The 56,475-nt window shown below is 68.1% G+C and carries 57 protein-coding genes and 1 pseudogene (1 of these 58 only partly in view); 24 read left to right on the top strand and 34 right to left on the bottom strand.

Annotated features, from left to right (window positions below):
• The 3 genes from A9310_RS26140 to A9310_RS13285 form a co-directional block, all read right to left on the bottom strand.
• On the bottom strand, positions 1-196 hold a 196-nt coding region (locus A9310_RS26140), incomplete at its 3' end, for a hypothetical protein (RefSeq protein ID WP_217492959.1).
• Between the two features lie 347 nt (positions 197-543).
• On the bottom strand, positions 544-1,839 hold the full coding sequence (locus A9310_RS13280) for a WS/DGAT domain-containing protein (RefSeq protein ID WP_065631036.1): 1,296 nt from the start codon (positions 1,837-1,839) through the stop codon (positions 544-546).
• 26 nt (positions 1,840-1,865) lie between these two features.
• Positions 1,866-3,107 (bottom strand): acyl-CoA dehydrogenase family protein, encoded by a 1,242-nt coding sequence (locus A9310_RS13285; protein ID WP_065631037.1) that lies wholly within the window; start codon positions 3,105-3,107, stop codon positions 1,866-1,868.
• A gap of 184 nt (positions 3,108-3,291) precedes the next feature.
• Between A9310_RS13285 and A9310_RS13290 the strand changes: the two genes are divergently transcribed.
• The 4 genes from A9310_RS13290 (at position 3,292) to A9310_RS13305 (ending at position 9,568) form a co-directional block, all read left to right on the top strand.
• Complete coding sequence (locus A9310_RS13290; RefSeq protein ID WP_065631038.1) at positions 3,292-5,688, top strand: acetyl-CoA acetyltransferase; 2,397 nt, start codon at positions 3,292-3,294, stop codon at positions 5,686-5,688.
• Positions 5,689-5,831: 143 nt separating this feature from the next.
• Complete coding sequence (locus A9310_RS13295) at positions 5,832-7,061, top strand: AI-2E family transporter (protein ID WP_065631039.1); 1,230 nt, start codon at positions 5,832-5,834, stop codon at positions 7,059-7,061.
• A 102-nt stretch (positions 7,062-7,163) separates the two neighbouring features.
• Complete coding sequence (locus A9310_RS13300) at positions 7,164-8,396, top strand: acyl-CoA dehydrogenase family protein (RefSeq protein WP_065631040.1); 1,233 nt, start codon at positions 7,164-7,166, stop codon at positions 8,394-8,396.
• 20 nt (positions 8,397-8,416) lie between these two features.
• Positions 8,417-9,568, top strand: a complete 1,152-nt coding sequence (locus tag A9310_RS13305) for an acyl-CoA dehydrogenase family protein (RefSeq protein ID WP_065631041.1) — start codon at positions 8,417-8,419, stop codon at positions 9,566-9,568.
• A gap of 61 nt (positions 9,569-9,629) precedes the next feature.
• Here the strand turns inward: A9310_RS13305 and A9310_RS13310 are convergent, their stop codons facing one another.
• Positions 9,630-10,418: an enoyl-CoA hydratase gene (locus A9310_RS13310; protein ID WP_065631042.1), complete on the bottom strand. Its 789-nt coding sequence runs from the start codon at positions 10,416-10,418 to the stop codon at positions 9,630-9,632.
• Positions 10,419-10,477: 59 nt separating this feature from the next.
• On the opposite strand from A9310_RS13310, the gene A9310_RS13315 reads away from it, so the two are divergent.
• The gene (locus A9310_RS13315) at positions 10,478-11,563 is read left to right on the top strand and encodes an NADH:flavin oxidoreductase/NADH oxidase (RefSeq protein ID WP_065631043.1); all 1,086 of its coding nucleotides are present in this window, start codon (positions 10,478-10,480) and stop codon (positions 11,561-11,563) included.
• Positions 11,564-11,624: 61 nt separating this feature from the next.
• On the opposite strand, the gene A9310_RS13320 is transcribed toward A9310_RS13315, so the two are convergent.
• The gene (locus tag A9310_RS13320; protein ID WP_065631083.1) at positions 11,625-12,164 is read right to left on the bottom strand and encodes a TetR/AcrR family transcriptional regulator; all 540 of its coding nucleotides are present in this window, start codon (positions 12,162-12,164) and stop codon (positions 11,625-11,627) included.
• Positions 12,165-12,385: 221 nt separating this feature from the next.
• Here A9310_RS13320 and A9310_RS13325 point away from each other — a divergent pair, with 221 nt between their 5' ends.
• Together A9310_RS13325 and A9310_RS13330 are read left to right on the top strand one after the other, a co-directional pair.
• On the top strand, positions 12,386-13,693 hold the full coding sequence (locus A9310_RS13325; protein ID WP_058252501.1) for a cytochrome P450: 1,308 nt from the start codon (positions 12,386-12,388) through the stop codon (positions 13,691-13,693).
• Between the two features lie 277 nt (positions 13,694-13,970).
• Positions 13,971-14,306, top strand: coding sequence for a transglycosylase family protein (locus tag A9310_RS13330; RefSeq protein ID WP_058252500.1), 336 nt, complete (start codon positions 13,971-13,973; stop codon positions 14,304-14,306).
• A gap of 105 nt (positions 14,307-14,411) precedes the next feature.
• Here A9310_RS13330 and A9310_RS13335 read toward each other — a convergent pair whose 3' ends face one another.
• Positions 14,412-14,831 carry a hypothetical protein gene (locus tag A9310_RS13335; RefSeq protein ID WP_058252499.1) on the bottom strand — a complete coding sequence of 140 codons (420 nt, stop codon included), beginning with the start codon at positions 14,829-14,831 and terminating at the stop codon, positions 14,412-14,414.
• Positions 14,832-14,949: 118 nt separating this feature from the next.
• Positions 14,950-15,129 carry a hypothetical protein gene (locus A9310_RS13340; protein ID WP_065631044.1) on the bottom strand — a complete coding sequence of 60 codons (180 nt, stop codon included), beginning with the start codon at positions 15,127-15,129 and terminating at the stop codon, positions 14,950-14,952.
• A gap of 58 nt (positions 15,130-15,187) precedes the next feature.
• Here A9310_RS13340 and A9310_RS13345 point away from each other — a divergent pair, with 58 nt between their 5' ends.
• Positions 15,188-15,928: a guanylate cyclase gene (locus A9310_RS13345; RefSeq protein ID WP_065631045.1), complete on the top strand. Its 741-nt coding sequence runs from the start codon at positions 15,188-15,190 to the stop codon at positions 15,926-15,928.
• 24 nt (positions 15,929-15,952) lie between these two features.
• On the opposite strand, the gene A9310_RS13350 is transcribed toward A9310_RS13345, so the two are convergent.
• Positions 15,953-16,555 (bottom strand): TetR/AcrR family transcriptional regulator, encoded by a 603-nt coding sequence (locus A9310_RS13350; RefSeq protein WP_065631046.1) that lies wholly within the window; start codon positions 16,553-16,555, stop codon positions 15,953-15,955.
• A 106-nt stretch (positions 16,556-16,661) separates the two neighbouring features.
• Here A9310_RS13350 and A9310_RS13355 point away from each other — a divergent pair, with 106 nt between their 5' ends.
• Positions 16,662-17,483, top strand: a complete 822-nt coding sequence (locus tag A9310_RS13355) for an SDR family NAD(P)-dependent oxidoreductase (protein WP_065631047.1) — start codon at positions 16,662-16,664, stop codon at positions 17,481-17,483.
• Positions 17,484-17,501: 18 nt separating this feature from the next.
• On the opposite strand, the gene urtE is transcribed toward A9310_RS13355, so the two are convergent.
• The 6 genes from urtE to A9310_RS13385 form a co-directional block, all read right to left on the bottom strand.
• Positions 17,502-18,194: an urea ABC transporter ATP-binding subunit UrtE gene (urtE, locus tag A9310_RS13360; protein ID WP_065631048.1), complete on the bottom strand. Its 693-nt coding sequence runs from the start codon at positions 18,192-18,194 to the stop codon at positions 17,502-17,504.
• A 3-nt stretch (positions 18,195-18,197) separates the two neighbouring features.
• Positions 18,198-19,094: an urea ABC transporter ATP-binding protein UrtD gene (gene urtD / locus A9310_RS13365; protein ID WP_065631049.1), complete on the bottom strand. Its 897-nt coding sequence runs from the start codon at positions 19,092-19,094 to the stop codon at positions 18,198-18,200.
• The gene (urtC, locus tag A9310_RS13370) at positions 19,091-20,203 is read right to left on the bottom strand and encodes an urea ABC transporter permease subunit UrtC (RefSeq protein WP_065631050.1); all 1,113 of its coding nucleotides are present in this window, start codon (positions 20,201-20,203) and stop codon (positions 19,091-19,093) included. The genes urtD and urtC overlap by 4 nt, the downstream gene beginning before the upstream one ends.
• Positions 20,200-21,087 (bottom strand): urea ABC transporter permease subunit UrtB, encoded by an 888-nt coding sequence (gene urtB, locus A9310_RS13375; protein WP_058252491.1) that lies wholly within the window; start codon positions 21,085-21,087, stop codon positions 20,200-20,202. The genes urtC and urtB overlap by 4 nt, the downstream gene beginning before the upstream one ends.
• 102 nt (positions 21,088-21,189) lie before the next feature.
• Positions 21,190-22,503: an urea ABC transporter substrate-binding protein gene (urtA, locus tag A9310_RS13380; RefSeq protein ID WP_091344393.1), complete on the bottom strand. Its 1,314-nt coding sequence runs from the start codon at positions 22,501-22,503 to the stop codon at positions 21,190-21,192.
• Between the two features lie 277 nt (positions 22,504-22,780).
• Entirely contained in the window at positions 22,781-23,827 is a 1,047-nt protein-coding gene (locus A9310_RS13385; RefSeq protein ID WP_065631051.1) for an oxygenase MpaB family protein, read from the bottom strand.
• Between the two features lie 116 nt (positions 23,828-23,943).
• On the opposite strand from A9310_RS13385, the gene A9310_RS13390 reads away from it, so the two are divergent.
• The gene (locus A9310_RS13390; protein ID WP_065631052.1) at positions 23,944-24,552 is read left to right on the top strand and encodes a TetR/AcrR family transcriptional regulator; all 609 of its coding nucleotides are present in this window, start codon (positions 23,944-23,946) and stop codon (positions 24,550-24,552) included.
• On the opposite strand, the gene A9310_RS13395 is transcribed toward A9310_RS13390, so the two are convergent.
• Together A9310_RS13395 and A9310_RS13400 are read right to left on the bottom strand one after the other, a co-directional pair.
• Positions 24,533-25,771, bottom strand: a complete 1,239-nt coding sequence (locus A9310_RS13395; RefSeq protein ID WP_065631084.1) for an MFS transporter — start codon at positions 25,769-25,771, stop codon at positions 24,533-24,535. The genes A9310_RS13390 and A9310_RS13395 overlap by 20 nt on opposite strands.
• A gap of 67 nt (positions 25,772-25,838) precedes the next feature.
• Positions 25,839-26,540, bottom strand: coding sequence for a TetR/AcrR family transcriptional regulator (locus A9310_RS13400; RefSeq protein ID WP_065631053.1), 702 nt, complete (start codon positions 26,538-26,540; stop codon positions 25,839-25,841).
• Positions 26,541-26,645: 105 nt separating this feature from the next.
• On the opposite strand from A9310_RS13400, the gene A9310_RS13405 reads away from it, so the two are divergent.
• On the top strand, positions 26,646-27,632 hold the full coding sequence (locus tag A9310_RS13405) for an ATP-binding cassette domain-containing protein (RefSeq protein WP_065631054.1): 987 nt from the start codon (positions 26,646-26,648) through the stop codon (positions 27,630-27,632).
• On the top strand, positions 27,629-28,453 hold the full coding sequence (locus tag A9310_RS13410) for an ABC transporter permease (protein WP_083207371.1): 825 nt from the start codon (positions 27,629-27,631) through the stop codon (positions 28,451-28,453). Before A9310_RS13405 ends, A9310_RS13410 begins: the two co-directional genes overlap by 4 nt.
• A 15-nt stretch (positions 28,454-28,468) precedes the next feature.
• Here the strand turns inward: A9310_RS13410 and A9310_RS13415 are convergent, their stop codons facing one another.
• Together A9310_RS13415 and A9310_RS13420 are read right to left on the bottom strand one after the other, a co-directional pair.
• Complete coding sequence (locus A9310_RS13415) at positions 28,469-28,978, bottom strand: carboxymuconolactone decarboxylase family protein (protein WP_065631055.1); 510 nt, start codon at positions 28,976-28,978, stop codon at positions 28,469-28,471.
• Between the two features lie 43 nt (positions 28,979-29,021).
• Positions 29,022-29,354, bottom strand: coding sequence for a hypothetical protein (locus A9310_RS13420; protein ID WP_064571124.1), 333 nt, complete (start codon positions 29,352-29,354; stop codon positions 29,022-29,024).
• A gap of 126 nt (positions 29,355-29,480) precedes the next feature.
• On the opposite strand from A9310_RS13420, the gene A9310_RS13425 reads away from it, so the two are divergent.
• Positions 29,481-31,523 (top strand): DUF2339 domain-containing protein, encoded by a 2,043-nt coding sequence (locus A9310_RS13425; protein WP_065631056.1) that lies wholly within the window; start codon positions 29,481-29,483, stop codon positions 31,521-31,523.
• A 66-nt stretch (positions 31,524-31,589) separates the two neighbouring features.
• On the opposite strand, the gene A9310_RS13430 is transcribed toward A9310_RS13425, so the two are convergent.
• Positions 31,590-32,459, bottom strand: coding sequence for a formate/nitrite transporter family protein (locus A9310_RS13430; RefSeq protein ID WP_065631086.1), 870 nt, complete (start codon positions 32,457-32,459; stop codon positions 31,590-31,592).
• Positions 32,460-32,712: 253 nt separating this feature from the next.
• Here A9310_RS13430 and cynS point away from each other — a divergent pair, with 253 nt between their 5' ends.
• Positions 32,713-33,165 (top strand): cyanase, encoded by a 453-nt coding sequence (gene cynS, locus A9310_RS13435; protein WP_058252560.1) that lies wholly within the window; start codon positions 32,713-32,715, stop codon positions 33,163-33,165.
• Here the strand turns inward: cynS and A9310_RS13440 are convergent.
• Positions 33,153-34,745, bottom strand: coding sequence for a PucR family transcriptional regulator (locus A9310_RS13440; RefSeq protein ID WP_065631057.1), 1,593 nt, complete (start codon positions 34,743-34,745; stop codon positions 33,153-33,155). The genes cynS and A9310_RS13440 overlap by 13 nt on opposite strands.
• A gap of 88 nt (positions 34,746-34,833) precedes the next feature.
• Here A9310_RS13440 and A9310_RS13445 point away from each other — a divergent pair, with 88 nt between their 5' ends.
• Positions 34,834-35,334 carry a nucleoside deaminase gene (locus tag A9310_RS13445; RefSeq protein ID WP_065631058.1) on the top strand — a complete coding sequence of 167 codons (501 nt, stop codon included), beginning with the start codon at positions 34,834-34,836 and terminating at the stop codon, positions 35,332-35,334.
• The gene (locus A9310_RS13450) at positions 35,331-36,302 is read left to right on the top strand and encodes an isopenicillin N synthase family oxygenase (RefSeq protein ID WP_065631059.1); all 972 of its coding nucleotides are present in this window, start codon (positions 35,331-35,333) and stop codon (positions 36,300-36,302) included. Before A9310_RS13445 ends, A9310_RS13450 begins: the two co-directional genes overlap by 4 nt.
• A gap of 204 nt (positions 36,303-36,506) precedes the next feature.
• Here the strand turns inward: A9310_RS13450 and A9310_RS13455 are convergent.
• The 3 genes and pseudogenes from A9310_RS13455 to A9310_RS13465 form a co-directional block, all read right to left on the bottom strand.
• Positions 36,507-37,451 (bottom strand): annotated as a pseudogene (locus A9310_RS13455) (arabinofuranosidase).
• Positions 37,452-37,865: 414 nt separating this feature from the next.
• Complete coding sequence (locus tag A9310_RS13460; protein WP_065631060.1) at positions 37,866-38,417, bottom strand: putative immunity protein; 552 nt, start codon at positions 38,415-38,417, stop codon at positions 37,866-37,868.
• Positions 38,418-38,440: 23 nt separating this feature from the next.
• Positions 38,441-39,082 carry a GNAT family N-acetyltransferase gene (locus tag A9310_RS13465; RefSeq protein ID WP_254661256.1) on the bottom strand — a complete coding sequence of 214 codons (642 nt, stop codon included), beginning with the start codon at positions 39,080-39,082 and terminating at the stop codon, positions 38,441-38,443.
• Positions 39,083-39,216: 134 nt separating this feature from the next.
• Between A9310_RS13465 and A9310_RS13470 the strand changes: the two genes are divergently transcribed.
• Positions 39,217-40,575, top strand: coding sequence for a S1C family serine protease (locus tag A9310_RS13470; protein WP_065631061.1), 1,359 nt, complete (start codon positions 39,217-39,219; stop codon positions 40,573-40,575).
• Between the two features lie 16 nt (positions 40,576-40,591).
• Here A9310_RS13470 and A9310_RS13475 read toward each other — a convergent pair whose 3' ends face one another.
• The 5 genes from A9310_RS13475 to A9310_RS13495 all read right to left on the bottom strand — a co-directional run bounded on the left by A9310_RS13475 (position 40,592) and on the right by A9310_RS13495 (position 44,527).
• Positions 40,592-41,029 carry a VOC family protein gene (locus tag A9310_RS13475; protein ID WP_065631062.1) on the bottom strand — a complete coding sequence of 146 codons (438 nt, stop codon included), beginning with the start codon at positions 41,027-41,029 and terminating at the stop codon, positions 40,592-40,594.
• A gap of 140 nt (positions 41,030-41,169) precedes the next feature.
• The gene (locus A9310_RS13480) at positions 41,170-41,661 is read right to left on the bottom strand and encodes a peptide-methionine (S)-S-oxide reductase (RefSeq protein ID WP_065631063.1); all 492 of its coding nucleotides are present in this window, start codon (positions 41,659-41,661) and stop codon (positions 41,170-41,172) included.
• Positions 41,662-41,668: 7 nt separating this feature from the next.
• Positions 41,669-42,748: a redox-regulated ATPase YchF gene (ychF, locus tag A9310_RS13485; RefSeq protein WP_065631064.1), complete on the bottom strand. Its 1,080-nt coding sequence runs from the start codon at positions 42,746-42,748 to the stop codon at positions 41,669-41,671.
• Positions 42,749-42,805: 57 nt separating this feature from the next.
• A complete protein-coding gene (locus tag A9310_RS13490) occupies positions 42,806-44,104 on the bottom strand; it encodes an AI-2E family transporter (RefSeq protein ID WP_065631088.1) in 1,299 nt (432 codons plus the stop codon).
• A gap of 84 nt (positions 44,105-44,188) precedes the next feature.
• Positions 44,189-44,527, bottom strand: a complete 339-nt coding sequence (locus A9310_RS13495; RefSeq protein ID WP_226513736.1) for a hypothetical protein — start codon at positions 44,525-44,527, stop codon at positions 44,189-44,191.
• Positions 44,528-44,645: 118 nt separating this feature from the next.
• On the opposite strand from A9310_RS13495, the gene A9310_RS13500 reads away from it, so the two are divergent.
• The 4 genes from A9310_RS13500 (at position 44,646) to A9310_RS13515 (ending at position 49,124) form a co-directional block, all read left to right on the top strand.
• The gene (locus tag A9310_RS13500; protein ID WP_065631065.1) at positions 44,646-46,199 is read left to right on the top strand and encodes a DNA-3-methyladenine glycosylase 2 family protein; all 1,554 of its coding nucleotides are present in this window, start codon (positions 44,646-44,648) and stop codon (positions 46,197-46,199) included.
• Positions 46,200-46,282: 83 nt separating this feature from the next.
• Positions 46,283-46,909 carry a methylated-DNA--[protein]-cysteine S-methyltransferase gene (locus A9310_RS13505; RefSeq protein ID WP_065631066.1) on the top strand — a complete coding sequence of 209 codons (627 nt, stop codon included), beginning with the start codon at positions 46,283-46,285 and terminating at the stop codon, positions 46,907-46,909.
• A gap of 57 nt (positions 46,910-46,966) precedes the next feature.
• Positions 46,967-48,220 (top strand): DNA recombination protein RmuC, encoded by a 1,254-nt coding sequence (locus tag A9310_RS13510; protein ID WP_065631090.1) that lies wholly within the window; start codon positions 46,967-46,969, stop codon positions 48,218-48,220.
• A gap of 4 nt (positions 48,221-48,224) precedes the next feature.
• Entirely contained in the window at positions 48,225-49,124 is a 900-nt protein-coding gene (locus A9310_RS13515) for a DUF6542 domain-containing protein (protein ID WP_065631067.1), read from the top strand.
• Between the two features lie 3 nt (positions 49,125-49,127).
• Here the strand turns inward: A9310_RS13515 and A9310_RS13520 are convergent, their stop codons facing one another.
• The 6 genes from A9310_RS13520 to A9310_RS13545 form a co-directional block, all read right to left on the bottom strand.
• Positions 49,128-49,712, bottom strand: coding sequence for a nucleosidase (locus A9310_RS13520; protein WP_065631068.1), 585 nt, complete (start codon positions 49,710-49,712; stop codon positions 49,128-49,130).
• Positions 49,713-49,732: 20 nt separating this feature from the next.
• Positions 49,733-50,530, bottom strand: coding sequence for a fructosamine kinase family protein (locus A9310_RS13525; RefSeq protein ID WP_065631069.1), 798 nt, complete (start codon positions 50,528-50,530; stop codon positions 49,733-49,735).
• The gene (locus tag A9310_RS13530; protein WP_065631070.1) at positions 50,527-51,450 is read right to left on the bottom strand and encodes an SDR family oxidoreductase; all 924 of its coding nucleotides are present in this window, start codon (positions 51,448-51,450) and stop codon (positions 50,527-50,529) included. Before A9310_RS13530 ends, A9310_RS13525 begins: the two co-directional genes overlap by 4 nt.
• An 83-nt stretch (positions 51,451-51,533) precedes the next feature.
• On the bottom strand, positions 51,534-52,556 hold the full coding sequence (locus tag A9310_RS13535; RefSeq protein ID WP_065631071.1) for an N-acetylmuramoyl-L-alanine amidase: 1,023 nt from the start codon (positions 52,554-52,556) through the stop codon (positions 51,534-51,536).
• 197 nt (positions 52,557-52,753) lie between these two features.
• Positions 52,754-53,812, bottom strand: a complete 1,059-nt coding sequence (locus A9310_RS13540) for a GTP-binding protein (protein WP_065631072.1) — start codon at positions 53,810-53,812, stop codon at positions 52,754-52,756.
• The gene (locus A9310_RS13545; protein ID WP_065631073.1) at positions 53,812-54,669 is read right to left on the bottom strand and encodes a rhodanese-related sulfurtransferase; all 858 of its coding nucleotides are present in this window, start codon (positions 54,667-54,669) and stop codon (positions 53,812-53,814) included. Before A9310_RS13545 ends, A9310_RS13540 begins: the two co-directional genes overlap by 1 nt.
• Positions 54,670-54,865: 196 nt before the next feature.
• On the opposite strand from A9310_RS13545, the gene A9310_RS13550 reads away from it, so the two are divergent.
• The 3 genes from A9310_RS13550 to A9310_RS13560 all read left to right on the top strand — a co-directional run.
• Positions 54,866-55,492, top strand: coding sequence for a hypothetical protein (locus tag A9310_RS13550; protein WP_254661257.1), 627 nt, complete (start codon positions 54,866-54,868; stop codon positions 55,490-55,492).
• A 265-nt stretch (positions 55,493-55,757) separates the two neighbouring features.
• Positions 55,758-56,102 carry an Lsr2 family protein gene (locus tag A9310_RS13555; protein ID WP_058252466.1) on the top strand — a complete coding sequence of 115 codons (345 nt, stop codon included), beginning with the start codon at positions 55,758-55,760 and terminating at the stop codon, positions 56,100-56,102.
• 91 nt (positions 56,103-56,193) lie between these two features.
• A protein-coding gene (locus A9310_RS13560; protein WP_083207372.1) for a PHP domain-containing protein crosses the window boundary here: on the top strand, positions 56,194-56,475 show its start. 765 nt of this gene lie beyond the right edge of the window; 282 of the gene's 1,047 nt are visible here — the first part of the coding sequence; the start codon lies at positions 56,194-56,196; its stop codon lies off the right edge, out of view.

Consider the following 56,475-nt stretch of genomic DNA (forward strand, 5'->3'; position numbering starts at 1 on the left):
CCAACTGCGGTGGCGCGCAGTGAAAAGTTCTGCGCGCCACGATGCGGGAGTCGTGATCGACCACAGCGACAACTTGCTTTTTCGACGCCAGATCAATCGCTGCGACCGCGTAGTCACGGCGCACGATGCCCCGGAACTTGCTCAACCGATCGTTGCGACGCTTGTCTCCACGACTCAAACGACTAGCCTTAGACATTGACATCCTCCTTTTGTGGTTGGGATAACCAAGCCCCTTATGACCACATCAGGAGGATGTCCCAGTTACCAGCCCTTCCAGCTATTACTAGGAGCGAGCTTGCGGAGGCCGTCACGAAGGGTCTTGGTGAGATGACGTCGCCACCCTTCGAGGCTCGTCGACCTCGACGCGCTCCTTCGTCGCTTGCTCGGCCCGGCGGCTAACGCTCCTCGCACCTCAGGGAGCAAAGGGAGGGCATCGCAGACCAGCGGTTTCGTGGTTCTTTGGGATGAGGGAGCAGAGGGGGCGGCTGCGCTTCTCGCAACTCAGCTCAGGGAGTGGAGCGGAGGGGCCGCGGCGGCGTGCACTCAGACACCCAGCGCTCGCGCGAGCAGTTCCACGTACCGATCCACATCGTTCATGACATCCGGGCTCGTGGTCACCGAGATCGCGATCCGGTCGCCGATCCCGTGTACGCCGTGAGTCAATCCCTGAGCCGGCGACAGCGCGGGAAATCCTGTGGTGAAAAGGATCTCACCGCCGTCGAGGTCGAGATCGGCGGCTCCGCGGTTCACCGACGAGACCACGGTGACGCCGGTGACCGTCGCCGGCGGGGTGTCGAGATCGAACGATCGGATCCCCCATCGGGTCAGGATCGCCGGTGTCGACTCCGACGCCCGACGCTGCGCGACCCGCAGCGGCTCCGCCTCGGCTGCTCGAGCGGCGGCGATCTCGGCGCCGATGAGTCGTACGCGCTCGCCCAGATCGTCGACGTCGACGTGCAGATCGATCCCCGCGTTGCGAAAGTGATTGCGCGCTCGACGTTCTCCGCCGCGCCCGACCGTCAGCTCCGCGCCGTACCGTCGATCCCGGTCCCCCAGATACTCCGGGAGCGCCACCGAGATCGCGGTGAGAACCGCGACCGTGACCGGCACTCCGGGTCCGCTGAGTTGGTCACGCTCGACGACCAGCACACGCAGGGTCCGCCGCGGTCCGGGCGGGACGTTCAACCGAGTCGGCGCATATCCCGCCGTTCCCGGCACGGATGCCGCGGCGAGCCGCGCCGCGCGAACCCCTCGCCACGCTGTCGTGACGAACTCGCCGGGGAATCGAAGCACTCCGCCGAGCGCCGTACCGGCGTCGACCATCAACTCGCGGAAGGGTGAACGCACCTCGGACACCGGTCGTCGTGGAGGCGCAGGAGCCGTGAACCAGTCGCGCGCGATCCGCGACATCCGACGCCCGTCACCCAGGGCGTGACAGACCTGGAGCACGACGACGACCACCGGACCCGTCGCTGCCGGGACTTCGGCGACCGGGCCGAAGAGGTGCGCCCGCCACGCCTCCCGCGTGGGATCGAGCGGTTGGGCGATGAGCCCGGCGATCTCCGTCAGACACGACGACCACGTGCGGCTCGACGCGTCCACGCGGACCTGGTCGTCGGCGGGCCGGACGGATTCCCAATACGGGCGGTCGGCGGTGCCCGGGACATCTCGTATCCGGAGGCACAGATCGTCGACGTGCGCCGCCCGCAGCCGGAGTCGCGCCGCGCAGTCCTCGATCGAACTGCGCGGCGCGGCAAAGCAATACACCAGGAACTCGTCGTTCGGGATGCGCTGCGACGTCCAGTACGACACCGCGTCCGCCGCGGCCATCCGGTGCATGGCCGCCAGCGTAGCGGCACGGCGTGCTACTTCTGTCCGGCGCTCCAGGCGTACGGCAGGTCGGTGCCGTTGAGCACGTGGTCGCCGACCGCCTGCAGCTTGAAGATCAGCGGGTTGTGCACCGAGATCACCCGGGCGTTGCGCCAGTGGCGATCCAGGCGCAGACGCTCGGAGGTGATCGACGCGCCGCCGACCTCGAACAGTTGAGTGGTCGCGTCCAGTACTGCGGGGATGACGGCGGCCTGGGCACGGGCGACATCGAATTCGACGCGGTCGAGGAGCGCGGCGTCCTCCCAGCCGGCGAGGGCGAGCTCGTCGAGCTCGTCGGCGATGTCGAGGACCAGCGTTCGCGCGGTGTAAGCCGCCGCCGACAACCGGCCGATCACCTGCTGCACCAACGGATCTTGACGCGGCAGGTCGGCGGTCGAGTGCGTGAAGGTGCGCGTGCGATTACGCACCCACTCCACGACGTCGTCGGTGGCGCGTGCCGCGATGCCCGCGAGCACCGAGAGCTGCACGAGTTGCAGGTACGACGTCGCGTAGGTGCGCCCCTCCCCGCCGTAACCCGGGCCGAGCACCCGCTCGGCCGGCACCTCGACACCAGCGAACTCGGTGGTGCCACTCGCGGTCAGGCGCTGGCCGAAGCCATCCCAGTCGTCGTGCTGGGTGACACCGTCGGCGTCGGCGTCGACGAGCACCGAGACGCGCTCCCCGTCCTGGTCTGCGGCGACGAGGATGTGATCGGAGTAGAGGCTGCCGGTGCTGTAGTACTTGGTGCCGTCGAGCCGGAACCCGCTGCCGTCGGTACTCGCCGGATCCGGGGTGAGGCGCGTCTGGTACCGGTCGATGGCGCCGACGCCGGGCTCGGTGATCGCGTTGCCGACCAGCGTCCCCTCGCCGACCTTGCGCAACCACTGCTGCGCAGCCTCGTCCGGGAGGGCGGCGAGCTGGTCCTCGACGAAAGACCAGTGCACCCGCAGGGCCTGCGGGAGATTGGACTCCGCGGCGGCCAGGTCGATGAGCAACCGGAACAGCTGACGGATCGACGCGCCATAACCGCCGAATTCCACCGGCACGCGCAACGCGCCGAACTTCGCCTCCCGTAGCCACGCGACCTCGTCGTATGCAAGCCTGCGGTCGTCCTCGCGCTGCACGGCGCCTTCGGCGATCCGGGCGAAGATCGGTGCGAACACCTCGTCGAGACGCTCGTCCGTCGTTCCGGTGGCGGGCCGGTTGGTTTGCTCGGTGGACGGCACAGTGGACGTCATCGGGGGTCCTTTCGATCGCAGACTGGTCGGCGACAGTCTGGTCGGCTCGGCACCGGCAGACCACGGTTGCAACCGCGCTGACCGCAACGCTGACGTTCCGGGCGCGTGCACCGCACACTGACGCTCCGACGCTCGTCGGCCACCTCCGATGAGACCCCGGTCACGCCATGTGTCAATGTTTGGTATGCCAACAACGCTCGTTGATATCGATCCGACCACCCCCGTCGTCGTCGGCGTGGGCCAGGCATCGGAACGCCTGACCGATCCCGGATACGAGGCGCTCGGCGAGGCCGACCTCGCCGCCCGGGCGGTGACCGCCGCATTCGCCGACGCCGGAAGCGACGTCGCCGGGTCGATCGACACGATCGCCGCGATCCGCTCGTTCGAGATCTCGAGCCCGTTGTCGTCGTCACCGCTGGGCCGACCGGACAACATGCCGCGCGCGGTCGGCAACCGGATCGGGGTGGACCCACGCCGCGCCGTGCAGGCCGTGACCGGCGGCCAGACCCCGCAGACGATGCTCACCGAACTCGCGGCGGCCATCGCCGCCGGCGACTCCGAGGGGGCCGTGGTGTTCGGCGCCGAGGTGATGTCGACGGTCCGCCACCTCATGTCCCAGCCGGAGAATCAGCGCCCGAACTTCGCCGAGGAGGTCGGCGGTCAGCTCGAGGACCGCGGCTTCGGGCTCAAGGGCATCATCTCGGTCGCCGAGATGCGGCACGGCCTCGCGTCGGTGTTGCCGCAGTACGCCCTGCTGGAGAACGCCCGCCGCCACGCCTCCGGCCTGGGCCGCGACCCCTACATCGCCACGATGGGTGAGTTGTTCGCGCCGTTCACCGAGGTCGCCGCCGCCAACCCGCACTCGGCCGCCCCGACGGCGCGCACCGCCGACGAACTCGTCACCGTCACCCCCGAGAACCGGATCGTGTCCGATCCGTTCACCCGGTACATCGTGGCGCGCGATCAGGTCAACCAGGCCGCAGCCGTGGTCGTGATGTCGGTGCGGGCCGCGCAGGCCGCCGGCATCGACCCCGCGAAATGGGTGTTCCTGCACGGTCATTCGTCGACGGTGGAACGCCCGGTCCTGGCTCGCCCCGAATTGTCCTCCGCTCCTGCGGCTCCCGCGGCGGTGCGGCATGCGCTGCAGGTCGCCGGGATCGGGCTCGACGACATCTCCGTGGTCGACATCTACAGCTGCTTCCCGATCGCGGTGTTCAACGTCCTCGACGGGATCGGCATGTCGCCCGACGATCCGCGCGGGCTGACCGTGACGGGTGGCCTGCCGTTCTTCGGCGGGCCGGGCAACAACTACTCGCTCCACGCGATCGCCGAAGTCGTCACCCGCGTCCGGCGATCGCCGGGTGACTACGGTCTCGTCGTCGCCAACGGCGGTGTGCTGAGCAAGCATGCCGCGGGTGTCTATTCGACGACGCCGGCACCGTGGCGTCCGGACACCAGCGGTCCGGTCCAGGCCGAGCTCGACGCGGTACCGACCGTTCCCACGATCGCCGACGCCGACGGCGCCGCGGTCGTCGAGACCTACACGGTCATCCCGCAGAAGAACGGCCGCCGCACCGGTGTGGTGATCGGCCGGCTGGTCGATCCGACCGTTCCGGAGGGACTCGGCGCCCGCTTCGTGGCCAATCTCGATTCCGACGACGACGAACTCTTCGACCTCCTCCTCACCGCCGAGGACCCCGTCGGCACGCCGATCGTCGTGCGGTCTTTCGACAAAGGCAATCGGGTGGCCCTGACCTCCGCGGCCATGAACTCCCGGCATCCGGTCGTCGCGCCGGCGTTCCGCGACTCCTACGAGCACGTCGAGATCCGTCGCGACGGTCGGCTGCTCGAGGTGACCATCAACCGGCCCGACGCGCGCAACGCGTTGAACCCCGCCGCGAACGCCGAACTCGACTCGATCTTCGAGGCCTATTTCGCCGATCCCGACCTGTGGGTGGCGATCTTGACGGGCAAGGGCGACAAGGCCTTCTCGGCGGGCAACGATCTCGCGGCGACCGCGGGGCCCGCCGCCCTGTCGGTGCCGAAGAACGGGTTCGCCGGACTCACCTCGCGGCGCAGCCTGCCCAAACCGGTGATCGCGGCGGTCAACGGCTTCGCGCTCGGCGGCGGCTGCGAGATCGCGATGGCCTGTCACATCGTCGTGGCCGACGAGGACGCATCGTTCGGACTGCCCGAGGTGAAGGTGGGTTTGGCGGCCGCCGCGGGCGGTCTGGTCCGCCTGCCGCGGATGGTCCCGCCCGCGCTCGCACGCGACATGATCCTGACCGGGCGTCGGATCTCCGCCGCCGAAGCCGCGGCCGCCGGACTGGTGAGCCGGATCGCCCCCGCCGGAAAGGTTCTCGAGACCGCACGCGGCGTGGCCGAGGAGATCCTGGCCGCCTCTCCGACGTCGGTACGGGCGTCGATCGCCACCATGGAACAGTCCGACGCCATCACCGACACGGTCGACGCCGTCCACGCCAGCACCTCGGTGCTCGACTCGCTCGTGATCAGCGGCGACACCCTCGAAGGGATCATGGCGTTCGTGATGAAGCGGACGCCGAACTGGAAAGGCCACTAGAGACTCATCGAAGACGAAAGCGCACGGAAAACGCGCGGATGGTCGTCGGATGCTGAACACTTGACGGCGGCCACTCCGCGCGCTCCCGCGCGTGGGTGGCCGCTGTTTCGACGTAACAGTCGTGTCCAGAAAGGCGGCACACCATGTCCGGTAGCAGTGAGGCACGCGGAACCAAGTCCTCCAAACGCACACCCCCACCACCGTCGTACCGGGTCGATCCCCCCGACTGGACACTGCCGCGGGGCACCATCGTGCTCCTCACGATCGCCGGGCTCGTCGTCGCCATCGGCGGCATCAAATCGGTGGCGTCGCTGGTCGGTCCGGTCTTTCTCGCGCTGATGCTCACCGTCGCCGTCCAACCGGTCCCGAACTGGTTGCGCAAGAAGGGCTTCCCGCGGTGGGCCGCCTTCGTGACGACAGTGCTCCTCGTCTACGGAATCCTCATCGGGCTGTTCGCGGCGCTGGTGTTCTCCGTCGCACGCCTGGCATCGATCCTGCCGCAGTACGACGACAAGTTCGACGACCTCGTCACCAGCTTCCAGAACTTCCTCACCAGCCACGGCGTCAGCCACGACAAGGTGCAGGACATGATCTCCCATGTCGACACCAGCAAGGTCGTGGGTGCCGTGACCGACGTGCTGAGCAGCACGTTCAGCGTGGCCTCGGCGCTCGTGCTCGTCCTCGCCCTGCTGCTGTTCATGGCCGCGGACTCGGTCGGTTTCGACGACCGGATGAACATCCTGGACCGGATGCGCCCCGACATCGCATCGGCCTTCCGTTCGTTCTCGCAGGGGACGCGCAGCTATCTGTGGGTGTCGACGGTCTTCGGCCTGATCGTCGCCGTGCTCGACAGCGTGGCCCTCGCATTGCTGTCCATCCCGCTCCCCATCCTCTGGGGCCTGCTGTCGTTCATCACCAACTACATCCCGAACGTCGGCTTCATCATCGGTCTGATCCCACCCGCGCTGCTCGGGCTGCTCGTCGGGGGGCCCACGAAGATGATCGTCGTCATCGTCGTCTACAGCGCGATCAACGTCATCATCCAGTCGGTCATCCAACCGAAATTCGTGGGCGACGCGGTCGGATTGTCGACCACCCTGACCTTCCTGTCCCTGCTCTTCTGGGCCTGGGCGATCGGGCCGCTGGGTGCGATCCTCGCGGTGCCGCTGACCCTGCTCGCCAAGGCCTTGCTCATCGACATCGACCCCGCCACCCGCTGGGCAGACGTGCTGCTGTCGTCGGGCGGGCAGCCGAAGAGCCCGGACCCGACCGAGGCGGGGACATCCGACGACGACACGAGAGAACCCGCGAAGACCCCGGGCGCGAAGGGTGAGGATCCGCCACCCGGATCGGCCCCGGGCGTCACACTGTAACCGGAAACGTGAGGCGGGCTACGCAGCGCGCCGATCATTGGGTAGATTCCCTTTCGACCCCAATCTGACCACAACCGTTTACAGATAGGTTGCGCACCGCTCATGGACATGAACTGGTCTCCGGACGACGCTGCGTTTCGCGACGAGGTCCGCGCGTTCCTCGACGAGAAACTGACCCCCGATCTACGCGCGGCGGGCACGCTGCGCACCAGCGTCTACTCCGACCACGAGGCCTCGATGAAGTGGCAGGCGATCCTGCACGAGCGTGGCTGGGCCGCTCCCGCGTGGCCGGTGCAGTACGGCGGATGCGACTGGTCGCAATCCCAGCATTACATCTTCAGCCGTGAGTCGATCCTCGCCGGCGCGCCGTCGCTGTCGCCGATGGGCATCCGCATGGTGTCGCACGCGATCATGGCGTTCGGCACCGACGAGCAGAAGAACTTCTTCCTGCCGGGCATCCTCGACGGCAGCGTCTTCTTCTGCCAGGGCTACTCCGAGCCCGAGTCCGGCTCCGACCTCGCGTCGCTGTCGATGGCCGCGGTCGACGACGGCGACGACCTCGTCGTCACCGGTTCCAAGATCTGGACCACCCACGCCTCCGAGGCGAACTGGATCTTCTGCCTCGTGCGGACCTCGCGCCAGGAACGCAAGCAGCAGGGCATCACGTTCGTGCTCATCGACATGAACTCGCCGGGCATCGAGGTGCAGAACCTCGTGTTCGCGTCCGGCGAGCAGGTGCAGGCGCAGGTCTTCTTCGACGGCGTGCGCGTGCCCAAGAAGAACGTCCTCGGCAAGATCGACGAGGGGTGGACCGTCGCGAAGTACCTGCTCGTCTTCGAGCGTGGCGGCGGCGCGGCCGCCCCGGCGCTACAGGTCATGGCCGAGCAGCTCGGCCGGGACGCGGCGTCGGTGACGGCGCCGAACGGCGGCCCGCTGTCGGAGGATCCGGCCTTCGCGGCCAAGCTCACCGACCTGCAGGTGCGCGCGAAGATCCTCGAGGTCCTCGAGTACCGCGCGCTCGCCGCGATGAGTTCGGGCAAGGACCCCGGCTCCATCGCGTCGATGCTGAAGATCCTCGGCACCGAACTGAGCCAGGAGATCACGACCCTCAGCCTGGAGGCCGCGGGACCGCACGGACGGGTCTTCCAGCCCCACGCCACGAAGCCGGGCGGACCCATCTTCCAGTACACCCCGCCCACCGACGGCTACGTCAGCGGCGAACCGTGGCAGGCCGTCGCGCCGCTGCACTACTTCAACGACCGCGCGGGCTCGATCTACGCCGGCAGCAACGAAATTCAACGAAACATCCTCGCCAAAGCGGCTCTGGGTCTCTGACGGGTCACAGGAGATAACCAATGGACTTCACACTCACACCCGAACAGCAACTGCTGTCCGACGGTCTCGACAAGTTCCTCGACGCGCGGTACGACCTCCAGGTAAGCCGCGACGCCGCGAAGGTCGGCGAGGGCTGGCAGCCGAAGATCTGGAAGGCCTTCGTCGAGGACCTCGGGGTCGTCGGCGCCTGTCTGCCGGAGGACATCGGCGGATTCGGCGGCGGCCCCGAAGAGCTGATGGTCGTCACCGAAGCGCTCGGGCACGCCCTCGTGGTCGAGCCGTTCGTCGACACGGTCGTGCTCGGTGCGGGCCTGCTGCACGCGACCGGCAACCCGGTCGCCCTCGAGGCCGCCGGTCGCATCGCCGAGGGCGAGGCGCTCAGCGCACTCGCCGCGCTCGAAGACGGCTCGGGCGGGGTCCTCTCCCGCATCGAGACCTCCGCCGACCGGGACGGCGACGAGTGGGTGCTCAACGGCACCAAGGCCGTCGTCACCACGGCGCCGCTCGCCGACTACCTGATCGTCAGTGCCCGCACCGTAGGCGAACCCCACGATCCCGCCGGCGTCTCGCTGTTCCTGATCGATCTCGCCGACGGCGGGCCGACGGGGCTCGAGCTGCACAAGCTGCGCACCATCGACGACCGCCAGGCCGCCGACATCACGTTCACCGACGTGCGCCTGCCCGGCGACGCGCTCATCGCCGACGAGAACGCCATCGAGATCCTCGAGAAGGCGTGGGACACCGCGACCGCCGCGGTCGTCTCCGAGGCCGTCGGCCTGATGCGCAAGGTGTTCACCGACACCGTCGAGTACTCCAAGCAGCGCGAGCAGTTCGGGGTCCCGATCGGCAGCTTCCAGGTGCTGCAGCACCGGATGGTCGACATGCATCTCGAGCTCGAACAGTCGGTCGCCGCACAGTATTTCGCGATCCTGTCCCTCGAGGGCTCCCCGGCGGAACGGGCGGCGGCGGTCTCGGCCGCCAAGGCCACCGTCAGCCGCGCCGCCCGGTTCATCGGACAGAACACGGTGCAGTTGCACGGCGGCATGGGGATGACCGAGGAGTTGGCAATCGGCCACTACTTCAAGCGTCTCACCGCGATCGAGTACGAATTCGGCACCGCGGACGCCCATCTCGCGCGTTTCGCGACCGCCACCGCGCAGATCGACGCCTGACCGCATCGTCGAATCGCCACCTCCCGGTTCCGGAGGTGGCGATTCGGCGTTCGGGCCTGACTCAGCTGTCGGTCCAGACCGGCTTCCGCTTCTGCAGGAATGCCGACATGCCCTCCTGCGCATCGCAGGTCATCGCATTGGTCGCCATCGTCTCCCCCATCTCGTCATACGCCGCCGACTCGTCGAGCTCGACCTGCCGGTAGAACGCCTGCTTGCCGATGGAGACGGTCCGCGCACTCGACCCGGCGATGTGGAGAGCCAGCTCCCGCACGGAGTTCGAGAGCTCGTCGTCGTCGACGACACCGCTRAGCAGCCCCCAGTCCGCGGCGGTCTCGGCGCCGATGGGTTCGCCGGTGAGCAGCATGTGCATGGCGCGTTTGCGTCCGATCGCGCGGGACAGCGCGACCATCGGAGTCGAGCAGAACAGCCCGATCCGCACACCCGGCGTGCTGAACCGCGCGCTGCGTCCCGCGACCGCCAAGTCACACGTCGCGACCAGTTGACACCCCGCCGCGAAGGCCATGCCGGCGACTTCGGCGATGACGGGCTGTCGCACCTCGTGGACCGTCCGCATCAGTTCCGTGCACGTCGCGAAGACGGCCCGCTCGTCGTCAAGGGTCCGGTCGACGAGTTCACCGAGGTCGTGCCCGGCGGAGAACGCGGGTCCGAGCGCCCGGATCACGATGACCCGCACGCGCGGATCGTCGTCGAAGTCCCGAAGCGCGGCGGTGATGGCGCGCATCGTGCTCGTGGACAACGGGTTACGACGCCGCGCGTCCCCCAGCGTGATCACCCCGAGTGGTTCGGCGATCTCCGTCGACACCGCCTCGTGCAGAATTTGTTCGGTCATGCCCCGACACTATGCAGTGCCGCGGGAATACGACGTCGGATCGATCGTTGTGTCTCCTCGTGACCAGTACCGCGCTCTTCGAACCGATCACCCTCCGCGATGTCGCGATCCCCAACCGGATCTGGCTCGCCCCGATGTGCCAGTACAGCTGCTTCGCCGGCGACGGGGTGCCCACCGACTGGCACCTGACGCATCTCGGTTCCCGAGCTGCCGGCGGCTTCGGACTGATCCTCACCGAGGCGGCGGCCGTGGTGCCCGAAGGTCGGATCAGCGCACACGACGCCGGTCTGTGGAACGACGACCAGGCCGCGGCCTGGGGACGCATCGTCGACTTCGTCCACTCGCAGGGCTCGGTCATCGGCACCCAGCTCGCCCACGCCGGCCGCAAGGCCTCCACCTACGCACCGTTCGACGACCGCTCCGGCGCCATTCCGCTCGACGACGGCGGCTGGACGACATTCGGCCCGTCCGACGTCGCCTTCGAGGGACTGCCCGCCCCCACCGCCATGACGACCGAGCAGATCGCCGAGGTCGTGGACGCGTTCGCACAGGCCGCCCGTCGCGCCGACGACGCCGGGTTCGACGTCGTCGAGATCCACGCGGCGCATGGCTACCTGCTGCATCAGTTCCTCTCCCCGTTCTCGAACCGGCGCACCGACGCCTACGGTGGCGACTTCGAGGGACGTACGAGGCTGACCCTCGAGGTCGTGGACGCGGTCCGCGCGGTGTGGCCGTCGTCGAAGCCGCTGTTCGTCCGGGTGTCCGGCACCGAATGGACCGAGGGTGGGTGGGATGTGGATGACTCCGCCCGTCTCGCCGCCCTCCTCGCCGGCCGCGGTGTCGACCTCGTGGACGTCTCCTCGGGTGGCAACGTCCTCGCCGACATCCCCGTCGCACCCGGCTACCAGGTCGACCTCGCCCGGTCGATCCACCGCCAGTCGGGTGTGCCCACCGCCGCCGTCGGCCTCATCACCGAACCCGATCAGGCCGAGAAGGTCGCCGGCGACGACGACATCGCCGCCGTCTTCTTCGGACGCGTCGCGCTGCGGGAGCCGTCCTGGCCGCTGCGCGCCGCACACGAGTTGGGCATCGACAAGCGCGAGGCGCCGTATCCGCCGCAATATCAACGCGGTTCATGGCACTGAGCCCGGTCCCCGCTCCCTGAGGAGGCCCGGAGCTTGCGGAGGGCCGTCACGAAGGGTCTCGTCACACCGGCCGCGGCGTCACCAGCGCGAGGGACGCCGCGGTTGCCGGCTCGATGATCGATGCGAGCGGGGCGCCGGATTCGACGGCACCGGCGGTCAGCTCCCGGAAGCCACCCCACAGGAAGATCGCGCGCTGACGGTCCATCGGCACCACCCCCGCCGCGGCCATCGTCGGGGTCGAGGTGAGGCCGACGAAGAGTTCGATCCACGCTTCCAGGGCCTCGTCCTTGACCGCCTGGGCGGCGCTGCCGAGCGCGGGCAACTCGCGGATCCAGCTCAGCGTGAGACCCGGATACCGCTCACTCGCTGCAACATATGACGACACCGCTTGTCGCACTTGCTCTTCGATGGAGGCTTCCGCATCCACGCGCCGCGCGATCTCGGCGATCATGAACTCGTTGGTCACCGTCAGCAGCGCAAAAAAGCATGACTGCTTGTCGGCGAACTCTTGGTAGAACGACCGCCTCGAGGTCCGCGCGACCCGCACGATGTCGGCGACCGTGGTGTCGCGGTAACCCGCCTCGACGATGCACTCGAGCATCGCCGCGAGCAGCCGGTCCCGGCTCGATGCGCCCGCCGACGAGGTCAACCAGGGCGCCGGGAGCGAAGCGAGCGGGCCCGATGTCGCAGGCGCCGGGAGCGAAGCGAGCGGGCCCGATTCAGTCACGCCTTCGAGCATAGGCCCTTGTCTCGCCCGGTACGTGAGCGTACCGTCGGGTGGTACGTAGACGTACCACCCGCTACGGCGAGAGGACCCCACTGGTGAACACCCCGACCCTGAGCGGTGAGGCGGTTCTGCCGCCCACCACGTCGATCCCGTCCACCATCCAGGGGCTCGGCGCGGTCGTGTCGCGGCGACACTTCTTTCGATATCTCCACGACCGGCACGGCTCGGCCTTCACCGTGAACCTGCCCGTCTTCGGCCCTTCCGTCGTCATCTCCGATGCCGCGATGGCGCGCGAGCTGTTCACCGCCGGCGACCAGGTCGAGAACGTCCAGCCCAACCTCGGCCGCATACTCGGCACCGGATCGATGTTCGCGCTGGAGGGCGCCCGACACCGCGCCCGGCGCAAACTGCTCACCCCGCCGTTGCACGGCAAGCCGATTCGGTCGTACGAACAGATGGTGGTCGACGAGGTTCGCGCCGAATCAGCGTCCTGGCCCACCGGGGTCGAGTTCGCCTCCATCGAACCGATGATGCGCATCACCCTGAACGTCATCCTCCGCGCGGTTTTCGGCGCCGAGGGCAGCGAGCTGGACCGACTCCGCGACATGATCCCACCGATGGTGACCGTCGGTTCGCGCGCCGCGACGGTACCCCCACTCCCACGCCTTTTCCGGCCGATCGACCCCAATCACCGGTACGCGCGACGCAACGCCGAATACCGAGATTACGTCGGCGGGCTGATCACGAAGGCGCGCAACGATTCTCGCCTGGATGAGCGCACCGACATCCTTGCGATCATGCTGCGCAGCACCTACGACGACGGCAGTCCGATGACCGACGACGAGATCGCCGAGGAACTGGCCACGATGCTCGCTGCCGGACACGAGACCACGGCGACGACCCTTGCGTGGGCGCTCGAGCGGCTGCGCCGGCACCCCGAGGTGGTGCGCGAACTGGTGGCCGAGGTGGACGCCGGTGGCTCCGACTACCGCCACGCCACCATCCTGGAGGTCCAGCGCAGCCGACCCGTCATCGACTTCGCCGGCCGGCATGTCGTCGCCGAGCATCTCGACCTCGGCAAGTGGCGGATCCCGAAGGGATACAACGTCCTCGTCTCGATCGCACTCCTCCACGACGACAGCAGCGAATTCGCCCGGCCCGAGGTCTTCGACCCGACCCGTTTCCTGGGCACCAAGCCTCCGGCGGCATGGCTGCCGTTCGGCGGCGGCACGCGGCGGTGCATCGGGGCGGCATTCGCGACCATGGAGATGGACGTGACCCTGCGGACACTGCTGGCGGACTTCGAACTGATGCTGACCAGCGCCAGGTCCGAACGCTGGTTCTCGCGCGGGGTGGCGTATGCCCCGTCCCGCGGTGGTCGTATCGCTGTCGTTCCGCGCTGACCCCCGCTCGACGCCCGGGGGCCGACGTGACGAGCCCCACATTCACGCTGTGACCTTCGTCATCGAACGCGGCCGAACATCGGCGACGGCGAGCTCCCGCCGAATTGCGGTATGCGCTGCGAATTCGCCGTAAAGCTAACAGCGTTATCTCGGCGTTATCCGAATCGCCCAGGTCACGGACTCGACGTGACCAAGCCGTTACCCAACCCGTATGGTCGCCCACGGTCCGAGATCAACCGCCCTGCCAACCCCGGGGTGGTGAGGAGGAACGAAGACCATGCGAATGACCAAGACCCACATGACCAAGCTCGTCGCCCGCGCCGCCATCGTCGGCGCACTGACTGCCGCCCCCTTCGGGATGCTGGCGTCCACCGCGCACGCAGCAGGCGGCAACTGGGACGCGGTCGCTCAATGCGAGAGCGGCGGCAACTGGGCCATCAACACCGGCAACGGCTACTACGGTGGCCTCCAGTTCTCGATGAGCACCTGGCAGGCCAACGGCGGAACCGGTAACCCGGCCGACGCCTCGCGCGAGGAGCAGATCCGCGTCGCGGAGAACGTGCTCGCCACCCAGGGCCCCGGCGCCTGGCCGGTGTGCGGCGCCAACCTCTGACGCAGGCACCGGCGCAGCACGTGCCGTCAGGCCGTGCAGTCATTGACACGACGAGGCCGGCGGGTCCTTTTCAGGACTCGCCGGCCTTGTTGCGTCTGCCGCTGTCTACGGCGTGGGCGCGGCGTCGTCGCCGCTGTCCCCGATCGTCGTGTCCAACGCACTCACCGCGATGCCGTACGGCAGGAACCGCACGTTGCGTCGTGGATCGGTGTTGGTCTTGTTGGCGCGCAGGGCCTCGAGTTCGGTCGCGTAGACCTGCTCGACGCGGGCACCGCCGTCGTCGTCGACGACGAACACCGCCCAGACACCCGAGCCGGCCTCACCGGTGGTCTCCTCACGGGGCTTGGTGCGAGTGCGGCCGCGGGCGGCCTCGTCGAAGAACATCGAGAAGGCTGCCGGTCCGGCCTGACCCTCGAAGAGCTTGCCGAACACGTCGCGCAGTCCGTCACCGGCTTCGCGCGCAAATCGGTCGAAGTCCTCGGGGCCGAAATTGAACGGTCCGCCGGAGCCGCTGTTGTCGGTCATGATGTTCCTTCCTCCGGCCACCCTGACGAGCCGCCGGTCAACGCTGTCCAGTGTCCTCAGGAATCAGTGGCTCCGCCACTCCGGTCCTCAGGAATCAGTGGCTCCGCCACTCCGGTCTTCAGGAATCAGCGGTTCCGCCACCCGCAGTCTCCGTCTCGTCGAGCCGCTGATGGAGGCGTGCCCGGACATCGTCGGCCGAATAGGACTTCCGCTGCCGCTGGTCACGCGCGACCATCACCCCGCCGGTGGCCACCCCGACCGCGCCCGCCAATCCCAGCCATTTCCACAGGTTCCTCATGCGGGCAGGATAGGTCGCGCGGGCGTCGTGCGTGCTCCGGACGCATTAGCCTGCTCTCGTGCCCACCAGCAGAATTCTCCTCGGCCGAGACCGCGCCGACGCCGGCATCTCGTTGACCGACGCACTCGACGCCACCCGCACCGGCGACATCTGGCTCTTCCGCGGCCATTCCGGACCGGACCGGGCCATCCGCACCCTGACCAACGCTCCCGTGAACCATGTCGCGATGGCGGTCTGCATCGACGATCTGCCACCGCTGCTGTGGCACGCAGAGCTCGGCGATCGGCTGACCGACGTGTGGACCGGATCGAATCATCGCGGCGTGCAGCTACACGACGCTCGAGAAGCCGCGGAGCAGTGGATGATCCGCTACAAGCAGGCGTGCTGGTTCCGACAGCTCACGCCGGAGGTCTCCCCGGATCAGGAGAACGCTCTCCTCAAGGTGATCGCCGAACTCGACGGGACGCCGTTCCCGACCACCGCGCGCCTGGCCGGCCGGTGGTTTCGCGGCCGGGTGCCCAACTCGACCGACCTCGTCCGGGGCATCCCCTACCTCGACCGCAAGGTCCGTCAACGACGCGACGAACGGCAGCAGCGGAAAAGCCAGAACACCGAGGGCGTCGGATTAGAAGCCGCCTACTGCGCCGAGGTGGTGGCCATCACCTATCGGGAGATGGGCATCCTCGACGCGTCCAAGGACTCCAACTGGTTCGACCCCGGGCGATTCTGGAGCGGCGACAATCTCCCCCTCCACGCGCCGCACGAACTCACCCCCGAGATCGGAGTCCGGCTGGACTGACGACGGCGCGGACCGGGCCGACCCTCATCTCCCTCCGAAGGCCCGGAGCGTCGCCTCGACGAGTGCGTCGGCGTAGATGTCGGTCAGCGGGCCGCTGCGGTGCAACCACCGCTGGAACAACGGGGCGTAGAGCATCTCCAGAAACAGGTCGAGGTCGGTGTCGGGGGGCAGCTGGCCCGCCCGCTCGGCCGTGCGAAGCCGAGCCTTCTTGGCGTCGTCCAGCGGTCGCGACAGCTTCTCCCGGTACTCCGCCGCAAGGTCGGCGTCATTCGCGATCTCCGTGTTCACCGCCCGGATCAGGCGATCGAAGGACGGATCGGCGAACTCTGCCACCGTCTCCCGCATGACCTGTTTCAGGTCCGCCTCGAGATCTCCGGTGTCCGGCAGTTCGACCGACTGCCCGTCGGCCCCCTCGCTCAGTGCGAGCACCGCTGCGAAGACGACCGCGCTCTTCGACGGCCACCGTCGATAGATCGTCTGTTTGCCGACACCGGCCCGGGCCGCGATCGCCTCCACCGTGACCTTGTCGTATGACTGCTCCACGACCAGGGCTCGGGTCGCTTCGAGGATCGCCTGGCGAGACCGCTCTCTGCGGCGTGAGTGATCGGGACCTGCAGCTGTCGTCATGGGTCGAGCCTAGTTCATGAAACGAGACGTTGCGTTTGACATGCGAGGCGGACTTGGCCATAGTCATTCTGAGACGGACCGTTCCGTTTACTTAGGAGGAAATTCGATGATCGACGCACGGGTCTGGTTCATCACCGGCGCATCCCGCGGACTCGGACGCGCGTTCACCGAAGCGGCACTTGCCGCCGGCGACGAGGTCGTGGCCGTCGCCCGCAACATCGAACCGCTGGCGTCGCTGGCCACGCGACATCCCGATCAACTCCATCCCCTGTCGCTCGACGTCACGGACCGGCAGGCCGTGTTCGACGGCGTCGATGCAGCGGTCACCGCGTTCGGCCGACTCGACATCGTCGTCAACAACGCCGGCGGAATGCTCTACGGGATGGTCGAGGAAGCCACCGAGGCCCAGATCAGGGCGCACCTCGACCTGAACTTCTTCGGTGCCGTCTGGGTCGCGCAAGCCGTGCTGCCCCACCTGCGCGCCGGCGGCGGCGGACGCCTGCTGCAGGTGACGTCGATGGGCAGCGGCGGAGGAATGGCCACCGTCGGCTTCTACGGAGCGGGCAAGGCCGCGCTCGACTCGGTCAGTGAGGCGCTGGCGATGGAGGCCGAGCAATTCGGCGTCAAGGTCACCATCCTGCAGATGGGCGGTTACGACACCGGGTTGTTCACTGCCGGTACGACGAACACCGAACCGATGCCGGAGTATCGGGACCTGCGAGCCGAGATGGAATCGTCGTGGGGTGACGACGCCGGACCTCCGCCGACCACGGCCGCGCCGGTCATCCTGGAACTCGTGGCGCTCCCCGACCCGCCTCGGCGCCTGATCGTCGGCAGCCAGTCGTTCGACCACGTGCTCGAGATGGACCGCGCACGTGACCGGGACTACCACAAGTGGGAGCACCTCAGCCGGCAGGCGCCCGGCTGAGGTGGCCCGCGCGTCGTACTAGATCGTCATCGCCTCGCGCACAGCACTTTCGGCGGTCGTGCCGCCCTCACCCGACGACGTCACGCGGCCGCTCTCCAGCACGTAGTACCGCTGCGCCGCCTCGAGGGCGAACCCGATGTGCTGTTCGACGAGGAGCACGCCCAGCCCACCGCGCTGGGTGAGCGTGGTGATGGTCTGCTCGATCTCGGCGACGACCGACGGCTGGATGCCCTCGGTCGGCTCGTCGAGGATGAGCATCCGCGGCTCGGTGATGAGCGCGCGCGCGATCGCCAGCTGCTGACGCTGGCCGCCGGACAACAGGCCGGCGCGTCGACCCAGCAGCTCCTTGAGTGCCGGGAACATGTCCAGCATCTCGGCGACCAGCTCCTTGCCGCGTTTGCGGCCGTCGGCCACCACCTGCAGGTTCTCGGCAGTGGTGAGATGGCCGAAACTCTGCTGCCCCTGGGGCACGTAGGCGATGCCGTGCCCGACCCGTACGCTCGGACGCGCCCGGGTGATGTCGACGCCGTCGAACGTGATGGTGCCCTTGGTGGTCTTCACCAACCCGACGGCCGCGCGCAGCAGGGTCGTCTTCCCGGCCCCGTTGTGTCCCATCACCGCGACGACGCCGTCGGCCGGTACCTCGATGTCGACCCCGTGGATCACCTCGGTCCGACCGTAGCCCGCATGGACTCCGGAGATCTTCAGCATGGTTCAGCCCTTCTCCGTGATCGGTTGCGTTGCAGCCGCGTTCGCCGAAGTCGCAGTCGTGTCGGAGTCGACCTCGGCGGCGATCTCCTCGAGTTCTTCACCGCCGGCCGCGGTCCCGAGGTACACCTCCTGGACCTTCGGGTTCGCCTGGACCTCGGCGACCGTGCCCTCGGCGAGCACCCGACCCCGTGCGAGCACGGTGACCGATGTCGCGAAGGACCTCATGAAGTCCATGTCGTGCTCGACGACCACGACGGTGCGCTCACCGCCGATGCGGCGCAACAGGTTCCCGGTCTCCTCACGCTCTTCGTGGCTCATCCCGGCGACCGGCTCGTCCAGCAGCAGCACCGAGGCGTTCTGCACCAACAGCATCCCGATCTCGAGCCATTGCTTCTGACCATGGGCCAGTACGCCCGCGGGTGTGTCGGCCAGGTCCTGCAGGCCGATGGTTTCGAGCGCCTCGGCGATCGAGTCGGGGATCTGCGTCGGTCGACGCCGCAGCATCGTCCACACCGAACGCCCGGCGCCCGCGGCGATGTCGAGGTTCTGCAGCACACTCAGTTCCTCGAAGACGCTCGCGGTCTGGAAGGTCCGGCCCACCCCGAGCCGCGCGATCTGGTGCACCTTCTTGCCGACCAGTTCGACACCGGACTTCTGGATCGAACCGGTGGACTTCACCAGGCCGGTGATGGCGTCGATGATGGTGGTCTTGCCGGCACCGTTCGGACCGATCAGGAACCGCAGATCACCCTGCAGCAGTGTGAGATCCACGTCGGAGACGGCCTTGAAACCGTCGAACTCCACGCTGAGACCGCGCACCTGGAGGTAGTCGCTGTCCATCCCGGCGTTGCCGCCGGCGACCGGCGGGTGCCCGACGACCGTCGATTCTGCTTCGGTCATGACGACGCTCCTACCTTGCTGCTGGTGTGTTCGTCGATGTCGGCGGTCGGGGACGAATCCGGCGCCCTCTTCCGGCGCCACTTGACCAGTGCTCCCAGGCCGGCCAGCCCGGCCGGGAAGAACCCGACGACCACGATGAACAGGATTCCCTGCGCATAAGTCCAGCCGGACGGGAAGCTCTCCGACAGACTGGTCTGCGCCCAGGCCACCGCGATGGCGCCGAGGACCGGGCCGAGAAGCGTTGTGCGCCCGCCGATGGCGACGCCGATCAGGAAGGCGATCGACGGCACGATCCCGACGTCGGCGGGCGAGATGATGCCGACGATGGGAACGAACATGGCCCCCGCGATGCTCGCGAACAACGCCGCGATCGCGTAGGCGACGACCTTGGTGTTGGCCGGGTCGTAGCCGAGGAACCGAACCCGCTCCTCCTGGTCGCGGACGGCGACCAGCAGTTCGCCGTACCGGCTGTACATCAGCTGACGGGTGATCGCCACGACGGCGAGCAGGATGGCCGCGGTGATGAAGAACAGCAGCTGCCGGTTCACCGGGTCGTTCAGGGCGAGCCCGAAGAAGCTGCGAAAACGGTTGAGGCCGTTGCTGCCACCGGTGGTCTGCTGACCGATGAGCAGGATCGCGAAGGCGGCGGCCAGCGCCTGGGACAGGATGGCGAAGTAGGCACCCTTGACGCGCCGTTTGAACACGCCGAGACCCAGCAGGATCGCCAGCAACGTCGGTACCAGCAGAATGCCCAGGATCGTCACCACCGGCGAGGCGAAAGGCTTCCAGTACCCCGGCAGTTCGCTGATCCCGGCGATCTGCATGAAGTCGGGCACGTCGTCGCCGCGCAATTCCGCGTCGGAGATCTTCAGGTGCATGGCCATGATGTAAGCACCCAGCCCGAAGTACACACCCTGGCCGAGGGTGAGCATGCCACCACGACCCCAGGCCAGGCCGATGCCCACCGCGACGATGCCGAAGCAGAGGAACTTGCCGAGCAGGTTGAGACGGAAGTCCGAGAGGACGGCGGGAGCGACCGCGAACAACAGGATGGCGGCGACGCCGAAGCCCGCCCAGACCTTCCAGGAACTGCTGAAATAGTCCTTCACACAAGACTCCTCGACTGGACCGTGAACAGCCCCTGCGGCCGGATCTGCAGGAAGATCACGATGATGACGAACACGGCGACCTTCGCCACCGACGCCGTCGTGTTGTATTCGATGAACGAGTTCAGGACGCCGAGCGCGATGGCCGCGATGACCGCGCCCTTGATCTGGCCCAGCCCGCCGATGACGACGACCAGGAATGCGTCGATCAGATAGGTCATCCCGGTGTTCGAGCTGGTGGATCCGATCAACGTCAGTGCGACCCCGGCGATGCCGGCGAGTCCCGAACCGATGAAGAACGTCGTGATGTCGGTTCGGCGGCTGGAGATCCCGCTCGTCTCGGCGAGATCCCGGTGCTGGACGACGGCGCGGATGCGCCGACCCATCGGCGTGTACTTCATGGTCACCGCGATCGCGGTGACCGCGACGATGGCCAGCAGCATGATGAACAGGCGTGTCTTCGGGACGACCGCGCCGAGGATGTCGACGCCGCCGGACAACCACGACGGTGCGACGACGTCGACCGCCGGCGCGCCGAAGATGTCGCGGGCGAGCTGCTGGAGGATCAATCCGACACCGAACGTCACCAGGAGTGTGTCCAGTGGGCGGTCGTACATCCGCTTGATCAGGGTGACCTCGAGGAGAACGCCCATCAGGCCGCCGACGAGGAACCCGATGACCAGCGAGACCAGCAGGGACACCCCGGCATTGGAGATCAGGTATTCCTGCACCGTGTACGCGGTGTAGGACCCGGCCATGATGAACGACCCGTGGGCCATGTTGATCACGCCCATCTGACCGAAGGTCAGGGACAGGCCGAGAGCTGCGAGAAGCAGGATCGAACCGAGACTGAGCCCGGTGAAGAGCTGTCCGATAACGGTTTCCACGTGTCTATCCGTTCGTCGTCGGCGAGTGCCGCGTTCGCCGGGAGGGACCGTGCGCGACCCGTCCCGCGTCGCCGGAGGACGCGGGACGGGTCGTCGACGGTGTCAGTTGCTCAGGCCCTCGGCCCACGGGTACGACTTCAGGTAGGGGTCCGGCTCGATCGGCTGACCCGAATCCCACACCGTGTAGATCAGTCCGTCGCCACGGATCTCACCGATGCGCGCGGTCTTGGTGATGTGGTTGTTCTCACCGTCGATCGTGACGAGCCCCTCCGGAGCATCGAAAGTGACTCCGCCGGCCGCCTTCTGAACGTCGGCGACGGCGAACGACTGGGCCTTCTCGACGGTGTTCTTCCACAGGTAGACCGAGACGTAGGCGGCCTCCATCGGGTCGGAGGTCGGCTTGTTGGCACCGTAGGCGGCCTTGTAGTCACGGACGAACGAGGCGTTCACCGGGTTGTCGACGGTCTGGTAGTAGTCCCACGCGACCAGCTGGCCCTCGATGTTGTCCACACCGATACCGCCGACCTCTTCCTCCGCGATGGACACCGAGACGACCGGCATGGCCTGCGGGGTCAGTCCGACGTTCTTGTACTCGCGGAAGAACGCGACGTTGGAATCGCCGTTGAGAGTGTTGAACACGGCGTCGGCGTCGGCGGTACGGACCTTGTTGACGATCGTCGAGAAGTCCGTCGAACCGAGCGGGGTGTAGTCCTCGCCCTTGATCTCGATGCCGTTGGCCTCCGCGTACGCCTTGATGACACGGTTGGCCGTCTGCGGGAAGACATAGTCGCTACCGACGAGGTAGAGCGACTTCACGCCCTCCTCCTTCAGGTACTCCAGGGCCGGCACGATCTGCTGGTTCGTCGTGGCGCCGGTGTAGAAGATGTTCGGCGACGACTCCAGGCCCTCGTACTGCACCGGGTAGTACAACAGCGAGTTGTTGTCCTCGAAGACCGGCAGCATGGCCTTGCGGCTCGACGACGTCCAACCGCCGAACACCGCTGCGACGCAGTCACTCGAGATCAGCTTCTCGGCCTTCTCCGCGAAGATCGTCGGCTCGGAGGCCCCGTCCTCGCCGATGAGCTGAATCTGTTTGCCCAGCACTCCGCCGTTGTCGTTGATCTGATCGACGGCGAGCTTGATCGAGTCACGCACGGTGACCTCGGAGATCGCCATGGTGCCCGACAGCGAGTTCAGCGAGCCGACCTTGATGGTGCTCCCGGAGGTGTCGACACACGATTCGGCGCTCGATGCCGATTCCTCGCTGGCCGAACTGCCACAGGCGCTCAGGACCAGCGCCACCGCGGACAGCGCCGCGGGGACCAGGATGCCGTACCGCCGACGGCGTGACCGGGTCGGGGCGGACGGCGGGATGTCCGCCGGCGGGGGGCCGGGCGGCAACGGAACAGACGGCATCGGCGAAGCCTTTCTCATTACGTCTCAGGTCCACTCAGATGGGGGCACGACGAACACGCGGCCTGTCACCGCGTGACCCCCGATGAGATACGCGTCGCAAGCCTTGCGATCTGGCGTATGGGAGGTAAACGTAAATTGACTTTGTTACACCGGCGTGACGTGAGATGAAATCGATGTTTCCGCTTCCGGACCCGCCGTCACGATCTGATGCCGGCGAATTCCGTTGCCTTCATTGAAGTTTCGGAGCGACCCGGTTTGACACGAGCGCCCACAGCGGCTAACGGGCGAACGAGGCCTCGATTTCGGCACGGGTACGCTCGGGGTCAGATCCGAGTTCATAGCGCGGAAGCGTGTGCGGCACCGTCGTCCCGTGCGCCACGCGACGACGAGCGGCCGCGAACTCCGGCGCCTCCCCCATCGTCAGGTGGGCGGAGTTGATCAGACCCCACACCGCACTCCGGCGCGCACGCCGTTCGACCGGATTGGGCGGGCGGTACATGATGAGCTGCTGGGCCCAGCGGGGCATCGTGTCACGGATCGCCCAGTCCACGGCGCCCTGGGCCGGGTTGCGTACGTTCAACCCGGTGGCCATCGCATTGCCATGTGTCAGTGCGAGTTTCGGCAGGTACTCGGCCAAGCAGGTGAGGGTGTCGGCTTTGGTCGTGGGCAGGTCGGTCCCACCCAGCGCGTGACCGACGCGCACGAATTCCCGGTAATAGCCGTCGAGTTCGGCGCCCCGCAGCGGCTGCGGGTGGTAGATCTCGTGCGCGGTGGCGATACCCCAGACGACGGTGGCATAGTTCCAGCGAAGCCAGGCCGGATCGTCGGCGTCGTAGGCCGCACCGTCGGGCCGGACACCTTTGATGGTGTGGTGCATCGCGCGTACCGTCCGCGCCAGTCGCTCGGCGGACTCGGTCGAGCCGTACGCGGTCCCCATGAAGAAGGCCAGCGAGTGCCCGAGTCTGGTCATCGCGCCGTCGGGATCGATGGACAGGGTCGGGGTTCCGTCCTCGCGGCGCCGGACCAGCCGCGAGTGCTGCACACCCATCCAGAAGATGCTCGGGTCGAGACGCTCCRGGTACGACGCACACTGCAGACCGAAGATGAGCGCGGGCGTGTGCGAATGGACGTACCAGGTCGCGCTGCCCGGGCCGAACCAACCCGGATCGCCGGCCGGCTTCTCGAAGTCCATCCCGCGGAAGAACTTCGCTCGGACGTGGGCGTCGAACTTGCCGTTCAGCCAGGACCCGACGAACTCGTGCGGGAGGGGAACCGGAATCCAGTCGGTCGACGGCAGTCGGAGAGGAGCCATGGACACAGTCATCTACAGACCTTCCGCTCGGGTCGACCATTGGTCACGGTCGTACCCAGAGTAACTATTTGGGTACAGGCGTGACCAGATCTGTGCGGGGTACGCTGGCGGCCGACTATGGTGAGCAGATGTCCTCACCGACCCGCTGGGCGGGCGTACCGCTCGCGGACCGGCGCGCGGAGCGTAGAGCGGCCCTGATCGCGGCCGCCTTCGACATCTTCGGAGGCGTCGGCGCGGAAGCCGAGCTGTCGGTCCGCTCGGTGTGCCGGTATTGCGGCTACAACACCCGGTACTTCTACGAGAGCTTCTCCGACACCGACGATCTGCTCGGCGCGGTCTACGACACCGCGACGGCGGAACTCGGCGTGGTGGTCGAGGCCGCGATGCGCGAGGCGGGCCCCTCGGTCCGGTCACGCACCCGCGCGGGTATCCGTGCGGTCCTCGGCCACGCGTCGTCGGATCCGCGGCGCGGCCGCGTGTTGTTCACCGCCGGGGTGACCAATCCCGTTCTCGCCGAACGGCGGGCCACCACCCAGGGCATGCTCCGCGACCTCGCGTTCGCCGAGGCCGACGCCCGCGACACCGACCGGCTCACGAGCCGGGTGCGGGCCGCGATCTTCACCGGCGCGATGTCCGAACTGGTGCAACAGTTCTTGGCCGGCAGCCTGGGTGACGACCTCGACCGCGTCGTCGACGAGGCGATGGCGACCCTCCTGCCTACCCGAGACGTTTCATGAGACCGCGATCGAGGGCCCGGATCATGACCAGGCAGCCGAGGCCGGACAGGATCAGGCCGGTCGCGAAGATCGCCGGGAACCCGAACAGGTCGCCGACGATCCCGGCGGCGAACCCGGCCGCGCCCTGCACGCCGACCACCGCGCACGCGAACAAGGTGTAGTCGCTGCCCTCGTAGCCCTTCTGGCACGCATCCATCATCAGGGTGAACACCGCGACGGTCGCCGCGCCACCCAGGATGTGCTCGGCGAGGCTGGCCGTGACCACCAGCCAGAAGCCGCCGACGCCGATCGACGCGACCAGATACACTCCAAGACTGAGTGTCTGGGTGACACCGCCGACGAGCAGTGCGTGCCGCCGACCGTAGGTGTACGCGAGCCACCCGCCGAGCGCGGCTCCGCCGAGCGCTCCGGCCGACGACAACGCACCTTCGACGAGCGCGATCTGGCCCAGTGTGAGTCCGATGTCGGACATGAACGGGCCCACCAGCGCCGACGCCATCGAGTTACCGAACTTGAACGCGCCGACGACGAGGATGAACGTGATCACGCCCGGACGTCGGAGCCGCGACGACCAGCCCGTCAGCAACAACCCGGGCGACACCCGCTTCGACGGTGTCGGCTGCGCATCGCCGGTCGGTCGGCTCGGCTCACGGGCGAGAAACCACACGCCGACGGTGACCGCGAACAGGAGCACCGCCATCACGACGAACAAGGTGCGCCAGCCGGCGAACGAGAACAGCCAGAGGAGCCCGCCGCCGCCGGCGATCATGCCGATTCGGTACGCGCCCACCTGGATTCCGTTGCCCAGACCGCGCTGACGCGGCTCGAGCATCGACACCGCCAGCCCGTCGGTCGCGATGTCCTGCGTCGCCGACAGCAGGTTGATGACCGCGATGCCGATCAGGAGCCAGACCAGGGACCCGGACAGATCGAGCGTCGCCAAGACGAGTGCGACGACCGCCGACGACAACTGCAGGGACACCAGCCATCTGCGCCGGGTGCCGTAGGCGTCGACATAGGGCGCCCACAGGAATTTCAGGCCCCAGGGCGCGAACAACAGTCCGTACACGCTGATCTGGGTCAGTGAGTAACCCTCCTCGCGGAGGATGACCGGCACCGCCTGGCTGAAGAATCCGTAGGGCAGGCCCTGCGCGAAGTAGAGAACGGTGAGCAGCGACAGCGTGCCGACCGCGAGCCGGCCCGAGCGCACAGTCGACATGGGTGACATCATGCCGCACAGATGCGAGTGCGGCGGTGGGCGGCCGGTCAGAGTGCCCGGTGACGCGTCAGGGCGAGCCGGTGGCGCGCGATGCGATGCCGTCGAGAATGAGCTGCAGCCCGAATTCACGGTCGTCGGACTCCCCGCCCGCGCTCTGCATCGCCGCGAACAGGTACGGGTACTGCGCGGGATCGGCGAGACCGGTCAGCACCTGCTCGAAGTCCGACTCCACATCGGTACCCGTCGCACGCCGCATCTCGATCTCCAACCGGGTTGCCGACAGCACATACTGGGCGAGCAGGCCGAGGATCTCGAGTTTGTCGTCACCGGGCAGGTCGAAATCCTTCAGGATCTCGAAACCCGCCTCCATCCAACGCATTCGACGCGGCCCCGGGACCGCGACCGTCAGCGGCAGTTCGAGGAACCAGGGGCGTTCGACCATGCCGTCGATCTGCGCCCGCGTCCACGCCGCCAGATCCTCGCGCCACTCCCCTCGGCGCGGCGGCAACGCGAGCTGACCCGCCACCGCGTCCACCATGAGGCTCAGCAGCTGAGCCTTGCCGGACACGTGGCGATACAGGGCCATGGCCGAACAGCCGAGCGCCTCACCCACGCGCGCCATGGAAACCGCGTCGAGGCCGTCGGTGTCGGCGATCGCGATCGCGGCGTCGACGATGCGGTCGAGATCGAGGGCCGGTTTGGGACCACGGCTGCCCGCCCTGCCACCTGTCCACAGCCGTTGCAGCGTCTCGTCCCCACCCTCTGCCATTCGCGATCCTCTCGGTCGGCGACCCTTGCCGTCGCGCACAACTGCGTCTACTGTACGCAGTTACTGGAGTAAACAGTTTTACACATAAACAGATCGGAGTCCGACATGACCGTCCCGGACCGTTCGTCACCCATGCCGGTCGAGGCCGTCTGCCTCACGAAATCGTTGGGCCGCGGGGACTCCCGGGTGCCCGTCCTGCGCGGGCTGGACCTCGACGTCGGCGCCGGGGAGGTCGTCGCCCTGCTCGGCCCCAACGGCGCGGGTAAGACGACCACGGTGCGCATCCTGTCCACCCTCACCCGCCCCGACGGAGGGACCGCCCGCGTCGGCGGCTTCGACGTCGTCGCCGATCGCCGCCGGGTCCGCGAGATCATCAGTCTGACCGGGCAATACGCGGCCGTCGACGACAAGCTCACCGGTCGCGAGAACCTGAGGATGATGGGTCGGCTCGCGCACCATCCCCGCCGCACCGTCGATCACCGCGTCGACGAACTCCTGCTCGCCTTCGATCTCACCGACGCCGCCGACCGACTGGTCGCGACGTACTCCGGCGGTATGCGCCGGCGTCTCGATCTCGCCGCGGGACTCCTCGACCGGCCGGTGGTCCTCTTCCTCGACGAGCCGACGACCGGCCTCGACCCGCGCAGCCGTCAGATGCTCTGGCAGGTGATCGACGACGTGGTCGCGCAGGGGACGGCAGTCCTATTGACCACGCAGTATCTGGAGGAGGCGGACCGCCTCGCCGACCGCGTGGCCCTCATCAGTGGCGGCCGGATCGGGACCGCCGGTACACCGGCCGACCTGAAACGCCGCGTCGGCGAGGCCGCGCTCGAGTTCGTCGTGCCGACCGCGGCCGACGCCACCGCCCTCGCCTCCGACCTGGCGGCTTTCGGGCCGTCGGTCCAGTCGACCATCGTCCGCGTGCCCACCGACCGGTCGGTGGCCCACACACGCGCGGTCCTCGATCTCGCCGATCGGACCGTCGCCACCGTCGATTCCTGGGAATTGCGCTCTCCCACACTGGACGACGTGTTTCTCGCGGCAACCGGACAACCCGCCGAACCGGCCACCGGGAACGAGGTCGCGGCATGAGTCTCACCACTGCCCTCGCCGAGCGCTCGTCGTCGAAGCGACTACGGCACCTGCAGATCGACGCGACCACGATGTTCGCGCGATCGCTGCGCATGATGAGCCGCGATCCGGACGAGTTGATCCTCGCGCTCGTCCTGCCGATCGCCATCATGCTGATGTTCGTCTACGTCTTCGGCGGCGCGATGTCGGTGGGTACCGACTACATCACCTACGCGACTCCTGGAGTCATCCTGCTGTGCGCGGGCTACGGCGCGTCCAATACCGCACTGGCGGTGGCGAATGACATGAACGGCGGCGTCATCGACCGCTTTCGGTCGATGCCCATCGTGGGCGCGACCATGGTGTTCGGCCATGTCGCGGCCAGCCTGGTGAAGAACTCCGTCTCCACCGCGGTCGTCCTGATCGTCGCGGTCGCCATCGGTTTCCGGCCGTCGGCGTCGCTGTTCGAATGGCTCGGGGCCGCCGGGATGGTCCTCGCCTACATCCTGGCCATCACCTGCCTCGCCGCGTTCATCGGCGTGGCGGTGCGAACGCCCGCCGCGGCAGGCGGTTTCGGCTTCGTCATGCTCTTCCTGCCGTATGTCTCGAGTGCGTTCGTGCCACCCGAGACGATGCCGGCCTGGCTGCGCGGCTTCGCCGAGGCACAACCGGTCACACCGGTCATCGAGTCCATTCGAGCCCTGCTGGTCGGCATGGGCACCGGCGGGTCACCGGTGCACGATCTGACGTCGACAGCGGTGACGGGCCTGGCCTGGTGCGCGGCGATCGCGCTGGTGTCACTCGCGGCGGCCGGCTGGGTGTTCGCACGCAAAGGGCGGTGACGCGAGGACGGCCGACTAGCCTGTCGCGCCACCGGTGAACGGTGTTGCCGCCTTCTGCGGCGAGGCGCCGGGCCGGGGGCGGTACCCGCTCACGATGGACATCCGGTTGAACGCGTTGATGGTCACCGCCGCCCAGATCAGCACCGCGGTCTGGTCGGTGTCGAGGATGTCCGTCGCCCGGTCGTAGGCGAGGTCGGCCGCGTCGTGCGCCGGCAGTTCGGTGACGAGCTCGGCGATCTCCAGAGCCGCTTGCTCGACGTCGTCGTAGAGGTCCGGCGCATCCCGCCACCCGGCCATGACGTCGATCTGCTGCGTCGTCAGACCCGCAGAGCGGCCCAGTTGCGCATGGAGATCCATGCAGAAGGCGCAACCGTTGAGCTGCGAACACCGCAGGTTCACCAATTCCACGAGGGACCGACTCAGCCCGATCGATTCGGCGGCCGCGGCGACCTCGGCCGATACCGCGATCAGCTTTCGGTAGACCTGCGGCGTGGTCTTGTCGATTCGCACCCGTTGCGCAGGCATGGCCCCACAGTAGACATCAGCCCGTCACAGTGGGAAACAGGCATCAGCCCGCCATCGCGGGAAACGCCAGCGCCACGAGCATGAGGGCGAACAGGAACCACGCCGCGCCCTGCCACATCGGCCAGGTGCCGCCCCGGCGATAGGTGCGGTAGGCGTTGACCAGCGCACCGATCCCGCCGAGAAGGAACACACCGGGGACGAGCGACGCGAGGACGATATTGGCGCGGTCGACGGCGAGGAAGACCGCGCAGGCCACCGCGCCGAGCGCGACCACGGCCACGACATACAGGGCCGCGGACCGGTAGCTTCCGGTGTCCTGCCAGCGCTTCTCGACGTCGGCGCGTCCACGGTCGGCAGCATTGTGCGGATCAGTCATGGTCCAGCGATACCCTGCCGGGCCGTCCGGCAATCACGTCGCCGCGCACCCCGTCACACGAATCCCCCACCCCTGGTGGGTAGGACTACTCATCCATGCCGGGGCGCGACCGGTCATCGTCGACACATGAACTCTCCCAGCAGCACATTCGGCGGCGATCCGAGTACTGCCACCCTGGCGCGGATCTCGACCGAGTTCGACGCGATAGCACGCCAGATGTCCACCGTGTCAGCCGAATTCGCCGAGCTGCGACGTATCGTCGCCGAGCCCGACGAGCCTGCTCGCGACGTCGCCCCCGCACCGCAATCCGCCGTGCAGCCACCCGCCGCCGGCCTCACCCCACCGACGGTGGCGGCAGCTCCTGCGCAGGCCGCGGGACCTCGGCCCACACCCCCGTCCCGGCCCTGGTTGCCGACGGCGCCGCCACCGGTCGGCCACCAACGACCCCCGATCGCTCCGCCGGGCCCGCAAGGTCCTCCGCCGATGCCCCGCCCGGCGAGTGCGCGACCGTATCCGCCGGTCGCGTCGCCTCCGCGGCCGGCCGGGCCGTCGATGTCCGAACGGATCGGCGCGGCCGCCGAACGCGGATTGATCGGCAAGATCCTCGCCACCGCCGGCGTGGGCGTGACCCTCATCGGTGTCGCACTGCTCCTCGTCCTGGCCGCACAGGCCGGATTGCTCCGCCCGGAATTCCGCGTCGCGGGTGGCGCGGTCCTCGCCGCGGCGCTCGTCGCCGGCGGGATCTGGTCGCGCGGCCGGCCCGACGGCCGGATCGGTGCCATCGCGCTGACGGCCACCGGGATCGCGGCGGGTTACCTCGACGTCCTGGCCGCGACCAAGATCTACGACTGGTTGCCCATCGTCGTGGGCCTCGGAGTCGCGGGACTCGTCGCCGCGGCTGGGCTCGCGCTTGCCCATCGGTGGCGCAGCGAACACCTGGGGCTGCTCGTCGTCGTGCCGTTGATCGCTCTGGCACCGGTGCTCACCGGCGGACTGGACACCACCCTCATCGCGTTCATGGTGGTCCTCGCCGCGGCATCGGCGTGGGTCCAGCTCGGTCGCGACTGGATCTGGCTGCATGCCGTGCGGCTCGCCGCGCCCACGATTCCGTTGACCCTGGTCGGTGTCCTCGCGCTGGCCGGCTGGACGTCGGCCGGTGCCGCCGACACCGTCTTCGCGGCCGCGGTCGTCGTGGTCGTCGTGCTGGGGGTCGCCGGCGCCCTGATCGCGATGCCCACCACGCAGTTCCGGGAGACGCTGGCCGGTCTGGCGAGTGCGACGACCATCCCCGCGTTGTTCGCCGGAGCGGTGATGAACATGCCGGGCGCGGTGATCCTGCAGACCTGCATCGCCGGCGCGCTGATCGGAACTGTGTTGATCGGATCGGGGCTTCCCGACTCGCGTACCGGCTCCACCCCGCGCGTGCCCGACGTCGTTGCGCAGATCTGGTCCGCGACCGCCCTTCTGCTGCTGTTCGTCGCCGTTCTGGTGGCCTTCGACGGCACGGTGGCGATCACCGTCCTGCTCGGCCTGGCAACGGTGACCGCGCTTGTCGCCCGGACATGGTCGACGACCTCGCGGGTACTTCTCGCCGGTGGCTCGGTCCTGTGGGCCATCGGTTTCGCGGCGCTACTCGACGCGGCGCCGCCGTATGTGCTCGCCGATGCGGACCTGATGCGACGGGACGCGTCTCTGGGGATCGTCGTGGCGAGTGTGTTCGCGGCCGCCGGCGCCCTGGTCCTGGCCGCCGGGTGGGCCCGCCTCACCGACGAGAAGGTCTCGCGCGCAGCCCATATCGCCGCCGGAGTGGTCGTCGTCTACGCACTCACCGCGATCAGTGTGACCGCAGGCGTCCTGGTCGCCGGGTCGGACGGCTTTCTCGCCGGTCACGTGCTGGCGACCACCTGCTGGATGGTCCTCGCGGGGACGGCCCTGGCCTATGCCCGGCGTCGCACCGGTGCCGCACGTACCGCCGCGGTCACCGGGGGTCTCGTCCTCGTCGCGGCCGCGATGGCGAAACTGTTCCTCTTCGACCTGGCCACCCTCGACGGGATCTTCCGCGTGATCGTGTTCATCGTGACCGGACTCATCCTGCTCGGCCTGGGCGCCTGGTACGCCCGCGCCCTCCAGGACGACCCGGCCGAGCCGGATTCGGCGACAGCCGTATGACCCTGCCGAACAGTATGACGTCGTGCCCGSAWTSCGGGCACGACGTCATACGGGTCGGCGCCGGGACTAAGCGGTCGTCGTACGGACGGGCGCGGCCACGTCGACCTCGGTCGTCGCGTCGTGGGCGGGGGGTCGACGATCCGGAGCGGTCCGTACATGGGTGAAGTACAGCGTCAGACCGACGAAGGTGAGTCCGCCGACGAGATTGCCGATCACCGTGGGGATCTCGTTCCAGACGAGGTAGTCGGCGATCGAGAAGTCACCGCCGAGCATGAGACCCGAGGGGAAGAGGAACATGTTGACGATCGAGTGCTCGAAGCCCATGTAGAAGAACAGCATGATCGGCATCCACATCCCGATCACCTTGCCGGGCAGGGATGTCGACATCATCGCGGCGACGACACCGGTGGACACCATCCAGTTGCACAGCACGCCGCGGATGAACAGCGTCAGCATGCCGGCGGCCCCGTGCTCGGCGTAACCGACGGTACGGCTGTGGCCGATCTCGCCGAGCCGCTGTCCCACCTCGTCGGGTGCGACGCTGAATCCATAGGTCAGGATGACCGCCATCATCACCGCGACCAGGATGGCGCCGAGGAAGTTCCCGAGGAACACCAGACCCCAGTTGCGCAGCATCGACCGGACCGTGACTCCTCGTCGCTTGTCGAGCAGTGCGAGTGGCACCAGCGTGAACACACCGGTGAGCAGGTCGAATCCCATCAGGTAGAGCAGGATGAAGCCGACCGGGAACAACAGCGCCCCCAGCAGCGGCTGGCCGGTCTGCACGGTGACGGTCACCGCGAAGGCCGCGGCCAGAGCCAGGATCGCGCCGGCCATGAACGCCCTGATCAGGGTGTCGCGGGTGGACATGAACGCCTTGGACTCGCCGGCGTCGACCATCTTCACCGCGAATTCGGACGGTTTCACATAGGACATGTGGTTCTCCTCGAACTCCTCAGTTGATGCGCCCATGGAACCGAGGCCACATGTCCGTTCGGTGTCATCGACGAGTCTCCCTGTTACACCGCCCTCACTCGGTCCAGGTCGCGGTGTGAAGTTCTGGTGTCGTCGCGGTCGGCGGTGGGCGTGTCGATCGTGTGAACACTGCCGAAAGTCGCTGACTCGACTTGGCATCGTGCCCGCCGATGGGCAATGTGGGTGTGGTCCAACACTATCGATGGAGATGACGATGACCACCCCGATCATGCCGAAAACCGATGCCGCAGAGCTGATCAACGCCGCGCGGATTCGCCAGGGACTGACGTGGGCGACAATTGCCGAGAAGATCGACGCCCCGTTGGTCTGGACCGTCGCTGCGCTGCTGGGCAAACATCCGGTCCCGGCCACGAAGGCCACCGCCGTGGTGGAACTGCTCGGCCTCGGCGAGGGCGTCGCCGAGAGTCTGCGGCAACAGCCGACGCGTACACCCGACGAGGCGGCGACTAGCGACCCCACCATCTACCGCTTCTACGAGGCGCTCGACGTCTACGGGCCCGCGCTGAAGGCACTCATCCACGAGGAGTTCGGCGACGGCATCATGAGCGCCATCAACTTCAACATCGACATCCGACGCCGGCCCGACCCGAACGGCGACCGCGTGGTCGTGACCTTCGACGGGAAGTTCCTTGACTACAACTGGTGAGCCACCTGGTGAACCTCGCGGGTCACCGAACGCAGGGCCAGCATCGTCGACGCGTAGACGGCCGGGTCGGTGGGGTCGAAACCGAGCACAGTCCGGATCCGTTCGAGCCGCTGATAGAGGCTCTGCCTGCCGATGTGGAGCGCCGCAGCCGACCGCGTCGCGCTGCAGCCGTGCGCCAGGTGCACCGCCAGGGTCCGGACGAGGTCCGACGAGGAGCGTCCATCGGCCGCGACGAGTGGTTCCACCAGGGACCGCAGCTCCGTCCGAAGAGCGGGATCCAGCGCACCGATCGCCTCGTCGACGAGGAGTTCGCGCGAGGTGAACACCCGACGTCCCGCCTCGAGACCCGCGGCGGTGGACGCCGCGAGCCCGAGTTGTCGCCCGCATCGACGCAGTGAGGCGGAGAGGGCGGACGCCACATCGGCGCCGGGCCCGACATCGTCGATGACACAGGGGTTTCCGACGACGACCGTGGTGCGTCCGATTCGGTTGCCCTGCCGTGTCAACGAGGACGCCACCCGGTCGACCGGGTCGGTGGCGCCCTCTCCTCCCCCGGCCGGCACCGCGGCCAGTGCGTAGACCGTGGCGTCGACGATGCTGCGTGCCACCGAATCCAGCTCGGCGCCGGCGACCGCGGCATCGGCCATCCGCGGGTCGGGGGCCTCCGCCGCAAGGGGCACCACCACGGTGGGCGCCCCCACGGACACCCCCGCGGCGGCCAGGCGTGCCCGCAGATCCGCGGGTCGCATCGGTCTGGCGTCGACCAGGTCTTCGACGAGCCGCGCGGCCAGGGCCGAACCCCGGACCCCGGTCCGGGTCAGGCCGACCGCCACCGGACCGGCGGCCGCACGCAACAGACTCTGCGCGAACGGGACCGGGCCGTCGTCGGTGCGCTCGCCCACGATCAGCCGGGCGATCGGACGTCCCTTGCTGTGGACCGTGGCGTCCGATACGGCCCGGTCGACGACCCGCCACGCCGCCGAGTCGTCGTCGACGCCGTGCGCGGACAGCAGCGCCCCGGATGTGGACACGAGAACGACAGGCGCATGCAGGGTTTCGGCCACATGGCCGAGCATGGGCGCGACCCCGGCACCGGCCGCCAGGTCGTCGTGGAGTGACTCCACGAGAGTCGAGCGGACTCGTAACTCGTCGACCTCGCGGGCGGCGATCGCGGTGTTGACCGCTCGGCACACGTCGATGAAGGGGACCACCGCCCGGAGTTCGATGATCGGCAGCCGGACCGCCGATCCCGCCCGCACCATCTCCTCGGGTACCGCCTCGAACGTCCGACCCACTTCGATCGCGACCGCCGCGACCCCGCGCTGCGACAGGTCCTGCACATAGTGCTTGCGGGTGCCGGCATCGAGTCCGCGCAGACCGAGCCCCGTCGTGAGCAGCAACTCGCCGCCGGTGAGCAGCGGCCCGATCTCGTAGATCTCGCTCGAATGCACCCACCGCACGGGTGCGTCGAGACGTTCGTGGCCGCTCAGAACCCGCGGCTCGGCGACCGCCAGGTGGTCGTCGAGGATCTCCCGAAGCGTCGGGGTGGCGGTATCCGTCGGGGGTCGATCGAGCGTCATGGACGAAGACAATATGCACCGGCGGCCTCGGCCGCAGTACGACGATCTGTCAGTTGTCACCGTCGGAGCCACCCGGCACTCTCGAAGCATGACGATCTCGCTGCCCGGCCATGCCGGTCTCGACGTGTCCGGGATGCTCGACGTCGCCTACCGGGAGGCACGGACGAGCCTCGACGAGGGCGGCATCCCGATCGGCGCGGCCCTCTTCGCGGCCGACGGCACGCTGCTCGGCGCGGGCCACAATCGGCGCGTGCAGGCCGACGATCCGTCGGCGCACGGCGAGACCGATGCCTTCCGCGCCGCGGGGCGGCAACGGGATTACGGGCCGACGATCATGGTGACGACCCTGTCGCCGTGCTGGTACTGCTCCGGCCTCATCCGCCAATTCGGCATCGGCACGGTCGTCATCGGCGAACACACCTCGTTCTACGGCGGAGAGGACTGGTTGCGTGAGCACGGTGTCGAGGTCATCGTGCTCGACGACGAGCGGTGCGCGGAGATGATGTCGTCGTACATCGCGGCCAATCCTGCGGTGTGGAACGAGGACATCGGGGTCGCCCCGGCCGACGAGAACGTGGAGATGTCATGACCGACAGCCCGGTACTCACCGTCGACCTTCGGGAGTGGCAGGCCGGAGGTGCTGCCGCGCAACGGGTCTGCGCCGCTGTCGATGAATCCCTGCAGCAGGCCGGGTTCCTGCTCGTCACCGGGCACGGACTCGATCCCGAGTTGCCGAGCTCCCTTCGCGCGGCGGCCCGTCGGTTCTTCGCGCTCCCGGCCGACGTCAAGAGCCGGTACTCCGCCGGTGTCGGCGGCCGCGGTTGGATCGGTCCCGGCAAGGAGGCCAACGGTTTCGCCGAGGGCACCGAGACCCCGCCGGACCTGAAGGAGTCGTTCACCTCCGGTGCGCAGACGCCGGTGGGCATACCCGAGATCGACGGGTACTGGTTCGCCCCCGACGTGTGGCCGGCAGAGACGCCCGAACTCCGAGAACTGTTCACGGCGTGGACGTCTCAGATGCGGCGGCTGTCCGACGACCTGCTGGCGCTGATGGCCGCCGCACTCGGCCTCGTCGGCCCGGACAATCCGTTCCGCGACCTCGCGTCGACGCCGACGTGGTCGTCCAACATCAACCACTACCCGCCGCTGCACGACGTCGGAACCCCCGAACCCGGCCAGTTCCGCATCGGACCGCACACCGACTTCGGCACCGTCACCATCCTCGACCGCGAACCCGGCGCCGGCGGATTGCAGGTCTACAGCGAGCAATCGGGGTGGGCCGACGCACCGTGGAACCCCGACGCCCTGACCGTCAACATCGGGGACATCCTCGAGTACTGGTCGGCCGGGCGCTGGCCCGCGGGCCGGCACCGCGTCCTGCCACCGCAACCCGACGCACCCGCCGAGGATCTCGTCTCGCTGATCTTCTTCTACGAACTCGATCACGACGCCCTCGTCTCCCCCGTCGCCCCACCCGTGGGCCGCCGCGCCGGACTCGGACCGGTGGTGTCCGGGGACTTCATCCGGCAGCGCCTCGACGCCATCACCGTCGGCTGAGACCTGGCCCTCCACTAATTCGAATGAAACGCATAACCCCCTGCTCGCTTCGCTCGCACCTCAGCCGGCGGCCGGCCGGGGGAAAATTCCATCCCCGTGAGCAGGATCGAAGGGCAATATTCCCTTCGATCCTGTTGAGCGGGACGCGAATCGCGCTTAGCGCCAGACCCCGCCTGCAAAGCGGTGCGTGCGGACCCGTCGCCGTCAGGCGCGCTCGCGCATCACGCCCACGTGGCGGACCGTCCCGGAGATGCCCGGGATCTGTTTCACCGGCGACCAGGTGCGCATCCCATCGGTGCTGTCGGAGTCGAGGTATCGGCCGTTCCGGTAGGCGTCGAGGTACATCCGCCAGGCGCCGTTCGGTAGCTGGACGACGGCGGGACCCTCGACGAGACGACCCCAGTTGCCCGGCGGCACGAACCGGTAGGGCCCGAACAGCGAGCCCGAGACCGCGTGCTCGATGAACTTTCGCGTCTCGTTCTTGGTGAATGCATGATAGGTCGGCCCGACCTTGATGACCGTGGTGTCGATGTGGTCGGCGCCGATGCTCAACAGCGGCACGGGCGGACTCCACATCCGCAGCCCGGGATCGAGCGCCGTCATCACGTACGGGACGAAACCACCACCGGTCTACATCGACAGGATCACGTTGACCCGGCCACCCTCCACGAACCATTCGGGCGCCCAGGCCTTGGTCGTGAACGGCGACAACGACGGACCGTCACTCGAACCCGCCGACCCGGACGAGCCGGACGAACCTGATCCGCTCGAGCCGAATCCCTTGCCGTCACCGGTCCCCGGCAGGAACGCACAGCACAGCGGCACCGGCCAGTTGTACAGGAAGTTCCAGTTGACGCGGTCGCGGCTGCGCGCGAACCCGATGCTGGCCCCGTCGGCGGTCGTCTACGTCACGTAATACCAGCCGTCGGTGTGCCGGAAGATGCTCGCATCCCGGACATAGCCCGTCGGCGGCCGGTACGCGGACCTGCGCACCAGGGTGTACTCGAGGCCGTCGGAGGACTCGTACACGTCCATGTCGCGCGCACTCGCATTGCTGAACGCGACCATCGTGTACCGCCAACCCGAGGGCGCGGCGGCACTGCTCGCCGGCGTCGGGACGAGCAGCCCGGCCACCGCGAGCAGGACCACGATCGCCGCGGCGAGGACGGTTCGTCTGGAAGGAGTCACCGATGCAGAATCGACGACGAACGGCGCACGATGTGCAACTTTCACCCGGAAGGTCGTCGGTTCCGGCCGCACGGATCGCCAGGGCGAATCCGTGCGGCCGGTGACGATCACCGGGTTCGACGAATCGCCGTACCCCTAGCTGCCGTTGGCGTAGAGCGCCAGGAGCGGACCGATGAAGGCGAACAACATGGTGAGACCGAGTTCAGACGAGGACACTGGAGACCTTTCGACATGTGCCAACTGGATGGCCGTTGAGCCCGACTGCGCGCATCGGCCAGGCAACACCATGTCATGCGACATGTCGTTTGTCAGGCGAATGATCAACAAAAACCGTTCCTGCACAGGGGATTTGATGTGCGCGAGCGGCCACTCGTCTCAGTCAGGCGTCCCAGTCGTCCGTCTGCCCGACGCCCGCAACCGGCTGTCGAGTTCGGCCATCAGGCGGGCCGCCCGCGATGCGCCGACCCCCGGTTCCGGGTACCGACACAGCACATCGATGAGCTCGGGTGGTGTCCGGTTGCACACGGCCACGATCATCTCGTTCCCCACCGTCGGGTCTCCGCCGCTGTCGAGTTCGGCGATGTATACCCGGTTCACCGCGGCCCGCAGGATGTGACCGACCTGGTGCGCTTTCGCGATCGGATGCAGATATGCCGCCGCCGCTGCGTCGCCCGCGGCTTGGGCGGCCAGTCGAGCGGTCTCCGACTGCGCGTCCTTCGCGGCCCGATGCGCTGCGAAGGCCGCCGTCCGCTGTCGCGTCGATCTGCGTGCGCCGGCGGCGAATTCCCGGGCCGCCTCGATGGCCGCGCGGGGACGCGGGTCGTCGGGCCGCGTTCGCTCGAAGACCGGCAGCACTTCTTCGGCCCACTCGGTCGCACAACGCACGACGACCCGCAAGTCGTCATCGGGCAACTCGAAGTCTGCCATCGGCCGAAACGCTAGCAGTGTCCTCACACGGTCGCCGACAACCCGCCGCCATCCGGATCGCGGAGCATCGAATGGACGACGAGGCCCGTGTCGACCGGAGTCGTTGCGGTGACGACGAACCCGCGACGTCCGTAGATCATCACATTGCGATCGTCGGAGGTCTCGAGCGCGACGCACGCACCCGGAGGAGGAGTCCTGTCGTCGACCGCGGCGAGTCCGGCGCGGACCAGCGCGCTTCCCAGCCCCTTGCCCTGGCGGTCCGGGTGGACTCCGAGTGTCGCCAGGTTCCATGCGCCTGCCGGGTGCGCAGGGGTCTCGGCCCGGGCGACCGCGGCCAGCCGATCGCCGTGCAGGGCGGCCGCTTCGGCCTGAAACTGTCCATCCGGCTCCGGCACATCCGGGGGCAGCAGGGCGATCACGCCGCACCGGTCCGTGGTGACCAGCACGACACCGTGGTCGAAGGCGTATCCCAGATACATCCGTTGTAGTCGGTGCAACCGTTCCCGATAGCCGTCCTCGGGAATGGACCATCGAGTCCAGGGATAGGCGTCGAAAGCGGCGGCGAGAGTGCCGGCGGCATCGTCGAGATCCGCGATGATCGCGTGGTCGATGGAAATGTCACTGTCCTCGAGGGTTGAGTCGGATGCGGGTGGTCGGCGGGTCACATTACCGCGGAACCACATTCGGTCGACACTGATATCTCGTGGCGCGGGAAATCCGCAGTGGACAGGTCAGAGACACCTGAGAGTCCGCGTCGAGCTTGTCAGCAAATCCGCAGGATTTCCGTAGCCCTGTTCACATGAGGCGCAGGCATCGTGGTGCCGTGAACACGCCCCAGACCCCCATGCCCGACGACGACCACGACCCGATCACCGAACCCTTTGCGCCGCCGCGCGGACCGGTGCCGCCGCCCGGGCCCTGGGCGATGAACCCGCAGGCCACCCCGCCGCCATTCGTCTCACCCCCGCCGCCTCCTCCGGTCGCGCGGCAGCGGGCCGGCGTGACGAAGCCGATCATCGTCACCGCGCTCCTCGCGGGACTGCTCGGCGGCGCCGTCGGCATGGGAGGCAGTTCGCTGCTCGGGCACGACGCCGCGTCGGTACCGATCCTCAACTCGCAACCGGCCGCCGCGGCCAACGCCGCCGACGCGCAACCCGGTTCGGTGACGTATGCCGCGAGCGTGGCGTCGAAGTCGACGGCCGACATCAAGGTCCAGACCGCGAACGGCACGGCGGTGGGCAGCGGTATCGTCCTCTCCCCCGACGGTTACGTCCTGACGAACCACCACGTCGTCGCCGGGGCCGGCTCCGGCAGCACGATCGTCGTCACCACCGGCGACGGGCATCAGCACAACGCCACCGTCACCGGGAACGCCCCGTCGTACGATCTCGCGGTCATCAAGCTCGAGGGTGCGTCGGGATTGACCCCGGCGGCACTCGGTGATTCGGATGCGCTGAAGGTCGGCCAGCAGGTGGTCGCCGTCGGCAGCCCGGACAGCCTGACCAACACGGTGACGTCCGGCATCGTCAGCGCGCTGTCGCGGACGGTGACCGCCGGCGACACCAGTGGTTCGTCGCTCACCGTGTACAACGGTCTGCAGACCGACACCCCCATCAACCCCGGCAATTCCGGTGGGCCACTGGTGAATCTGCAGGGGCAGGTGATCGCGGTCAATTCGGCGGTGGACACCGGCCAGGCCGCGTCCGGTGGACCGCAGTCCTTCGGGTTGGGTTTCGCGATCCCGATCAACACCGCCAAGCGCATCGCCAATCAACTGTTGCAGGACGGTCAGGCCACCAAACCCGTGATGGGAGTGTCGGGTTCACTGTCGGCCGGCGACCGGACCGAGGGCGCGACCGTTTCGTCGGTGCAGCGTGGCGGGCCCGCGGCAGACGCCGGTATCCGGCAGGGCGACGTCATCACCAAGGTCGGTGACACCACCGTCTCCGACTACGCCGACCTCATGGCGCAGATCCTCACCCACGAGCCGGGTGAGACCGTGCCGGTGACCATCGGTTCCGGTTCGGGTGCCCGGACGGTCCAGGTGAAGCTGGGCAGTGCCGTCGACGAGCAGGAGACGACGGTGCCGGAGTCCGGCAGCGGATCGGGCGGTTCCCCGTTGCCGTTCGGCGGCAACCCCTTCGGCCAGAACCCGTGACCCGAGCTGCGTCGGATCAGCCTGGCGAGAGTCGTTGGGCGAGCATGACGAGGATATCGCTGGGCCCGCGCACGTAGGTCAGTTTGTACACGTCCTCGTAGGTGGCGACGCCGCGCACGGGATGGCACCCGTGCCGTGCCGCCACCTGGAGGGCCTCGTCGATGTCGTCGACCGAGAACGCCACCCGGTGCATCCCGATGTCGTTGGGCTGCGTGGGTGGCGTCTCGATGGCCTCGGGATGGATGTATTCGAACAGTTCGAGCCGCCCGTGACCGTCGGGGGTCTGCAGCATCGCCATCTTCACGTGGTTGCCGTCGAGCCCGACAGCCGTGTCGGCCCACTCCCCGCGGACCGTGTCCCGGCCGATGACGTCGAGACCGAGGTCGGTGAAGAAGGCGATCGCGGCGTCGAGGTCACGCACGGCGATGGCGACGTTCTCGAGTGTGATGGGCATGGAAATCACGCTAGCAACGATGGGCGACGGCCATGAGCGTGTCGCGAGACCGTGCACGGCCGGCCGGCCGGGGATGGTCGGGCACTCGGCGCGGAGGCTTCACCAATAGGTATCGCTGAGGGATACCCATTGCTGAACCGTCAGCCGCGGTACTTGGTCAGCAGCTCATGCGGGAGGTGGCACGCGCTCTCCGGGAACCGGGCAAGCCGATCCTGGTGCTCGTCGGCACTGCGCACATAGTTCAACAGCGGAAGCACCTCGACGGCGATGCGATCCGCGTCGGCCCGCGCACCGATGAAGGCTCGCGCATGTTCGAGGTGCTCCGGCCGGTCGGAATACACACCGGTGCGGTACTTCTCGCCGACGTCGGGCCCCTGGCGGTTCACGCTGTATGGATCGATGATCTCGAAGAGGTGCGAGACCAACTGGTCGACGCTCACGACAGCCGGATCGAACCGGGTCCACACGCATTCGGCGTAGCCGTCGTACTCACCGTCGAGGGTGTGGCTCGTGCCGTTGGCCCGGCCGGCCTCGGTGAAGGTCACCCCCGGCAGCGTCGCGACGAATGCCTGCACACCCCACAGGCAACCGCCCGCGAGGTAGAGCTCCTCGTTCGGCGGCACGGACGTCATCGCTTGTCTAGACGTTGAACCGGAACTCGACGACGTCACCGTCTTTCATGACGTAGTCCTTGCCCTCCATGCGCACCTTGCCGGCGGACTTGGCCGCGGCCATCGAGCCGGCGGCGTCGAGGTCGTCGAACGAGACGATCTCGGCCTTGATGAAGCCCTTTTCGAAGTCGGTGTGGATGACACCGGCCGCCTTGGGCGCGGTGTCGCCCTGGTGGATGGTCCAGGCACGGGATTCCTTGGGGCCGGCCGTGAGGTAGGTCTGCAGGCCCAAGGTGTGAAAACCGGCGCGCGCCAACGAGGTCAGGCCCGGCTCGTCCTGCCCGATCGAGTCGAGCAGCTCCTGGGCGTCCTCCTCGTCGAGTTCGAGGAGTTCGCTCTCGACCTTGGCGTCGAGGAACACAGCGTCGGCGGGTGCGACGGCGGCGCGCAGCTCCGCCTTACGGGCGTCGTCGGTGAGCACACCCTCGTCGGAGTTGAAGACATAGAGGAACGGCTTCGCGGTCATCAGGTGCAGCTCGCGCACCGACGCCAGGTCGAACGAATCCTTCTGCGAGAACAGTGTTTTGCCGGTGTCGAGGATCTCCTGCGCCTTTTTGGCGGCAGCGAGGGTCTCGGCCAGGTCCTTGTTCTTGCGCGCGTCTTTCTCCAGACGCGGGATGGCCTTCTCGAGCGTCTGCATGTCGGCCAGGATCAGCTCAGTCTCGATGACCTCGATGTCGGCGAAGGGATCGACGCGACCGTCGACGTGGACGACGTCACCGTCGTCGAAGACCCGGACCACCTGGCAGATGGCGTCGGCTTCGCGGATGTTGGCGAGGAACTGGTTGCCCATGCCCTCACCTTCCGACGCACCCTTCACGATGCCAGCGATGTCGACGAAGGACACGGTGGCGGGCAGGATCCGCTCGCTGCCGAAGATCTCTGCGAGGCGGCCCAGGCGGCTGTCCGGCAGTTCGACCACGCCGACGTTCGGCTCGATCGTCGCGAACGGGTAGTTCGCCGCGAGGACGTCGTTACGGGTCAGGGCATTGAACAGGGTCGACTTACCGACGTTGGGCAGACCGACGATTCCCAGGGTGAGACTCACGGGCGCCCAGTCTATCGGCAGGCAGCGCGACGCCCGGCGGGGCGTCGGTCCGAGGAGTCAGTCCCGGTCGAGCAACCCCTTCACCGGGTTCGGGGGATCCTTCGGCGGGTCATCGTTCGGAACACCGACCTGGGTCGTGACCGGTGTGTTCGCGGGTGGCAACGACTCGCCGGCCCGCTCGGCGATCTGCTCGTTCAGGTAGCGGAGCACCACGGCGAGCGAGGCCACGGCGGGAACCGCGAGGAACGCGCCGGTGATGCCGAACAACGTGCCGCCCAAGGTCACCGACAGCAGCACGATCACCGCGTGCAGATCCATCGACTTCGACTGCAACCACGGCTGGAGCACGTTCCCCTCGAGTTGCTGCACCGCGAGGATGATGCCCAGCACGATCAGGGCCGTGGTCAGACCGTTGGACACGAGTGCGATCAACACCGCGAGCGCGCCGGCGACGAAGGCACCCACGATCGGGATGAATCCGCCGAGGAAGGTGATGACCACCAGCACAGACGCCAACGGGACGCCCAGGATGAACAGACCGAGACCGATCAGCGCGGCGTCGACGAAACTCACGATCGCCTGTGTGCGGATGAAGCCGCCGAGGCTGTTCCACATGCGGGTCAGCACCTCACCGAGGTGGTTGCCCGAGGGCTTGCCGACGGTGCGGTCGAGCCACGGCACGAACTTCGGACCGTCCTTGAGGAAGAAGAACACGAGCACGAGCGAGGTGAACATCGTGATCAGCAGCGACGTCGCCGTTCCGACGCCGCTGAACACACCGGCCGCGATGGTCGACGCGCTCGACTGCAGTCGGTCGGTGATGGTGCTGACCATGTTGTCGAGCTGCTGGTCGTCGACGTTCAGCGGCGGACCCTGCACCCAGTCCTGCAGACGCTCCACACCATCGGTCGCACGGCTCGCCAGTTCGGGCGCCTGGTCGACGACCGACGGGACGATCAGCCCGATCACACCGGCGAACACACCCAGTCCGATGAGCATCATCAGGAACGACGCCGCGGCGGCCGGCACGCCCTTGTTGCGCATCCACCGCACCGGCGGCCATAGGATCGTGCACGCGATGATGGCCAGGAGGACCGGCAACAGGATCACCCAGAACTTGCCGAGCAACCAGAACAGCACCCACAGCGCGGCGGCCACCAACACGATCTGCGCGCCGACCGTCGCGCACGACCGCAGGCCGGTCATCATCACCTGGAGCCGGGTCGGATACGTCTTCTCACCGCCGCCGAGCACCGCATCGCCGCCGAGGACGGCGTCGGCACCGACCTTGGTGGTGTCTGGTCTTGCGTCGGCGGACGAGTCGTCCGCGCGCTGATCGTCCGAGCTGTCGGTCACCCGAGGATCCTCACACATCGGCATGACAATGCGACATCGACGCGGCGACGGTCGTACGAACATGTGGTCCGTCCGACGACATGATCAGCGGCGGCGGAATTTCCGTCCGAGGTAGCGAACCAGCGAGTTGATGGCCTCGAGTTCAGCGTCGACCTGGTTGAAGACGACCGGGGTGTCGTCGCGCCCGGCTGGCCCGGCGTCCGATCGCGGCGGGGGCTCGGCCGACGACGGAGCGCATCCGGCGGCCGGGGCGACCCGCTCGGTCCGCGCCGTGATGCCGAGCTCGGTTTCCTCGGCGCAGGCACGCCTGATCGTCTCCGGGCCGTAGAGGCCCATCATCATCTCCAGCCCCCACGCGGGGAGTCCGGACAGGGACTGGTCGTCGTGCCGACTTCTGCGGCGGCCATCGAACCGGGTGGTCATGGCGCCATGCTGCCACAGACATGTAACCCAGATCACACTTTTCGTCCGCTCAGTGGGATGCCGTCGCGATGTCCGATTCCCGCCAGACCGGGACGTCGACGGATGACACAGTGGACGGGTGAGCACAGGCACCGCAACAGAACCCGACACCGGGGGTTTCGCGCCGGACTTCGACCGGTGTTATCGCGCAGTGCAGGCCCGCGACGCCCGCTTCGACGGTCAGTTCTTCGTGACGGTCCGCACCACCGGCATCTACTGCCGTCCGTCGTGTCCGGCACAGACCCCCCGGCCCGCCAACGTGGCGTTCGTCCTCACCGCGGCGGCCGCCCAGCAGCAGGGTTTCCGTGCTTGCCGACGCTGCGCACCCGACGCCGTTCCGGGGTCCCCGCTGTGGAACATCAACGCCGACATGGCGGCTCGCGCGATGCGGCTCATCGCCGACGGCGTCGTCGAGCGCGAAGGGGTCGACGGACTCGCGGCGCGTCTGAGGTATTCACCCCGGCACCTCACCCGCGTGCTGACCCGGCATCTCGGAGCCGGGCCGCTCGCGCTCGCCCGAGCACATCGCGCCACCAACGCCCGCGTGCTCATCCAGTGCACGACGATGCCGATGACCGACGTCGCGTTCGCCGCCGGATTCGCCAGCGTGCGCCAGTTCAACGACACCGTCCGCGCCGTTTTCGGACTCACCCCCACCGAGCTTCGACGCCTGCACAGCCGCAGGAAGGATGCGATCGGCACCGATTCCGCCCCGGGAAGCGTCACCCTGCGCCTGCCGTTCCGCGCGCCCTATCGCTGGCCATGGATGCGCTGGTTCCTGGACGCGCACGCCGTGGCCGGGGTCGAATCCGTCGTCGACGCCCCGGACAGTCCGCACGGCTGGCGTTACCGCCGGGTCCTCGCCCTACCCCACCGAACGGCGTCGGCGGAGGTGGAGCCGCAGGACGACCACGCCGTCGTCGCCCTTCACGGACTGGACATGCGTGACGTGGGGGTCGCGGTCAACCGGATCCGGCGTCTGCTCGACCTCGACGCCGACATCACCGCGGCCGAGGACGCACTGGCCGCCGACGCCACGATGCAGCGGCTGCTGCGCCAGGCGCCGGGCCTCCGTGCGCCCGGCAGCCTCGACCCGGCCGAGACGATCATCCGGACCATGCTCGGTCAGCAGGTGAGTCTCGCCGCCGCGCGCAACCAGGTGAACCGGCTCGTCGAGGCCCTCGGCGAACCGGTCGGCGACGCCTTCGCCACCCCGTCCGAGACGGCGACGACAGTCGACGGTCCGGCGTCGAAGTCCTTCCCGACGCCGGGTGTCATCGCCGCCCGTGGACACGAGGTCCTCCGCGGCCCGCGGCGGCGGATCGATGCCGTGATCGGCGTCGCGGCGGCACTCGCCGAAGGTCGGGTGGAACCGCATGTGGGGGTCGATGCGTCTGATCTTCGTGCCCAGCTTCTCGAGTTGCCCGGCATCGGCCCCTGGACCGCCGACATCGTCACGATGCGAGTCACCGGCGATCCCGACGTCCTGCTCACGAACGACCTCGTGGTCGTCCGGGCTGCCGCCGACCTCGGGATCGATCTGCGGGACACGCGGCACTGGGCGCCGTGGCGCTCGTACGCGACCATGCACCTGTGGCGACACCGACTCGACGCCGCCGGACAGGCCGTGTGACGAGCGGTGAGCAGACTCCGATGACCGGCATCTCGTAGCGATCCCTTCTCCGATCACATCCCAGCGATCCGCAAGGAGCGACAATGTCCGCACCGGCCACCACCCCCGCCACCTCCGGGCCCGACACCCCTGAACCGGGGAGTGCCCAATCCATCGGCCACACAACGACAGTCGGCGGCTACGCCACCGTCACCACTCCCAACGGGGCGTTCACCGTCGTCGCCGATCCCGACCACCGGGTCCTGGCGTCGGGGTGGACCGACGATCCCGCCTACCTGACGGCGCTCGTCCACCGCGCGCTACGACCGGAATCGATCCAGCCGTCCGCCGCGCTCGGCACCATCACCGACGCCGTGTCGGCGTACTACGACGGCGATCTCGCCGCGCCGTCGCGGATTCCGGTCGTCCAACGTTCCGGCGGGACCTTCCTCGGTCCGGCCTGGGACGCCCTGCGCCTGGTCGAGGCCGGGAACCCCGTCACCTACACCCGCTTCGCCGAACTGGCCGGTCAGCCGGCGGCGGTCCGGGCCGCGGCAGCCGCCTGCGCGCGCAACGCGGCTGCCCTGTTCGTGCCCTGCCACCGGGTGAAGCGCAGCGACGGAAGCCTCGGCGGTTTCCGCTACGGCCTGCCCACCAAGCAGTGGCTGCTCGACTTCGAGGCCGGCGCGCGGAGCGGCCCGGACGAGCGGAGCGGTTCCGACGACCGATAGTGCCCGTCGCCCGCGGTCCGGCCGAACTTGTCGGGGGTGTCCGACACCATCGACGACATGACTGCTGCCGCCCTCTCGTTCGTCGTCGGCCTCGCCCTGGGGATCGCCCTGGGCTGGTGGGCGCACGCCGCTCGCAGTGCCGCGACCGTGGCGGCGGCTCGCGCCGAGGTGGAGATGCTGCGCGCCGCCCGCGACGACGTCGCGTCCTCGTTGTCGTGGGCCACCGAGGACGCGGCACGCCGGCAGTCGTCGGCGATCGGCAGTTCGGTTGCGCACATCGTCGAGCCGTTGCGCGCCAACCTCGCCCAGCTCGCCGACGAACTGCGCCGGGTCGAGAACAACCGGATCGGCGCGTACGCCGGACTGACCGAGCAGGTGCGCGGGATCCACTCGGCGTCGATCGCGCTCAACGACCAGACCCGCCAGCTCGCCAACGCGTTGCACAGCCCCCACGCCCGCGGCCGATGGGGTGAGGTCCAGCTCGAGCGCGTGGTCGAGCTCGCCGGCATGACCAAGCACTGCGACTTCAGCACCCAGGTGTCGGTCACCGACCCCTCCGATCCGAACGGTTCGGGAAACGGCCGGGGTGCCACGACGCTGCGGCCGGACCTCGTCGTCCACCTCGCCGGCGGCCGCGACATCGTCGTGGACGCCAAGGTGCCCCTCGACGCCTACCTGCGGGCGGCCGAGGCCACCGACACGTCCGTTCGCGACAAACTCATCCGCGAACATGCTCGCGCCCTGCGCGCGCACATCGCACGACTGTCTGCGAAGTCCTACTGGTCCGCCTTCGACAACACACCGGAGATGGTGGTGCTGTTCGTGCCCGGCGACGTCGTCCTGGAAGCCGCCGCCCGCACCGACCCCGATCTCCTCGAGTTCGGCTTCGCACGCAACGTCGTCATCGCCACCCCGACCACCCTCATCGCATTGCTACGGACCGTCGCACTGGGATGGCGTCACGATGCGATGGCTCGCGACGCCGCGGTCATCCATGATCTCGGTCTGCAGCTCCATCAGCGGCTCACCGGGGTGCTCACTCACCTCGGCACCCTCGGCACGTCGCTGCAGCGCACGGTCGACGCCTACAACTCGACGATCGGTTCGGTGGACAGTCGCCTCGGCGTCACCGCACGCCGGCTGGCCGAGCTCGACGCGCTGGGCGATGTCCCGGACGCCCCACGACCACCGGTGATCCACGACACCTGCCGCCCGGCGGGGCCGACCGCCCGGCCTGGGACGGCGCCGGAGGCGGCATCGACGCCCCGGTCCGGGGGTGAAACGATTTCTGTCGAGGACCCGGTACCGTGACCATGTGCCTTCCCCGCAACGTCTCCAAACCGCGGTACCACTGGACCAGCAGTCGGTACTGCCCGCGGTCCGCGGTGTGCCGTGGTGGGGCGCCGTTCTCCTGGCCACCGGGATCACGGGCCTCGGTGCGGCCATCGACGCCGGCAGCAACGATTCGCTGGGCTCGATCTACAAGTTCTGTTACCTCGTCGGATGTGTGATCGCCGCGCTGGCGGTGCGTCGACGTGCCCTGTTCACCGCCGCCGCGCAGCCCCCGCTCATCGCCTTCTTCGTCAGCATCGTCACGCTGTACGGACTCAATTCCGAGCAGGCGTCGTCAGGGCTGAAGAGCCTCGTCTTCAATGTCCTGCTCCCCATCGCGGCGGACTTCCCCTGGATGTTGACGACGTTCCTCGTGACCCTGGGGATCGTGCTCGCCCGGTGGTTCCTGACCCGGGAGGCCGCCGAGCCGACGAAACGCCGGGCCGCGGGTCGCGACAAGGCGGGCCGGACGCCCCCGAGCAGGTCCGCGGCCGGGAGCGGCGATGCCGACCGGCCCTCGGGCCGCGCGGCAACGCATCGTCGCGCCAAGGGAGCCGGCTCGTCCGGAGCCGCCATCGAGGCCCCGTCGGCGTCTCCCGAGAAGAACCGATCGGCAGCGCAGTCCTCTTCGACCAAGGCCGCGCCGGGATCGCGGGCGAAACCGCGTTCGACCGGCGCTCCGGACCGGCCGTCCGCGACGTCCCGCTCGGCGACGAAGGGTTCTCGTACCGCAACGGGCGCGCCGCGACCGACGGTCGCCGACCTCGCGGCCCCCGACCTCACGCCGTCGGACGCCACACCCGCGCCGCGACGCCCGGACATCCCGACGTATGAGTCGGCAACCGACATCCCCCCGGCCGGAGTCGCCGACACTCGGTCCTGAGCCTCAGCTCGTGACGTTGCGTTCCAGCCAACGCCCCAGCCGACGCGCTGCGGCGTCGACGAGCGCGGGCCACTCCATCGCACCCTCGTCCGCGTTGTCGGTGACCGCCTTGATCAGGCGGCAGGGCACGCCGAACTCGGCACTCACGTGGGCGACCGCGCATCCCTCCATGTCGACGAGGTGGGCATGCCGGGCGAGTTCGCGCCGACGAACCGGATCCGCGACGAAGGTGTCCCCGGACGCCAGCACCGTTCCGTCGCCGCCGGGTAGCTCCCAGCGGTCGGTCATCTCATAACCCATCGCCCGTAGTTCGGTGCTGCTGATGTCGTGTTCGAGCACGGCCGACGGGAGGAACAGACCCAACTCGGCGTCGCCGCTCACACCGTCGCGCAGGGCCCCCGCGGTACCGATGTTGATGACCTCGGAGACCGGCGCCCCGCCGGCGAGTTCCCGGCTCAGCGCCATCGTCGCGCGCACCTTGCCGATGCCGGTCACGAGCACCCGCATCCCGGGCGGCACATGTCTGGCCTCGGCCCGCGTCGCCGAGACGACGAGGACACCGGGTCGGGGCAGCGCGTTGTGAGTCACGCCGACGATTATGGCGTGTGTCAGCCGCGGGCGAGCGCGGCGGACGCCCGCGCCGCGCGGCCCAGCGACGAGCCGTATCCGGGTCCGTGGCCGGCCGCGTGCACGGCGAGCGGATGCAGTTGGTGGACGTCGACGCGGTCCTGCCAGCCGGGGACGAGCGGGTGCGCGTCTCGATAGCCGTCGAGGACCGCATCGAGGTGCGGGCACCCGAACAATGCGAGCATCGCCAGATCGGTCTCCCGATGACCGCCGTGCGCGGCCGGGTCGATCATCACCACGCCCCGCGGAGTCCACATCACATTCCCGTTCCAGAGGTCGCCGTGGATGCGTGCCGGCCCCTCGTCGTCGTCGAACACGCCGTCCGCGATCAGGACACATGCGTCGCGGACCGCGTCCTCGTCCTCGGTCGTGAGGTTCCCGGCCGCGCGTGCCGGGGCCAGATACGGTTCCACCCGTTCCCGGACATAGAACTCACCCCACGACCGGTATTCGACCGAGCTCAACTCTCGGCGACCGATGAACAGCTGACCGGAGAACGGTGTTTCGTCCGCATCGGCAGGCGGGGAACCGAACTGCGGGGCGCCGGCGTCGTGCATCCGAGCGAGCGCGGCCCCGAACTCCCGTGCCGCTCCGGGCGATGGCCGACCGCGTTCGAGGCGTTCGAGCTCGATGGCGTCTTCGCTCACCGAGATCACTTGTACGACAGGCGCTCCCGACGCCGACAGCCAGCGCAACCCGGCGGCTTCGGCCGCGAAGAAGTCGGGATGACCGCCCCGCGGGCCGCTCTCGCGCAGCGTCTTGGTGAAGGCGGGACTCACCGGGAGGAATGCTCGTCGGTCGCCGTCGCCTCGAGACTCTTCGCACTCACTCGCGCGAGCCGGTCGAAACGATCGTTGGCGACTCGCATCGCGATCTCATACGGCAGTGCGAACTTTCGCGCCCACCAGTACCCGAACCGGATGTCGAACGAGGTGTAGACCATGAAGCGGTTCTTGCGAATCCCGGTCAGGATCGCCGCCGCCGCCACGTCGGGCGACACCGCGACCTTGTGAAATCCGTTGATGGCGGCCTTGACCCGCGGGTTCTCGCGGTCGATGCCGACGATCTCCACGGAGTCGACCAGTGGCGTGTCCACCCCGCCGGGGCATACCAGGGACACCCCGATCCCGTGACGCCGCAGATCGAATCGAAGAACCTCCGACACGCCCCGCAGCCCGAACTTGCTGGCGCTGTATGCGGCGTGCCAGGGCAGCGCCAGCAGTCCGGCGGCCGAGGAGACGTTCACGATGTGTCCACCGCGCCCCCGTCGGATCATCTGCGGCACAAAGCTTTCGATGATGTGGATCGGCCCCATCAGGTTGACGTCGACCAGCTTCCGCCAGTGCCGGTGTTCGAGATTCTCCACCGTTCCCCACGCCGAGATCCCGGCGATGTTCATCACCACGTCCATGACGCCGACCTCGGCGTCCACCTGGCGGGCGAACCCGGCCACCCAGTCGAAGTCCGAGACGTCCCCGGCCACGTGGTAGAGGACCGTTCCGTCGGCCGCGGTGATGGCCGCGACGACCTCGTCGAGCTGATCCGCGTGCAGGTCGGTGAGCACCAGTTCGGCGCCCCGGGCGGCGGCGGCCTGGGCGGTGGCCCTGCCGATTCCGCTCGCCGCGCCGGTGATGAGGACCTTGCGGCCACGCAGCGACGGCACCGGGGTGTCCATGAACAGCAGCTCTTTGAGACCCATGACGCGAGGTTAGCCGTCCGCCGCGGCGGACCTCAGCCGATCGACGGATCGCCCACGCCGGATCGGGCCGCGCGCCGGCGACGTCAGCCGATCGGCAGTTTCCCGTCGAAGAGCGCGTAGACGATGGTCAGCATCGCCTTGAGCACTTGTGCGGACACGTCCTGGCCCTGGGTCATCAGCAGCCGCGCCACGGCTTCGGGGTCCTCGGTGGCGAGGAGCTGCTCGACGAAGGGGATGACCGAGGACAGTCCGCTGGCGTCGTCCGTCGGCACCGACGGCGCCGGGCCCGCTCCGGTCGCGGCGTTCCCGTTGACGTAGTTCAGGATTCCGTCGGTGATCGCCATGGCGTACTTGACCTGACCGTCCCGGCCGGCGAGCGCCTTGGCCTCACCGGGGTTGGCGAGGTTGCCCATCTCGATGAACACCGCCGGGACCTTGGTCAGGTTCACCGCGGCGATGTCGGGACGGGTCTGGATGCCGTCGCGGACGCCGGCATAGTTCGCCGGCGGGAACCCGGCCTTGACGAAGGCGTCGCGCATCGTGGTCGAGGCCTTGCGTCCCTCGCCGGACTGCACGCGGTCGACGGTGGCATCCGGGACCGGCAGCGACGGCACGATCATGTGGAAGCCCTTCTTGGACTCGTCGGCTCCCCGCGCCGTCGAGTCGGCATGCAGGCTGACCGCGACCGCGGCTCCGGAGCGACTGGCCGCGGCGGCGCGTTCGTCCACACAACCGCCCCACCCGGTGTCGTCCGGCCTGCTCAGGACCACACGAGCCCCCTGGCTCTCGAGGCCGGCCTTCACGAGTTGCCCGATCTGCCAGTTGACCGTGTGCTCCTTGGCGCCGTTCACACCGGACGCGCCGCTGGTCTGGCAGTCCTTCTTGCCACCGCGCCCGTCCGGCACCTGTGCCCTGAGGTCGTGACCGGCGGCCGAGGCCTGGTGACCGGGGTCGAGGAAGATCGTCTTCCCCGCCAGTGCCGTCCCGCGGGCGGGGGCCGCTTCGGCGGGTGCCGCGACCACGTTCGAGGCGACCGCCATCGACGTGGCGGCCACCATGGCGAAGCCGATCGTGGCAAGGCGTTGGGCTGTCGTCTTTCGGAACATTGCGCTGTCGAGGCCGCGACGCGCCGAGGCGCTGGTCACTTGCCTCACTCCCTCCCGTTGAGTACCACTGGTCACACTGGTCACAGACATAACAGTGAAACAAACGAATGCGGGATTCCGAAATGGTCGTCCTGGGAGAACGGCATTTCGTTAGGGAGCTGTGACCTCTCCGATCGGCGTGTCGAGCGTGTCGCGGGTCAGTCCGTCAGGTGCCGCAGGATTCCGAGGATGCCGTTCTCGTCCGCAGCGTCCTCCGGTCGGGCGACGGCGGCCTCCAGCTCGGCGCGCACGGCCGCCTCGTCGAGACCGCGCCCGATCGCGACGAGTTCGGTGGCCGGACGCCGCCCTTCCCAGGATTCGCGCATCACGCGCACGAAGCCGCCGACTCCGTGCACGACGAACCGCTGCCGATGCCTCGGTACGTCGAAATGGACGATTCCCTTGATCCGGAAACACCCATTGGGCGGACGTTCGAGAAATCGCGCCAGGCGCCGCGGATCCATCGGCCGGTCACTGGAGAACGACACCGACTCGTATTCAGCGTGCAGATGCTCGTGGTCAGCGTGACCCGCGTCGTCGAGCAGCAACTCGTCGAAAGCCATCTGGCCGGACCGAGCCTGCGCGACGTCGCGCTGAACGACATCGAACAGGAGCGCCGGATCGATCGCGGCATTCCGGGTCGCCACCCGCGGTGCGGTCGCATTGAGTTGTGCGACAAGCTCTTCGACGACGCGCCGGGACTCATCCGGGATCAGGTCGACCTTGTTGACGAGCACGAGGTCGGCGATCGCGACGTGCGAGTCCAGCTCCGGATGCGTACCGCGCACCTCCTCGACGTGCGCGGCGTCGACCACATAGACCAGTCCGCCGTAGCGGAGTCGGGCGTCCGCCACCGACGTCACCATCCGGATGAGCGCTTTGGGTTCGGCGATCCCGCTCGCCTCGATCACGATGGCGTCGATCCCCGCGCTCGGACGAACCAGCGAGGTGAGCGCGTTCGCGAGGCCGTCGGCGTCGACGGTGCAGCACATGCACCCGTTCCCGAGGCTCACCGTGCCGTCCGCCTGCGCCGAGACGAGCAGCGCGTCGATGTTCACCTTGCCGAAGTCGTTGACCAGCACGCCCAGACGGGTGCCGGTGCGCCCGGCAGACCGCAACAGATGATTGAGCAGTGTCGTCTTTCCCGAACCCAGATACCCGGCCACCACGACGACCGGAACCGGACCGCGGCGATCGGGGGTCTTCGCAGCGCTCATCACCGGCGGCCGGGTTCCAGACAGTCCGCACAGATCACGGCGAGGTCGCGGCCGTCCCGATCGGGGTGATTGGCGACATTGCTCGTCGGACGACGGCATTCGACGCAGCGGCCGAGCACCTCCGCGTGGTCGGAGAACTCCACGCCCATGCGGTCGTCGAAGACGTAGAGCGAACCCTGCCAGAGCCCGTCGTCGCCGTACCGCTCGCCGTAACGCACGATGCCACCGTCGAGCTGGTAGACCTCGGCGAACCCGCGGTTCCGCATCACCGTGCTGAGGACCTCGCAGCGCACGCCGCCCGTGCAGTACGTGACGATCGGCCGGTCCTTGAGGTGATCGAACGCGCCGCTCTCGATCAACGGCACGAAGTCCCGGGTGGTGCGCGCCTTGGTCGTGACCGCGCCGGCGAATCGCCCGACCTCGGCCTCGATCTCGTTGCGCCCGTCGAAGAAGACCACGTCGTCGCCGCGGGCGTCCACGAGCTCGTGCACCTGCTCCGGACTCAGCCGGGTACCGGTGCCGACGACCCCGTTCTCGTCGACCTCGATCTCGTCCGGAACCCCGAAGGTCACGATCTCGGGCCGGACGCGCACGCTCAACCGCGGGAAGTCCCGGCCCGTGCCGTCGGACCATTTGATGTCCGCCCCCGCGAACCCGGGGTACGCGCGGGTCGTCCTGACGTAGCGTTTGACCGCGGCGATGTCGCCACCGACGGTGCTGTTGATCCCGTGGCGTGACACGATGATCCTGCCCCGGACCCCGAGCGACTCGCACACCGCCAGCTGCCACAACCGGATGGCCTCGGGATCGGGCAGCGGAACGAAGACGTAGAACAAGACGATCTTGGGGGTCGGCACAGTGCAAGGGTACGGAAATCGGCGACCCCGCCCCGAATCCACATCACGGTCCCGCGACCGCCGATTCCTGCGCGTGATCTGCGCAACCGCGGCAATCGGGACTCTGACCGTTTCGGTCGCACTCGCCGGATGCTCCCTACCGTCGGACTCCGGCCCGTCCCGAATCGTCATTCCGCCCACCGACGAGTTGTCGACGGTGACCGAGATCGAGTCCTCGTCGACGACATCGACCACCGGCGAGGACTCGGCGCGGAATCTGCCCGACTGGACAATCGGGCGAGTCGTCGCAATGGCACCACGCGTCGACAACTCGCGTTTCCACCAGGGCTCGGTGACGGCGGATTCGCCGCTGCAGGACTCGTCCGGTTTCCATTTCTCGACGCCGGATCGGGCGGTGAATTGCTCGACCGGTACCAACGGTTCGTCGGCCCTCGCCTGTCGGATCGATGAGGATGCGGACGACGATTCCTCGGCGGAACGCCCGTCGTCCGACTCGGGCGCCTGCGACTGGGCCCGGGATTACGCCGTCCTGGGACCGGATGGACCGCAGCGCGGTGCGTGCGCCAATCGATATCCCGTTCTGTATCGCAGTTCGATTGTCGACTTCGGTCGCACAATTTCGATATCACGATTTTCTTGTCTCGTTGAGACCGTCGGTATGTTCTGTCTCGAATCGCGTTCTCAATCAGGATTCGCAATCACCCCGAACGGTTACAAAACCATCTATGCAGCAGATCGGGCGCCCGAAGCGTTGGTGAGCGTGTCGCCCGAGGAATCGGACGAATCGTCCCGGCGGACGACCGGGGCTGTGCCCACGAGCTAGACCACACCTACTTCGAACCGGTCCGCCACTGCGCGTAACCCGCCGTCGAGACCAGCATGGATCCGACTTGTCAACAAACGGACGTGTCTCGACTTCCCTAACGCTATTCAATGATTTATGGTCTAGGCGGGGGTTCTCAGCAAGTACTCATGGTTTGAGTCTAAGCTGTGCACAGTTGGAATAGATCAAAACGGGGGGACGCAGGTTTTCGGGCCTTGCACGTCCGTCTTGGTCGGATGACACAATTCGAGGGGACAAGCAATTCATGGCGAAAAAGGAAATCGTTCAGGTCATCGACGATCTCGACGGTAAGGTGCTGGATCAGTACGAAACCGTCCGGTGGTCACTCGACGGAAAGAACTACGAGTTCGACACTTCGTCGAAGCACGCGCAGCAATTCCGCGATTCGCTGTCGAAGTACCTCGACATCTCCCGCCAGACCGGTCGCGTGACCAAGCGCACCGCAACGGCGTCGACTGCGACCGGGGGCGGACGCAACAAGGAGACCACCAAGGCGATTCGCGAGTGGGCCATCCGCGAAGGTTACGAACTGAGTGATCGCGGTCGCATCCCGCAGAGCATCATCGAGGCCTTCGAAGCCGCACACTGATCGGTCAGACCTGACCGTCATCACCCATGAGACCTGTTGCCCGGCCGCCTTTCGCGTGCCGGGCAACAGGCGTTGAAAGGGCTGTTCGCCGATGAGGCCCCTGACCCCGCTGTCGGCTCCGGTGGACCCGATTCGCGCACTCGAGCGCATCTCGTGGCTGCTCGAGCGTCGCCGGGAGAGCACGTACCGCGTGGAGGCCTTCCGCCGCGCCGGGCAGGCGGCCGCCGGACTCGACCCGTCCGAGCTACACGCACGGGCTGTCGCCGGCACTCTCACCGCGATTAAGGGAATCGGCAAGACCACCGCGGCGGTCATCGCCGAGGCCGCCGACGGTGAGCTACCGGGGTACCTCGCACGTTTGCAGGGCGAAGAT

It is taken from the genome of Gordonia sp. UCD-TK1 (assembly GCF_001691435.1).
GTDB lineage: Bacteria > Actinomycetota > Actinomycetes > Mycobacteriales > Mycobacteriaceae > Gordonia > Gordonia hongkongensis.

Excerpts from the sequence above, each read along its gene's own strand:
- A9310_RS13280 (WP_065631036.1), bottom strand. The coding sequence starts at position 1,839 with ATGCACCGGATGGCCGCGGCGGACGCGGTGTCGTACTGGACGTCGCAG.
- A9310_RS13285 (WP_065631037.1), bottom strand. The coding sequence starts at position 3,107 with ATGACGTCCACTGTGCCGTCCACCGAGCAAACCAACCGGCCCGCCACC.
- A9310_RS13290 (WP_065631038.1), top strand. The coding sequence starts at position 3,292 with ATGCCAACAACGCTCGTTGATATCGATCCGACCACCCCCGTCGTCGTC.
- A9310_RS13295 (WP_065631039.1), top strand. The coding sequence starts at position 5,832 with ATGTCCGGTAGCAGTGAGGCACGCGGAACCAAGTCCTCCAAACGCACA.
- A9310_RS13300 (WP_065631040.1), top strand. The coding sequence starts at position 7,164 with ATGGACATGAACTGGTCTCCGGACGACGCTGCGTTTCGCGACGAGGTC.
- A9310_RS13305 (WP_065631041.1), top strand. The coding sequence starts at position 8,417 with ATGGACTTCACACTCACACCCGAACAGCAACTGCTGTCCGACGGTCTC.
- A9310_RS13320 (WP_065631083.1), bottom strand. The coding sequence starts at position 12,164 with ATGCTCGAGTGCATCGTCGAGGCGGGTTACCGCGACACCACGGTCGCC.
- A9310_RS13330 (WP_058252500.1), top strand. The coding sequence starts at position 13,971 with ATGCGAATGACCAAGACCCACATGACCAAGCTCGTCGCCCGCGCCGCC.
- A9310_RS13335 (WP_058252499.1), bottom strand. The coding sequence starts at position 14,831 with ATGACCGACAACAGCGGCTCCGGCGGACCGTTCAATTTCGGCCCCGAG.
- A9310_RS13340 (WP_065631044.1), bottom strand. The coding sequence starts at position 15,129 with ATGAGGAACCTGTGGAAATGGCTGGGATTGGCGGGCGCGGTCGGGGTG.
- A9310_RS13350 (WP_065631046.1), bottom strand. The coding sequence starts at position 16,555 with ATGACGACAGCTGCAGGTCCCGATCACTCACGCCGCAGAGAGCGGTCT.
- A9310_RS13355 (WP_065631047.1), top strand. The coding sequence starts at position 16,662 with ATGATCGACGCACGGGTCTGGTTCATCACCGGCGCATCCCGCGGACTC.
- urtE (WP_065631048.1), bottom strand. The coding sequence starts at position 18,194 with ATGCTGAAGATCTCCGGAGTCCATGCGGGCTACGGTCGGACCGAGGTG.
- urtD (WP_065631049.1), bottom strand. The coding sequence starts at position 19,094 with ATGACCGAAGCAGAATCGACGGTCGTCGGGCACCCGCCGGTCGCCGGC.
- urtA (WP_091344393.1), bottom strand. The coding sequence starts at position 22,503 with ATGCCGTCTGTTCCGTTGCCGCCCGGCCCCCCGCCGGCGGACATCCCG.
- A9310_RS13390 (WP_065631052.1), top strand. The coding sequence starts at position 23,944 with ATGTCCTCACCGACCCGCTGGGCGGGCGTACCGCTCGCGGACCGGCGC.
- A9310_RS13395 (WP_065631084.1), bottom strand. The coding sequence starts at position 25,771 with ATGTCGACTGTGCGCTCGGGCCGGCTCGCGGTCGGCACGCTGTCGCTG.
- A9310_RS13400 (WP_065631053.1), bottom strand. The coding sequence starts at position 26,540 with ATGGCAGAGGGTGGGGACGAGACGCTGCAACGGCTGTGGACAGGTGGC.
- A9310_RS13405 (WP_065631054.1), top strand. The coding sequence starts at position 26,646 with ATGACCGTCCCGGACCGTTCGTCACCCATGCCGGTCGAGGCCGTCTGC.
- A9310_RS13410 (WP_083207371.1), top strand. The coding sequence starts at position 27,629 with ATGAGTCTCACCACTGCCCTCGCCGAGCGCTCGTCGTCGAAGCGACTA.
- A9310_RS13415 (WP_065631055.1), bottom strand. The coding sequence starts at position 28,978 with ATGCCTGCGCAACGGGTGCGAATCGACAAGACCACGCCGCAGGTCTAC.
- A9310_RS13420 (WP_064571124.1), bottom strand. The coding sequence starts at position 29,354 with ATGACTGATCCGCACAATGCTGCCGACCGTGGACGCGCCGACGTCGAG.
- A9310_RS13425 (WP_065631056.1), top strand. The coding sequence starts at position 29,481 with ATGAACTCTCCCAGCAGCACATTCGGCGGCGATCCGAGTACTGCCACC.
- A9310_RS13430 (WP_065631086.1), bottom strand. The coding sequence starts at position 32,459 with ATGTCCTATGTGAAACCGTCCGAATTCGCGGTGAAGATGGTCGACGCC.
- cynS (WP_058252560.1), top strand. The coding sequence starts at position 32,713 with ATGACCACCCCGATCATGCCGAAAACCGATGCCGCAGAGCTGATCAAC.
- A9310_RS13440 (WP_065631057.1), bottom strand. The coding sequence starts at position 34,745 with ATGACGCTCGATCGACCCCCGACGGATACCGCCACCCCGACGCTTCGG.
- A9310_RS13445 (WP_065631058.1), top strand. The coding sequence starts at position 34,834 with ATGACGATCTCGCTGCCCGGCCATGCCGGTCTCGACGTGTCCGGGATG.
- A9310_RS13450 (WP_065631059.1), top strand. The coding sequence starts at position 35,331 with ATGACCGACAGCCCGGTACTCACCGTCGACCTTCGGGAGTGGCAGGCC.
- A9310_RS13460 (WP_065631060.1), bottom strand. The coding sequence starts at position 38,417 with ATGGCAGACTTCGAGTTGCCCGATGACGACTTGCGGGTCGTCGTGCGT.
- A9310_RS13470 (WP_065631061.1), top strand. The coding sequence starts at position 39,217 with ATGAGGCGCAGGCATCGTGGTGCCGTGAACACGCCCCAGACCCCCATG.
- A9310_RS13475 (WP_065631062.1), bottom strand. The coding sequence starts at position 41,029 with ATGCCCATCACACTCGAGAACGTCGCCATCGCCGTGCGTGACCTCGAC.
- A9310_RS13480 (WP_065631063.1), bottom strand. The coding sequence starts at position 41,661 with ATGACGTCCGTGCCGCCGAACGAGGAGCTCTACCTCGCGGGCGGTTGC.
- A9310_RS13495 (WP_226513736.1), bottom strand. The coding sequence starts at position 44,527 with ATGACCACCCGGTTCGATGGCCGCCGCAGAAGTCGGCACGACGACCAG.
- A9310_RS13505 (WP_065631066.1), top strand. The coding sequence starts at position 46,283 with ATGTCCGCACCGGCCACCACCCCCGCCACCTCCGGGCCCGACACCCCT.
- A9310_RS13510 (WP_065631090.1), top strand. The coding sequence starts at position 46,967 with ATGACTGCTGCCGCCCTCTCGTTCGTCGTCGGCCTCGCCCTGGGGATC.
- A9310_RS13530 (WP_065631070.1), bottom strand. The coding sequence starts at position 51,450 with ATGGGTCTCAAAGAGCTGCTGTTCATGGACACCCCGGTGCCGTCGCTG.
- A9310_RS13535 (WP_065631071.1), bottom strand. The coding sequence starts at position 52,556 with ATGTTCCGAAAGACGACAGCCCAACGCCTTGCCACGATCGGCTTCGCC.
- A9310_RS13540 (WP_065631072.1), bottom strand. The coding sequence starts at position 53,812 with ATGAGCGCTGCGAAGACCCCCGATCGCCGCGGTCCGGTTCCGGTCGTC.
- A9310_RS13555 (WP_058252466.1), top strand. The coding sequence starts at position 55,758 with ATGGCGAAAAAGGAAATCGTTCAGGTCATCGACGATCTCGACGGTAAG.